This window comes from Photobacterium panuliri (assembly GCF_059920555.1).
Window position 1 is genome coordinate 288,357 of sequence record NZ_CP197193.1, and the last position, 57,671, is coordinate 346,027.

The window sequence follows — 57,671 nt, forward strand, 5'->3', positions numbered from 1 at the left end:
CGTCACCTGATTACTTGGCTAAGAACGGCTTTCCCGCTCTACCCGTTGATTTGAACCAACATCAGCTGGTGGGATTTACGGAACCCAAGATCCTCAATGACTGGCCATTGCAGGGAATGGGAACGATAACTCCAGCGTTGGTATCGAGCAATGGCGAAACGGTACGGCAATTGGTTCTCGCCGGAAATGGTATTGCTTGTTTGTCTGGTTTTATGGTGAAGCGGGATATTGAAGCTGGGCGTTTAGTGGCGCTGTTCGAATCGGAGAAACAAACTGATACTGGGCGTGAACTGGTTAATGCCGTTTATTATAAATCATCGGCAGTATCTAGGCGGATATCTGCTTTTATCGATTTTGCACAATCCAGACTGACGTTGTAGCGGTTGCCTAAGTAACCTCCGTTGCTGGTAGAACGACATATATTGAGGGACACCCTAGTCGCTATAGCGCTCTCGGTTATACCAAGGATGGAAGGGGTTATTATTATGGATTATCAGGCATAAATCTTTGGATGGTTTTGCTAAAAATATCCGTTTGTGCCTTTGCTAATATGATGCAACATTTGGGTCGAGCCACGCCGACAGGCAATCACGAGAAGGATGATCAATATGGGTAGTGAATATGTACCGCCAAGTGTTTGGACGATGAACCCTGATATGGGTGGAGCATGGGCTAGCATCAACCGGCCCGAAGCCGGGGCGCGTTATGAAAAGGCATTGCCTGTGGGGCAACACCCGTTGCAGTTGTATTCGATGGGAACGCCAAATGGCCAAAAAGTCACAATTATGCTTGAGGAATTGTTGGCGCTGGGCTTGAGCGAGGCTGAATACGACGCCCATCTGATTCAAATTGGCGAGGGTGATCAGTTTTCATCTGGCTTCGTCGCGATTAACCCGAACTCAAAGATCCCAGCATTGGTCGATAACTCTCAGAGTGAACCGATTAATGTTTTTGAGTCTGGGGCTATATTGCTCTACCTGGCGGAAAAATTCGGACACTTCTTGCCTGCTGATCGCGAGCAGAAAACGATGGTGTTGAACTGGCTGTTTTGGTTGCAGGGAGCTGCGCCGTATCTTGGTGGTGGTTTTGGTCATTTCTATGCTTATGCCCCGGAAAAACTTGAATACCCGATAAACCGTTTTACGATGGAAGCTAAACGTCAGCTTGATTTGCTGGACAAGCAACTAGCACAACATACTTATATTGCCGGGGAGTCCTATACGATAGCGGATATGGCTATCTGGCCGTGGTATGGGAATTTAGTGTTAGGCCGCTTGTATGATGCCGCTGAGTTTTTGGATGTGGCAAGTTATCCGAATGTTCAACGATGGGCACAGGCGATTTCCCAGCGTCCTGCCGTTTTGCGTGGCAGGATTGTAAACCGCAGTTGGGGAGAGGAGTGGGAGCAGCTTCCTGAACGTCATAGTGCACAGGATATTGATGAGGTTTTGAGTCGTCAGCCTGACTAAGTGTGGAATGCGGGTATTTGATCGTTAGGGATGGAAGAAGCAGAGCGTAGGACGTGAAGGCTTTGCTTCTCACTTTTTTTAAATCTATTTGTTTGTTACATAAAGATTTGTGAGCAAATCACTGGCGAAGCGTATAACAAATCGCCACAAGGGCAAGACTTTCGATCTGACATAAAAAAAAACTTTACAATACCCGATACTGAGGTATTATCGACTTGCTCTGTTGTTCAGGGTTATTAATGAACCATCAAGTACAAGTAAACCCTCAGTATTCTTCACTAGTGTTGTTATTCTTTGTGTTTCCCTTAGCTTTATCGTCGCATTCAATAATTCAAGCCATCAGTGCATCGCATTATGCGATTACTTCATGAACTTAAATATATAAGGGACATCACATGTCTAACAAAACAACTGGTATCGTAAAGTGGTTTAACGAAGAGAAAGGTTTCGGTTTCATCACTCAAGACAACGGCGGTGCTGACGTATTCGTTCACTTCCGTGCAATCGCTTCTGAAGGCTTCAAGACTCTAGCTGAAGGCCAGAAAGTATCTTTCGAAGTTGAGCAAGGCCAAAAAGGCCCACAAGCTGCTAACGTAGTTAAGCTTTAATTTCGAGTTGGCGTAACTGGCTCTATGCCGGTTACGCCGATTTTCGTTTTTACCTTTCATCATATCCTACCTACTTGTAAACACCTCATTTATTGCCGCATTTCTTCTGTTCTGTCCGATATTGTTTTTCCGTCTTCTTTGTCATCGTATTCCCAGTGTTTTTTGCAACATAATACGTCCGTTGTTATCACAAGTGATTGTTAGTCGGATGAATACATATTCGTTGATTGTGTAATTATAAGCGTATTTTTGAGGCTAACATTCGTATAAATCAAGCTGTTGATAGACAATGTGTATGCTTTTGAGGGAAAATGTAGAAATAGAATATTCATCTATCGCATTTTAACCTTGGCTAACCGTGATAACGATACTACTACTCATTGCTGTGATCTTTCCAACTTGGCTTTCTGCCCAAGAAATTCAAATGTGGAGCGGGATCGAATATTCGACGGTCGCTGAAATTAAGCGTCAGTTTGAATCTGAGACTGACAACACGTTGGTGATCCGTGAGTTTGACGTTAACAACATACGGTCAGAGTTATTGCTCGCCAAGCAGACAGGGATCACTGTACCTGATGTGATTTGGGTACCATCAGATTTTTTGGGGCTGCATAGTTATTTTGACCTGTCTTCTATCCCATCTAGCTGGATCGAGAAGAAAGAGATGGAGCACAAGGCGCTCGAGTTGGTGACAGTAGACGGTGCGATTTATGGTGTGCCGTTGGGGTTGGGTAACCATCTAGTTCTTTATGTTAATACTCAATTGACGCATAACGAACAGCCAACATGGGAGAGGTTGTTGGCCGCCGCCAAACAGGGGAAAACGGAGCTTGCGATGCAGCATCCGAACATGTATTTCCTGATGGCGTTTATCTCGATGTTTTGTGAGCATCCAGAGCACTACGAGCATTTAGTTACCGATATTGATAATCATGCCTTGGCTAAGGCTCTGACGTTTTATGGTTCGTTGGTTGATAATCATGTGGTGACGAAAGATAACACCCAAGATCAAGCTCGTCAGCAGTTTATCCGTGGCGAAGTACCATACTTGATTGATGGTGACTGGGCTCTAGGGGAGCTGAAACAACATTTTGGCGATGAGCTGAAGATCCGTGCTTTGCCTACCTATAACAACCATACCATGCATTCTTTAAGTGGTGGCAAGGTTCTCGCCTTCACCAACGAGGCGATGGCGGATCCAGAAAAAAGACAGGCATTGAAAACGCTGACAGAGATTGTTCAGCAACCTACATTTATCAAAAATGTCATTATTAATCAGAATCTTATTTCCACTAACCACACAGTTAACTGGTTGTCATATGCTCAGTCGGCGACCTATTATGGTGCACTCTATAAAGAGCTGAAGCCGACATATACCATGCCAAGTACCGTGACGATGGCAGTGACATGGGAAGCGCTTATTCGGGGGTATAAACGTTACCGGGCCGGTATGCCTGCAGACAAAGCCGCTGTTTTTGTCACGCAATTTATCAAAAAACATACTGTTCAGATCGATAAGCGAAGAAATAACAAACCATGATGAGTTTGCGTAATATCTTGACCCTAATTGTCGTCTTGGGCTCCTTGTTACCAGCCTATTGGATGGGAATAAGTATGATTGAGAAACACCAGCATGATTTACTGGTGGAAAAAGAGCTTAAGCTTGCCAATTCAACCAAGGGTATCCGAGATACGGTAGAGAAAGAGCTGCTGTTCAATGCCAATCTTACCCAATGGTATTCGAAAGATCGCTTGATGGTACAGGGGATGCATAATGTCCTCTATTCAAGCGTTGTTCGCCCTAAGATCGAGGATTTTGACGAACTTTCATCCAGCATTAGTGCCGCCTATATTATTGATAGAGATTGGCAGCCAATGTACGAAATTAACGGCTCTATGTATCATCTTGAAAAGAGCAAACTACTTGCCACTGTCCGGGGGGCTCAGGATCTTTATGAAAAAGGGCTGACGTTTCATACCTCATACAATGATGAGAATCTTGTTCTAGACGGTGGTCCGAGTGGTATTGTGTTTGTCAGCCCACTATTGCCTTATACGCTAGTGCCAGAGGCTTATTATGAGCCCCAAGGGTATATTATGGTGTTGGTGTCGTATGAAGATTTGGCAAAGCTTTCCCGTCCGTTTCTCTACCAGCAAGAGTCGGTGAGTTTTCAGTACGGGAAATTGAACAAATTCGGTTATAACGCCAATCGTTTCGTGACGTATTTGACCCTGAACAAAGAGGGTTTTGCTTCGCCACTGGAACTGACCATCATTCACCGAATCTCTGACGTTGAGCGTAATAAAGAGCTGGCCCAGTCGAAAGAGCAGATGATCCGTATCATTATCGTGGCGTTGTGTGTCACGTTGATTCTGGCGATTTTGGTCACGCGTTGGCTTATCCAGCCGATTAAGGAAATTGAGAAGGTGGTACGAAGTTTCAGACGGCAGATTCGCCCTGAAATTAACCCTCATAAATATCAATTTTCTGAATTTAAGCAATTGGTTAGTTTGATTGATTCATTATGGCAGCGGGTAACCAAACAGATGGATCAGCTGGAAATTCGCAATACCGCGCTGCGCGAGGCAAATCAACAAGTACAGGATACTAACTTACAGCTGGCTGATTTTAATCAGCGTTTGGAAAACACTGTCGCAGAGCAGACCGCTGAACTCAGGGCGTCGCTTGCGCGGGAAGAGCAATACCAGTCTCGCTTGATGACATTGATTCATTTTTCCGCCGCACATACAGGGGTGAGCTACCACGATATTCCTAATGTCATTAACTCGGGCTTGGAAACATTGTTCCCGAATTATGGTATTCGATTCGGTTTTGCCAAACCTGATAGCCAAACGGTCATAACCCTGACGTCCAGTGAGGGTAATGAGTTGGGTTATTTTGATTGTGATGTACTTGCGCTGTCATGTGACGATACGATTTTATTCGAATTGCTGAAGAAATTGCTGCATGCATGGCTTGAGCTAGAAGATTTTGCCCGCAGGGACAAGTTGTCAACCTGCCTCAACCGAACAGCTTTCGATAGTGATTTTGAACATGCGAAAGCAGAAATGCAGAACAAGAGCAGTGATTTTCTTGCTGTATTGATTGTTGATATCAATGGATTGAAAACACTGAATGACAACTATGGTCACGACCGTGGGGATACGCTTATCGTGAAGAGTGCCCAGTTGATCCGGTCTGCCTTGTCAGATCGCCAATATCTGTATCGAATTGGTGGTGATGAGTTCGCCATTGTTGCCCGTGAATGTAATCAAGCCCAGCTTCGGCAGTTGATGGCAGACTTGGCTCGTGTTCAAAACGGGCAGTGGATTGATTTGAATGATGATGAGCAATATCCACTGACGTTTTCGGTGGGCGGGGCGTCAAGCGAAACGGAGTCTCTCTCTCAGTTGATTTCCATGGCTGATAGTGACATGTATCGGAACAAACGAAAGTATTACGATATATCAGATGCCGCTATCCTATAAAAAATCCTCCCTTTTGATGGGGAGGATTTTTTTATGCGGGATTGATTATACCAACTCGTCTTCTAGGATTTCGCATTCGGGGAATGCATCGCGGAAGGCTTTTGGAGCGCGGAGCGATTCATAACCATGTTGGGTACTATAGCCGTGACGATATTCAGGGCGGCTACCTCGGCGCAGATCCAGTCGTTTGAGTTGTTTTAGCTTGAACAATACCTCTGGGAATTCATCGAAATGACAATAAGAGAGATCAAGCTCCTGCAAATGGTTCAGCTTGGCCAATGAGGCGGGTAGTGCCCGTAAAGGGTTGAAGCTGAGGTTCAGTCGCGTTACATGTGTATATTGCTCAATGTTTGTCGGTAACTTGTACAGCAGGCAGTTGTGTAAATTCAGCTCGGTGATCGCTTGTTGTTTGGGTAGCTCAGCAGGTAACCGAGTGTGCAGGCTGCTCAATTCACTGCTGGACAGATAAATTTCCGGTGCCCAATGACACTCTGTGCGTTCATTTTCACTACGGGCATTTAGCATGCGGGCAAAGCCACAGCCTTTGTGCCAATTGAGGCATTCCCCTTCAATCAGCTGCGCTATTGCCTTGTCTCGGATATCAGAATCTTCCTTATGGCTGAGTAGCCATAGCAGTCCATCACCAAAGCGGTTGAAGTACAGCAGGGAAAACGCATCGCACAGTGTTTTGCCCCAGCGTTTTTTCAACCCTTTGAGCTTTTTGAGCACCGGCCCTTCGCCGATTAGTTCGCCGTAGGTATCCGTACCACGCATTTTTCCATCGAAGAATACTTTGTCCTGTACCGCCAGTTGGAACTCGTTATTGCCAAAACCTGCAAGCAAGGCCTGAATCTGCTTGCGCAGCGATTTGTTGTCGGTTGTTTTTAGGATCAGGAATAGCGGCATTAGCATTTCATCGGTCACGCCGCCTTGTTCGAGTAGCTGAAGCGCAACCAAATGACTTGCTTCGTCAGGGGAACTCAGCATCTCCAGCATGTTTTCTTGCATAGGAGCAGCGGTGTCTTGCTGCAAGAATTTAGGGGCAGCATTGCTGAACCACTGGCTGAGGGCGCTATCGTCAATAATACAGTGCGTGTCTACATCGATAGTGGCTGTCTGTTTCGGGTTGTTCCCCAGCAGGATATGGGTGACTTTAGCATCCAGTTTCTTACTGATGCTAAAGCCCAGTTCAGCAGACTTCTCCTTTAACTCTGAAGCCTTGAAGCCGCTTTTGCCACAAAGAAATAACACCGAGTTGGCAGTCAAAGGCTGGCGGGCTATATCCGCGAGGGCGCGCTGACGTAGCCATTCTTGCGCCAGGGCCTTGAGCGGTGTGTATTTGGCTTCCATGAATGTGAGGTGGAAGCGTGCATCCAAGTCATCATTGGAGAGGTTTTTGGGCTTGTCGATGGCCATCAGCAGGTGCCAGTAGTGGCGTTTTTCCGCATTGCTCAATTCGGCGTTTTTCAGAATACCCCGCAATTTTTGCAGTTGATCGCCCCGGCTGATGTTGTTGAATATCCCCATTGTGAGTTCGATATGCTCAGGGAGGTTAATGAGATCCACAAGATTACTAACATCCTGAGGTTTGGCACTTAGCTCTATTTTCAAGGTCGTCAGTGCTGGCGCATTGGCCAGGCCACCTAGCTTGGGAGCTTTGAAAGGATTGCTCCTATCATAGGTGTGTAATTCCAATTCAAGGTGATTGAGGCTGGTGAGTTTGTCTATTTCACCCAGATCCGCAAGATTTGGGCTAAAGAGTGAGAGCCTTGTTAATTCTGGTAGCTCGGCGAGCCAATGTGGCAAGGTGTCTCCGACAAAATAGTTAAGCGTGAGCCAGTTAAGCTGCTTGCTGTATTGCAGGGCGTCAGGAAGACAGCCAGAAAGCACGGCGTAACCAAGGTTAGGTAGCGGTGAATCTAGCGTTACATTGGCGTGTAAGTGCAAATTAAGAGAGGTTACCGATGGTGGTAGTGATATGAATAGATCACGCCCGTTACCCTCTTGTGGTCGGTAAAGGTCAAAATGGGTGAGGGCCTCACTTTGGTTGATGACCAGATGGGTTAAGTGTGCCTCTGGGCGTATCCTCAGGGATGTCAGTGATTGGCTGCGGGCCGTGGATAATGTGCTGTCTTTGCCGCAATAGCATATATCCAGCTTTCGGATAGCGGGTAGGCCGGTGAGTACCTCAAAGCTTGTTGCATCAAGAATATTGGCATTGTTGACTTCTTCCAAAGCCATCAAGTGAGGGATTTGCTCGGGCGTCAATATGAGAGGCAGCCTGGAGCACGAGAGCTGTTTTAGTTTGGGAAAGCAGGAAAACAGACCGGCATCAGGAAGGCGAGCATTTTCCTCTTCGCAATAGTAATTGAGATTTAGCTCTTCTAGGTTGGGGTACTTGCATGCCAATTCCTCCCATGCTGGGTGGCTATGGGTAAGGCGGTAGTACAGCGTAGTAACGTTAGGCTGTATGCCGCTATTCAGCGGCAAGTTTTCATCTTCAAGATAGTCGGTGATTGAGTTATTCATTATTCTGTTCATTACTGGTCTTGTAGGATTTCACATTCAGGGAAGGCATCGCGGAAAGCCTGCGGTATTGCCACAATGTGATAGTTGGCATCGTAACCGGTATTGAGATCAGGACTAGTGGCACGTCGGAAATCGAGTCGTTTGAGGTTCGTTAGCTTAAAGAGTACCTCTGGGAAGTGACGGAAATGGTTGAACGACAGATCCAGCTCTTCCAACTCACTAAAGGCGGCGACGCTCTCTGGCAGAGCCTTGAAAACATTACCGGATAGGCTCAGGCTACGAATATGACGGTAGTGTTCGATGCCTTTCGGCAGGTCACTCAGCAGGCAGTTCCCCAAATCCAAACGGGTGATATCGCTCCGTCCGGTTAGCTCTGCTGGCAGCTCAAATTTGGCGGCTCCAAGTTTGCCAAAGCGGTTGGCATAGTATGTTGGATGCCAATGGTAGTTTGCCGGTTCTTTGTCGTGCCAGTATTGCATGATGGTATCAAAACCCGCGCCGCGCCGAAGGTCGAAAGTCCCGTTTTGGATCAGCGACTCCCAGATCGCCAGTAGCTGCGGGGTAGGTTTTTTCTGCATGAGTACATACATCAACCCCTCGCCATAACGGTCAAAGTAGCTCTTGGCAAATGCGTTACAGAGTGTTTCGCCCCATTTTTTGCGCTGTGCCTTGAGTTTCTCTACGAATTGCCCTTGCCCGTAGAAGTTGTTGTAGTCATCCCTTCCTCGAACTGAATGGAAGAGGATCCTGTCGTTGACAGCCAACTGGAATGCCTCATCGCCGTGGCCAGCAAGCAGTTGTTTGATCTGTTTGCGTAGGTTGTTGTCGGCGGTTGTTTTGAGGATCAAGAATAGCGGTAAGTGCAATTCATCGGTAATACCGCCTTGTTCGAGGAGTTGAACCGCGACTTGGTGGGTGGCTTCTTCCGGTGAGGCAAGCATAGCGAGAATGGAATCGCCCATTGTTTCATTGCCTTGCTGCTGAAGGAACTTCGGAGCCTGGGTGGTGAAATAATTCTGTAGGCTGGTGTCGTCAATGAGCGTATGGCGCTCGAGATCCAGTAATGAAATGTCTTTGGGCGCAGTGCCAATCAATACGTGGGTTACGTTGCCATCGAGCTTTTTGCTAACGCTAAAGCCTAGCTCAGTGGCTTTTGACTTGATTTCACCCGCTTTGATCCCGCTGCGGCCACAGATGAACAGTACGCTATTGGCATTGAGCGGCTTCAGCTCTTCATTGCTTTCCGCGAGCTGTCGCAGCCAGTTTTTATGCTGGGCTTTGAAGCGGTTGTATTTGGCTGCCATCAAGGTCAAATGGAACTCGGCTGGCATTTCCGGTAGTTCTCCCGGTTTATTGATGCCAAGCAGAGTATTTAGCCATCTTAGGCACTGCGTAGGGGGAAGCCCGCTGTCGCGCAGAATGGCCATTTCACTGACAATATGCGAGTGATGGATTGAAATCTCGACCTCTGGCGGCAATGCCAGCCATACCGGTTCGACATGCTTGGGGGTGATATCCAGTCTTAGCGCCTTGAGGCGTGGCAGGTGTTCCAAACCGTGCAGAGACGGGAGGTTGCAATATTCGTGTTCCCAAGGTTCGATCCAGATTGACTCCAATGAAGACATTTGGCTGATATCACCCAAGTCTGCCTTGTGACAGGCGAGCAGATTGAGCGTTTGGAGTGTTTGGTGGGTCGTGATTGTCGCTGGTAGCGAATTGCCGGCAAGCCCTCGCAGAGTTAGCGTTTTCAGTTGAGGGAGAGCAGGGAGTGCGCTGGCATCACCAATAGCGATATTCAAGTCGTTTAATTCTTGGCAGCCTGCGAGCCATTCAGGTAATCCGATTGCGTTTATATTGCCCATCCACAATTGTTTGAGCTTTGGCAGGTGCAGGTTCGCCAACGGGGCCAGATCAGTCTGCTCGCCGTAGACAAACAATTCAGCAAGGGGCAAGCCTAGTGGCAATAGTGGGGCTTCGAGTTCGATACTGTCGAGCTGTAGCCGAAGCTTATGCATCTGTTTGATATTGGCAAATAACGCACTGGGAACGGGGGCGCTTAAGTTTTTTAATTCGAATTTGCAATGGGTGATATTGCTGATGTTAGCTAGCAACGAAGGGGCAAGATACCCGCCATGCTGCTCGATGGTTAATGACTCAAGCTGTACGTTAGTGGTCAGCATATCTGCAGGTAGTGCTTTATCCGTACTGATAGAGACTTGAAGTGCATTCAGGCTAGCCGGAAGACGAAGCGTTTTTATATCTGTAATGTTTGGTAGTTCGAACCTATATCCGTGCCCGCCGATATTCATCGAGAGTATTGCGGTGGCGGCAAGGTCGATATCTAGGGTTCGGCAGAGTGGGCTTAGGCTGATCTTTACTGTTTCGAGTCCTGAGTTGGCATCTGCATAGAAGGCAACGTCAACCGTGTCCAGAGTGATGTCCAATTGCTTTAATTGTGGCAATTGCCCAAGCAATGAGATGTTCTGGTTTGAGCATCGCTCAAGTTCCAGTGAGTTCAATGCGTGAAGCATTGATGGGGTGACATCGGTGAAATCAGTATCCAGACCTTCGTCGGTATCGGTGATAAGGCATTCAAGTGAAGGGAATGCATTGAAAAAGTCTGCATCAATGACCTGTTTGCCATTTGCACTGTCAAATTCTGCTATTTTGATTTTTTTGACATTAGGGTAAGCGGTGGCGATGGTTTGCCAGCTACCCAGAGGCTCATCCGTATCAATAACCAGATAATCGGTAGCGGGATGTACTTGGCTGAGAGCTTCGTCAACGCGAAAAGAGAGACGGGATTTTCCCATAGCGGTAAATGCCTTGTAGTTATAGTTAGCACAGGGGCGGAAACAATGATTGATGAATCTAACATTATATGGGTAATTATTTGAAAATTATACGCTTGTGAAATATGCCCGGTCTCTTGCTCCCGTCGGGGGATGGGAGTAGAAAGCGTATTCTGTACTACTAGTGAGGGGAGAAAAGTGCTCGCGTGGACGGTAATGGAATGAAAGATTGCATTATTAGTTCATGTTATTCGTTGTTGGTATTGTGATCTGGATCTAATATTTGTGAAAACAATAATATATTCAATCACGAGCGCTGAACGTTAGCGCGTCAGCCCCAAATGGCAACCAACTGGTTATAATAATGAGTGAAAATTCAACGCCTTCCCATTTTGTACGTAATTTAGCTGTTACATCCTTTGTGTTAATTATTCTGGCAGTACTGAGTTATTTCTACATTGAGCATCAAAAGAACTACCCAAGTACCGATGATGCCTATGTGCATGCCAACATTATCTACATTGCCCCGCAAGTCAGCGGAAAGGTGCTAACTACAAATATTGTCGATTACCAAAAAGTCAGCAAAGGTGATTTGTTGATACAGATCGATCCGGCCCCGTTTCAGGCTCAGTTAGACGAGGCACGCGCCGCCTATGAGATGGCCTTGCAGAATAATGCAGCGACTGATGATGCGATCTTGGCGGCGAGCGCCAATGTGAAAAGTGCTGTCGCACAGCTTTCCGATGCGCAGGCAACCTACCATCGCATTAAGGATCTGGTTACTAAACAATTGCTGCCTGCACAGCAACTTGATGACGTTCAGGCTAAGCTCTCTTCTGCGGAAGAAAATGTGATTGCGGCACGCGCTAAGATGTCGCAGTTGATCAAATCGCAAGGGGCTAAAGGCACTGAGGCTCCGGAAGTTAAGAAAGCCGCATCAGCGCTTAGCCAAGCAACATTGTCACTGTCATACACCAATATTTTCGCTCCTCGCAGTGGCAGCCTTGGTAAGTTGAGTGCGCATGCCGGTAGTGTGGTTTCACCGGGCCAGGCATTGGTACCGTTAGTTGAAGACAATACGTTCTGGGTACAGGCAAACTTCAAAGAAACTCAATTGGAGCGTATTACAAGTGGTATGCCGGCCAGTATTGAATTGGATCTGTATCCAAAAGCTGAATACCACGGCACTATTGAAGCAATTTCGCCGGCCAGTGGTTCTTCTTTTTCACTGCTACCACCGGAAAACGCGACAGGTAACTGGGTTAAAGTTCCGCAGCGATTCCCGGTACTTATCCGCCTGAGCAATGAGGCTGAACACCCTGATTTTCCTTTGCGTGTCGGGGCGAGTGCAACGGTAACGGTCGATACCGTTTCAAACCCTCAAGAGCAGTAAACATATGGCTGAAATTCCACACACTGCGAGTAACAATGATGACTCGCAGGTAATGAGTGAAGGCAGCCGTACCTTAGTGACATTGGCAGTGATGCTATCGGCAATCATGGTGTTGCTGGATATGACGATTGCCAATGTTGCCTTGCCGCATATGATGGGGGCTCTGGGTGTCACTTCGGATCAAATCACTTGGGTACTGACGTCCTACTCGATGGCCGAGGCAATATTTATCCCACTGGCCAGTTTCTTGGCTCTCAAGTTCGGGGTGCGTAAGCTCCTGCTGATGTCGGTTGTCGGTTTCGTCGTTACTTCGGCATTGTGCGGACAAGCGGATTCTATCGCCGAAATGGTAGTCTTCCGGGTGATGCAAGGGGCATTCGGTGCCTCGGTCATTCCGTTATCTCAATCCATTATGGTGCAGATATACCCGGCTAATCAGCGCGGTAAGGCGATGGCATTGTTCAGTGTCGGGGTACTTCTAGGGCCGATCCTTGGTCCGACGTTGGGTGGGGTGATCACCGAGAATATGGATTGGCGTTGGATTTTCTACGTCAACTTGCCTATCGGTGCTATCTGTCTCGCGTTGATTTATTTCTTTGTCAAACTCGACGGCCGAGCTAAAACCAGCATTGACTGGCCGCTGGTGGTTGCCATGACAATAGGGATTGGCTTGCTGCAGATGGTGCTTGACCGAGGTAACGAGGACTCATGGTTTGAATCTAATATGATCCTGTTCTCGGCCATTATCAGTGCGATAGCTATTGTGTTTTTCGTGGCCCGATCCATTGTCACCAAGGGGGACATCGCGCCCGTTTGGTTGCTGCGGGACCGCAATCTTGCCATGTCGTGTATCGTGATGGCGGGTTTCTCAATGGGGATGTTCGGTATCACTCAGCTGCAGCCCATGATGCTTGAGCAGTTGCTGAACTACCCGGTTGAAACCACGGGTTTTGTGATGGCGCCACGGGGTCTATCGTCGGCGATTGTCTTGCTATTGATAGCGAGATTTATCGATAGGTTAGATGCCCGGGTTCTGATTGTGATTGGACTTTCCTTGAATGCCCTGGGTACTTACTTGATGACCCAGTATTCATTGGAAATCAATATCTACTGGATTTTGTTGCCGAGTATCATTCAAGGCGCGGGCATGGGGTTGGTATTTGCACCGTTGAGCCAGTTGGCCTATGCGACATTGGCGCCGAAAGATACTGTGGGCGGGGCAGTGATTTATAACTTGTGCCGGACAATCGGCGGCTCTTTTGGTATCTCTATTGTGAATACCTACTTCTCGCGCACTCAGCAGCAGGAGTGGCATGCGTTAGGCGGGGCGTTGTCGCCAACTAACCCGGCGTTGCAACAGGCCGCTCAGGCTCAAGGTACAACCATTACCGATCCGGCGTTTTTGGTTCAAATCCAAAATATGTTGCACCAGCAATCTACGCTGACGGCCTTTGTCTACACGTTTGGCTTTTTGCTGATCTCATATTTGTGCCTGATCCCATTGCTGGCTCTGTTTAAGCCTAAGCCTAAAGTGGCATCATAGCGAGATCGCCAGCAAGGCAATAAATGGCCCTATGGTTTTTCTGTAGGGCCTATTTTTTTACCGAGTGCCGACGGGATGCTAAACCCATAGTGTCCTAGATGGAATAGTGTTCCAGGTGGAAGAGTATCCTCAGGTATCTTGAGATAGCTTGGTTTTCACCTTGTTTATTGGGATTGGTTGTTTATTTGGATTGGGTCCAGCCTTTTAAGGCCCAAACCAGAGCTTTGGAAAGGAGTGAAAGCAAGGGCATGATCAGGAACGGTGATAAAATAGTCAGAATTACCGCAGGGATAAAATAAGGCCCATGATAATGAGTGAGCTTATAGCCGAAATAGCTCCATGACGCTAGGCAAACCGCGCCCATTAGCATACTGACATCGAGTACCCGCGCTATTTTCATTGCGATACCGCCGCCAATTAATACGCCGCAAACGGCCATAGCCAAATCGGCAAATTTCATTGTTAAAAGCATCATTGATAATTGTCACTATTATAATTGGATGATTGGTTGCTTAACCCATCGGGTATAAGTCCTTTATATCAGCGTCTTAGTATCTATGGTGATGCGTAGAAAGGCAATATATTGATTGAAATAACAATATACCTAAGTCACATCAAGATGACGCATTCAGCGTGCGCAGAATGACATCCAGAAGGCGAGTTGGCATAGTCACCCTTGCCATGGGTGGGACTTGTTTTGCTGCGCCTTTTGAATTCGAAGTGGCTTTGGTAGAATGCCAAGCCTAATCTGGCAGCCCTTGCCAGACAATGCAGATCAGAGAAACGCGACATGAAAGATACCCGCATAACCATAGGATTACTTAACCCGAAAAGCCCCGAGAATGTAGGAGCAGTGATGCGGGCTGCAGGGTGCTATCAGGCTGACGAAGTGAAATATACCGGCCAGCGTTATGATCGGGCGATGAAGTTCATTACAGACACCAAAAGTGTCAGTCACACTATTCCTCTTTCAGGCGGGGACTCACTGTTGGATGATCTACCGGCAGATACGGAAATTGTATGCGTTGAATTGGCATTGGGGGCGACGCCGCTTCCTCAGTTCCAGCATCCCAAGAAAGCCATTTATATTTTTGGCCCAGAAGATGGCAGCATTTCACAAGATATTACCGACAGGGCGGATCATGTTGTTTATGTGCCGACGGTTGGTTGCATGAATTTGGCCGCATCGGTCAATGTATTACTGTATGACCGTCTGGCTAAGTCTGAAAATATGGCACAAGGTGACGAATTGATTCGCAGCAGCCGTGATAACCGCAATAAACTTCGAGTGAAGAAGGTTGAACAACCCGCGTAATGAATGGATACCCAAGCTGATAAAATAAGCTTGGGTATTTTTTTATTATTATGCTGAAGGCTTTATTTTGATCGTGATTGGGAAAGCAATCACGGTGAAAATGAAAGCATAGAAAATAGGCAGCAAGGCAACGCTGCAGCCCGCCAATACCGCATCCAGATCGATTGGATAGTGGCCAAAGATTCGAATGAGCCCGTATACCGTCGTTAATCCAGCGCTGATCCAGCAGATATACATGCAGCGCGTTGAGGTTATTGCGGCAGATTCTGATGGGCGAATGAAAAAAGCACAGAATGTCGGTAGAAACGTAGTGATGACTGATTGGCTATCATAAAACTGTTGCCATTCGGCCATATTAAGAAGATAGCCGATGGAAAAAATGCACCCGACCCAATAGAAAAGTAAACCAAGAAGTTTCAAAATTCACACCTGTTGTTATACAACCGTCATTAATAACGGCTTATTCGACGGAATTATATACCTAGGTTGTATTTGAATGCAGTATTTAGCGCGGAGGACTCAAATATTATCGGTAACATGTTTTATGAAAGCTTTGCTTAACGGGGTCTCATGGCGGTGCGGAGGTTTGACAATATGCCAGTAGGTGGTAATTGGAAATGATTTAACAGATAGCAGCTCAAATTGATTATCGATGCTCTCTTTGAGGGCGTATTCCGAAAGGATCGCTAACCCCATTCCCGCCATGACGCAATGCTTGATCGCTTCGTTGCTTTCGATAACCAGCTGCGGGTTAAACGTGATGTTGAGGGTCTTAAAATGCTGGTCAATAGCATGGCGTGTTCCAGATCCTAGCTCACGGGATAGCCATGGGTATTGGAGTAAAGATTTGGGTGAAATCTCTTTTTGCAAAGTCAGAGGATGGCCAGTAGGGGCGATGGGATATAAGCGATTGGGCAAGAAACGAGTAGCGAATGGTGGCATGTCTGGTTCAAGGTGACTAAATAGGTAGAGGTCATCGCGACCTTGCTGGTATCGGCTCAGGATTTTTTCACGGTTGGCAACTTTGAGGTCAATATCCACCAGTGGGTAGCATTGGCAAAAACTGCCTAGCAGGTGGGGGATGAAATATTTGGCTGAAGTAACGACGGCTACTTTCAATGTGCCAGCTTTGAGTTGCTTCAGGTCTGCAAGATCAATCTCCAGTCTGTCTAGGGTGTTGAAGAGTTCCTCACTGTATTTGGCCAGTATGTCGGCTGCCTGTGTAAAGACAATGCGCTTGCCGACTATTTGGTAGAGCGGCATATCAATTAAATCAGAAAGCTGTCGTAATTGGATAGAGACGGTTGGCTGGGTTAAATTTAATTGGTTGGCAGCCTTGGTAATCGATCCCGTTTCGTAGACCGTTAAAAAAACACGTAAGCTTCTGAAATTAGAGAGGCGTCGACGAAGATGCTGAGTCATAACCAGAGGTATAGATTTTTCTCAATACATACTATTTAAAGAATTAATTATACTTTAGACAGGTAATTTTGCATGGTTGCTTTAACCTTTTAGTCACATTGAACAGTGTAAGGAGGCAACATGAGTTTCAGTCCTATCCTTGTTCCTATCGCGCCTGAGCAGGCGCTCAATGATTCGTTCCATCAAGCGTTTAGATTTGCCAATCAGTGCGCAGCACAGGTAACGTTGCTGAGCGTGATAGAAGATCTTGCCGAGTTAAAAGAAATATCTCGTTATTCATGTACGACCCTTGATCTACTGGATAAGGCCACCAAGATATATCACGATGCACTCAAGGAGCACGTCCATGTGCTCAAGAAGCAATATCCAAACATCTGTTTCAATATCAAAATACGAATAGGCGTACCATTTATCGAAATTGTCAAGGAAGCGAATGCCAGTCATTCATCCTTGGTGATCATCGACTCCCACCGTGCCAACAAAACCGATGCATGCAAGCGTGGTAGTAATACTCTTCATTTGATGCGTAAATCCGCCGTGCCCATTTGGTCGATAAGTACCCATTCGCAACCTGTTAAGCAGGTTGTGGCGGCGATAGATTTGGCTAATCAGGACTATCAGGAATTTAATGCCAAAATAGTTGATTTGGCAGTGGAATTTTGTTCGGTAACTGGGGCTGAATTAACCCTTGTCCATGCATGGCGGCTTGAGTCTGAGGGTTTCCTTAGGAAGTGGAGCGGTTATGAGGATCTAGATATCGCCTTGCTGTCACAACAGATGCGCAGCGAGCGGCTTGAGCGTTTGAAGTCATTGCTGATCCCTTATGAAAATTCACCGATAGTGAAGCATATCAAGTTGCTCGAAGGTGAAACCCGTGAGGTGCTGCCCCGATATGTCGCCACAAGCGATACCGATTTGGTCATCCTTGGTTCATTGTCACGGACCGGAATTGCCGGCTTCTTGATGGGCAATACGGCTGAATCCATGCTCAATACCATGAGTTGTTCGGTGATCACATTGAAGCCAGATAGTTTCGTTTCGCCCGTGGTGGGGGAATAGGTGGATGAAGGTACGGGGAGGGGGTTGTTATGAAAATCGACAACAACGATCTATTGTCAAAGAAGTTGCAGGTGGTTATTCATCTCGCCGTACGTTCGTTATCTATTCTGATGGTTTTCGTCATTGTGATGGGCGTATTGGATGTCGCGTGGACGCTATATCAACGATTGATTACGCCCCCTGTTTATATTTTGACTATCTCAGACATGCTGGCGACCTTCGGGGCGTTTATGGCGGTGCTGATAGCCATAGAGATATTCATCAATATTACGATTTACCTTCGGGAGAGTGTCATTCATGTAAAGATAGTAATGGCGACGGCGTTAATGGCGATTGCCCGGAAAGTGATCATTATTGATGTGGAGCAGATGGATGCTACGTATCTATATGGTATTGCTGCGGTGGTCCTGAGTATGAGCGTCGGCTACTGGCTTATTCATTTGCTCCCCAGAAAGAGTCACCTTGAGGAATAATGGTGTGGTGCAGGTCTGTACGTGATTGAAACAATGACACGAACAAATGGCCTGCATCCCGTATTTTAATTGACCTAAACGGCAGGGGGCGCTTGGAAAAGGAGTTTGGACCTCGTTTTATTGCAGAAATAAGCACATATGGATGCAATGCTTATCTCGCGGTGTTTTCAGATAGCGTTATATACCTTACTATATATCGGCTTGAAAGGTATGAGGACAAAGCAATGAAATGTGGTTATGTAGGCAAGGTATTATGTGTGCTTGGGTTGGGATTGGCTTCTATGGTGACTCAGGCCGCCGAGACCGTTACTGTATTTGCTGCGTCATCGTTGACTAACGCGCTAAATGAAGTGGCTGCGTTGTACGAGAAGCAGGCAGGGGTAAAAGCACGTATATCGTATGCATCATCGTCTACGCTGGCGCGGCAAATTGCTCAGGGGGCACCGGCAGATATCTATTTATCAGCCAACGAGCGCTGGATGGATTACCTGCAAGAGATCGATACAATCCAGCCTAAAACCCGTCAGTCACTGCTTGAAAACCACTTGGTCGTGGTTGCGCCAAATGATTATCCGAAAGATCATATTGAGGTGACAGCCGATTGGGATCTTGACCAAGCACTTGAGGGCACCCGACTCGCCGTGGGTGATCCGAACCATGTACCGGCAGGTCTGTATACTAAGGAATCGTTTGAATCCCTAGGGCTATGGCAGCAAGCGCTTCCGCTGTTGGCTCAGGCCAATAATGTCCGCTCTGCGCTACTGCTGGTGGAACGTAAAGAGGCGATGTTGGGTGTGGTTTATAAAACTGATGCCATGATTTCCAAAAAGGTAAAAATTGTCAGTGAATTGCCGGATAACAGTCATAGCCCAATTTCTTATCCTGTTGCTATTGTAAAAGATCGGGATATCGATACAGTACTCGGCTTTTATCACTTTATGCTGTCAAAACAAGCAGCAGAGGTGTTCGCCCGTTACGGGTTTGGAGAAGCGCATTAGTGTTAACGGATTATGAATTACAGGCATTGCTGTTAAGCCTGAAAATATCCGGTGTTTCGGTTTTGGTGAGTTTACCCTTGGGTATCGTCTGCGCTTGGTTGTTGGCACGTTGCCAGTTTGTCGGCAAGTCGGTGCTTGATGGCTTGATCCATTTGCCCTTGGTGCTTCCGCCTGTGGTGATTGGCTACCTGTTGTTGGTTGTTATGGGACGCCAAGGTGTGTTGGGTAAGCTTTTTTATGAGTGGTTTGGTATTACCTTCAGTTTTAGCTGGCGAGGAGCGGTTATTGCCGTTGCCGTGGTTTCATTTCCTTTGATGGTTAGGGCGATACGCCTTGCTTTGGAGGGGGTGGATCGCAAATTGGAGCAGGCCGCTCGTACCTTGGGGGCAAGCCCGCTGAAAGTGTTTTTGACGATCACTCTGCCCTTGACGATGCCGGGGATCGTAACGGGCTCTATTCTTGCCTTTGCCCGTGCGTTGGGTGAGTTCGGGGCGACGATTACCTTTGTGTCCAACATTCCTGGTGAAACTCAAACAATCCCACTGGCGATGTACTCGTTTATCGAAACGCCTGGAGCCGAGGATCAAGCCGCCAGACTTTGTGTGATTGCCATTATCATTGCGCTGACATCGCTGTTGGTTTCTGAATGGTTATCGCGAATGGCCCGTCGTCGGCTGGAGGCTCAATGATCACGATTGATGTGAAAAAGGCACTGGGTGATTTGGATCTGGATGTTTCGCTGTCGTTGCCTATGCATGGGATCACGGCCATATTTGGTCGCTCTGGGGCTGGTAAAACCTCATTAATTAATATTATTAGTGGGTTAAGTACACCTGACAGCGGGGTGATCACGATTGGCTCGCATGTGCTTTTTGATAGCGAGCAGCAGGTCAATCTACCGCCTGAAAAACGCAAGATTGGCTATGTGTTTCAAGATGCCCGCTTGTTTCCGCATTATACGGTGAGCGGCAATTTGCGCTATGGCTGTCGCCAGCCCGATCCTGCCCAATGGGATAGTGTGGTTAACTTGTTGGGGATTGAACATCTTCTTAATCGTTATCCCGCATCATTGTCCGGAGGGGAGAAACAACGGGTGGCGATTGGCCGAGCCTTGTTGTCAAATCCGGATATGTTGCTGATGGATGAGCCTCTTGCCTCATTGGACTTGCCCAGAAAGCAAGAACTTATGCCGTATTTGGAGCGCTTGGCGAAAGAAGTCAAAATTCCAATCGTCTATGTTACCCATAGTCTGGATGAAATATTACGTCTTGCAGATCATATGGCGATGCTGAATCAAGGAAAGGTTTTAGTTTCAGGCCATGTGAACAGCGTATGGGGTTCACCGGAGATGCGACCTTGGCTTCCACCGAGGGAGCAGAGTTCATTGCTCAGTGCCAGGGTGAATTACCAACATCCCCATTATGCGCTAACTCAGGTGATGCTCAATCACGATGCGTATTTATGGGTTAAGGAGCTGAAACGCCAGCGTGGTGAATGGGTGAGGGTAAGGATTCATTCTAATGATGTCTCTATTACCAAAGTTCGTCCTGAGCAAACCAGTATCCGTAATGTTCTGTCGGCACGGGTTGATAAGATCCACCCGGTCGATGATCAGCAGCAGGTGGAAGTGCGGCTTCGAGTGGGTGAGACGAATTTGTGGGCCAACATTACTTTATGGGCTGCTGATGAGTTGCGGCTACAGGTCGGCGATAAGGTATTTGCTCAAATAAAAGGGGTCAGCGTGACTCAAGATGATTTGGCTGCATTGTAAATTGGGAATAATAAATTTCTGCTAAATATATCCGTAATAATCCATATCCCAAGTCTTCAATATTATAAGAGTCGTATTATGCGGCTCTTTTATTTTTATGGTGGCAGTCCGTATTGACTATGTATACAGCCATTAGGGTTTGTGAACATCGACATAAATCAATGCAGAGTGATAATTTGTAATAGTTTTTATAAATCATGATCTTATTGATTTTATGTAAGAGCTGTGCCCTTTTGAATATGTCAGTATCGTGTCAGTTTGATTAAAAAACACCCGTTGCATATTGAAGCGTTCAGCCGGTAGTCAGTATAGTGTGCCCGCAAACATGACTGTATTACTATTATATATTACCCAGAGGAATGCCACTGCGATGACAGTGCGGGGCTTATTTTGCCTTTTATTCCCATCGGATAAACATCAACGGCTGGTTATATTATGAAACTCATTCCTATCACTGTACTGTTTTCTGCATTGGTTCTTGCGGGTTGTGGCGGAGGCGGTGGCTCTGATTCATCGTCTACGAACTCCACGGGCGGAAACAAGACGCCAACACCAACAACGCCGGATAACAGTGGTTCTGTAGATAGCGGTTCAGTAGATAACGGCAGTACTGATACCGGTAATGCAGGTGATAACACCAATACTAACAATGGTGATGATGAGGTATTAGTTCCGGGCGAAACATTTGCTGAGAAAATGCTTTTTGCTGTTAACCAAGCGCGTAAGCAACAGCAAAACTGTGGTGGTGAAATCATGCCAGCCGTACCGGCGTTGATATGGAATACCCAGCTTGAAGATGCTGCTCAGTTGCATTCCATTGATATGGCCAATACGCAGAACATGAGCCATACAGGGAGTGACGGCAGTGATGCGGGTGAACGTATTTCTCGTACTGGCTACCAATATTCATCATGGGCAGAAAATGTTGCCTATGGTCAGGCTGACATTGATGCGGTAATGACGGCTTGGATGAATAGCCCGGGTCACTGTAAAAATATTATGAGCAGTAGCGTAACAGAGATGGGGGCAGGAATGGATACGGGGAACAACAACCGTAATTACTGGACTCAGGTGTTTGCTCGACCACGCTAATGATTATAAAGGGACTCTGATGAGTCCCTTTTGTTTATATGCCCTGAAGATACTGGATCTTTAAACGAGAAAGCGTATCGAGGTCATTGTTTGAGGGCTCGGTCTTTAATGAGTCTGGCTGAATCTTTTGGCCGCTTCTAGCTGGTAGGTTTGGATGTCATGTACCCATTGCGGTTTATTGATGACTTTAGCAAGCAGAATAGAGGGCATGACACAGCACAATAGCGGAATAGCAGTTTGGAAGTATGTTGTGGCGTAAGATACCTCGTTGGACAAATAATTAAACAGCCCAAGTATGCTGAAGATCACTCCGAGCATAACCATAATGCTTGAAATGACGAGGCCAAGGCCAAGAATATCTCTGACATATAATTTTGATGCGTTCATAATTCGATGTTCCAACAAGATTAATTGTCTGAAATATACGCCTTAATATTGAACTTTAAGTGACTCATATCACATATGAACAGGGTTGACTCGATAACTGGCGTTTTATTGACACAAGGCAAAATTGTATCAATTACAAGCATTAATGGATAATAGCGGGCATTAATTATGCTTTTAGTGCCCATTGAAATGCACGGTGAAGCACTTGTTTACCATTGGTTGGGATGTTCTTCCCATGAGCAAGGATAATTCGGTCGAAGGGCCAGGTTAGAATTTCCTGCAATGATTGTCGTAATCGTGTCTTGTTATGGAAGGTGATACGCCAGTACAGAGGCATTGATGGTTGGTAGTAGCAACCGTTCAGTACACCCAGTAATAGGGTCAGTGGGTGGCGGCTTTGGTGAAACCAAGCAAGGGTGTCGCCAACTATTAGGGTCTCCGAAATGGGATCACAAAAGATAACCTCTTCCATCCGGTCGCTCCCGCGAAGCAACGTTTGAAAAAGCTGATTGCGCCATTGGGGAGGGCAGTGGCTGCCGAGTGCATCGTCGAATGCGAGATCGGTGCGCTTTTGCTGAAGGCCGGGTGGGGCATAGAAATAGGCGTTGGGGTAGGCAAGCCACCATTCTGACAAGAATAGATGATGGTTCATATTTGGGCTGACAATGGCCGAAACTTTCCCTAGTTTGGTCAGCTCAAGTTGTATTTGGGTGGTAAGCTCAATGGGTGAATGGATCAACAATTGTTCGTTGTCGAGCTTTATCACAGTCATGCGTGTACCGACAGGAATGCCGCTCATTGTGAGCGGCATATCTTGGTACCAAAGGCGATCTTTGCACCATTCAATCATAGGTTATCCTTAACCTGATGGACTCTTTCCTAGAATCCCATGAGTTTCAACAATTTTTCTGCTGTTTCAATGGCCTGTTGTCGGTTTGCGATATTAAGCTTCTGATATAAATTTCGGATATGGGTTTTGATGGTTGTTGAAGCCACATCCAACTCCGAGGCAATTTGCTCGTTGCTGTAACCGGTATAGATTAAACCAAGGACTTGCCATTCTCGCTGGGTAAGCGGACTGGTACGGATAAGCTCTGGTATATCCGGCAGGTTCAGCAGTTTCTCGACAAAACTCTCATCAAAGTGCACCGAGCGATTACGCTCCTTGCTCGTCATTTCCCTGAGTAGCTGACGGGCGCGGTGAAGCTCAAATTCATTAAGTGCTTTCGAGTCAACGAGCTCTTGCAGCAAATCGCAAATTTGGCTGCCGTCACACAGGAAGATGCCAATCATACCTGTACTGTTGGTTAGCGAAATCGCTTCTTTGAGCTGCGCTAGGGAACGTTCACGTTGTCCTTGTAACTTGCTCAAGATTGCTTGTATCACAAGGTTGCGATTTTTATCTGTGATCAGATTATGTTTCTTGCAACTTTCTTCAAGCATCGCAAATATTTTTTCTGCGCGTTCAAACTCTCCGAGATTGACACAGGCCCGGCCGATATTGCGCCATTGTAGTTGCTGAAAGTGGTTGCAGGCTCCGTCAGGTTGCTCGGCTTTTACTAGCCAGTTACGGATACTTTCCATGTTGTCGGTAAGTTGCCAGTAAAGCAGGTTGGCTAGATCGGTGTTGGCTCGCCAGTCGATATGATAGCAGGAACGATCCATCATGCTGTTACAGAGGTCAAGGTAACGAGCAGCCTTGTCTTGTTCGCCCCGGGTAATGGCGATGCGTGCCAGCATGGCATAGGCATGAAGCGATTTGGTTTCGTCGTAGGGCGCAAGCACTTCAAGACTTTTGTGGGCGGCTTCTTCCGCTTCATCCAAGCGGTTCCAGCACCATAGGATCTGTGCTCGTAAACGAAGGAGAAATTCATGGAGGGGCACTTGCTGGAGGTGCTGTTCGCGTACCAGTTTGAAGGCTTGGTCCAATAGTTCAAAAGCAGCTTGGGCATAGCCCTGTGCCAATAGAATTTCTGATTGTTGCAACAACGCCCATAGCGCCTGATGATAGACGTGGTATTGGCGTGCCATTTTTTCGGTTTGCTGCATCATTGGTAGGGCTCGGCTTAGATTGCCGAGGCAGTGGTGCACTTCTCCGACGACCGAGGTAGCGACAATGCGGCTGCGGTAGGTTGTTGACGGTAATTGCCCTAGCGCCTGCTCAGAAAGGGTTAGTGCTAGCTCCGGTTTGCTTTGGTTAATAGCGACTTGGGCTCGAAGTGCATTGAATTCACCAAGAATCGCATCATCCAGTGTTATATTACGCTTTTGTAACTCGGCTTCAGATTCGGTGATCATATCACCGACATCGTTATAGCGGTGCTGACTCTGTACAAGCCACATTCTCAATAGGCACAGGCGCGGGTTAGTGTAGAGTTCATCGTGACTGATGGCAGAGATGGCATCTTCGAGTAACTTCATTTCGCCGTGGTGGAACATTTCCCAGCCATAGTCGCAAAGAATATCGATGACGAGTAGCGTATCTTCGCATTTTCGGGCATGAAGCAGTGCCTGTTGCGGTGAATTTTGTTTGAGCCAGGCTCGGGCTGCTTGGGCGTGTAGCTCCGCGCGCTGCTGTGGAATTTGGGCGTAGCGCTGGTGGCGGAGGAATTCGGCAAATAGGTTATGGAAGCGGTACCAATTATTGTCGCCTTCAAGGGTATTGAGGAACAGGCCGAAGCGGTTTAAGGATTCCAGCATCGCCAATGCATCGCTACGGCCAGTAAGATCACTGACGAGCTGTGCATTAAACATATCCAGTACCGAGCAATGCAGTAAAAACTGCTGGGTCTCGTGATCGAGCTGATCGAACACTTCTTCGGCAAGATAGTCCCAGAGGTGGCCACGGTTGAAGCTGGCCATCGATTCAGCCGATGCCACAAGGTTGTTCGGGTTCTGCTGGGCATGGAGGGCGATGAGCTGCAAGGCGGATGGCCAACCTTCTACTTGGCGGTGCAGGGTACGAAGCACTGTTTCTTCGATATTGTCGCCGATTCGTTTGCTAAAGAAGCGTTCGGTTTCTTCCTCGTCAAAGGCCAGCAAATCGTTGTCGACCTCAATAAGGAGATCACGAATGCGCAGGTTGGCGGTTCCCAGCGGAGGCAGCGTTCGGCTGGTGACGACGAGGGTAAGGTTATCCGGCATGTTCTTGAGGAAGAAGCGGAGGCCATCGTGGATTTCGTCATTATGGATTACATGATAGTCGTCCAACACCAGATAAGTTTGTTCACGGTAGTCGCTCAGTTCTCCGAATAACTCACTGAAGAGGGTGCTCAAGCAGGCAAATTGGCGGCGCTCGGCCATGGCTTGGGTACGTTGACAGCTGTTGTTAGTCGCTTTGTTGATTGCTTGCATAAGGTAATTGGCAAAGCGAAATGCATCGTTGTCGTTTTCATCTATGTTGAACCAACCGGTATGCGGGTGTTCATTAAGCCATTGGGCGGCCATGGTTGTCTTGCCAAAACCGGCTGGGGAGCGAAAAAGCACAAGGTGATAGAACGGTGCTTGCTCCAGCGTTTTCAACAAACGCGGGCGAAGAATGGCATTGTGAAGGCGAGCCGGTCGGGTCAGTTTAGAAGGTATCCACATAGTCTTAGCTATCTTACCTGTAAGGTTTCAGTTCCATTGTGCCCTACTACCTCAGGGATGAGTGTAGGAAAATCGTCATATACCCAAGCTACATCTAACGCGTTGTTTCCGTAAGAGTATATCTGTCTCTCATCAGGGCACGGATTTGCAGATATAGCGATTCACTGCCGTTTGAATCCTATACCTTGAGGTAGCTTGGGTATATGACTAAGAGCGGAGAATATCTTGCATGAAAAGAATCTCACAACTTTTGATCTGGCCCATAACTTTACATTGGGCTTGAGTTAATTCAGCAAATCTCCGCATCTCACCCTTAGATTTATGAACTAAATCACACTTATTGGATCTTTCTAAAATAAATACTCACTCCATTGCACATAGAAATATACTCATTTTATATGCAGTGATTTGCATTTAAATGGTGATGATTTGCCTTCTACCCCCTGAAAACTTGCAGGTTGTCACAGAAAGTGAGGGGGTCTGGTAACTACGCCCCTGATACTCATCCCTCATCCTCCTTTTTCCGGGAGGATGTTTCGGATGATTAATGAAGGCAACATTAAACACAATTGGAAATCATCCTAGAGCGAGATTGAGCCATGTCTAAAAATGGTCAGACACAACAATTTGACAAGGCCGCTTTTCAAGCTGCCGTTGAGAAGCACCTTACGACAACCTATGCCGCAACAGTAGAGAATGCCACACCACGTAATTGGTATATGGCAATGGGCAAAGCACTGGCTGAAATCAGCACCGGCAATCTACTGGCGACCGAACAGCAACTGGCGTCAGAGAAAGCACGCAGTGTGAACTACCTGTCGTTAGAATTTTTGATTGGCCGCCTGACAGGCAACAACCTGATCAGCATGGGCTTGTATGAAGATGTGGCTGCGGCCATGGAAGAGTTGGGCCAGAACCTGACCGACTTGCTAGAAGAAGAGCGAGACCCTGCTTTGGGTAATGGTGGCCTGGGCCGTCTTGCTGCTTGCTTTATGGATTCGTTGGCTGCGCAGGAATACCCTGCCGTAGGTTACGGTCTGCACTACGAGTACGGTCTTTTCCGTCAGTCATTTGTAGATGGTCGCCAAGTAGAAGCGCCAGATGCGTGGCGTGGTATTGAAGGCTACCCGTGGGAGGTCGTTCGTCCTGAACTGACTCAGCATGTAAGCCTTTACGGCCACGTTGAAGCCTATGTTGATGATGCGGGCAATAACTGCCGCCGTTGGGTTCCGGGTATGACCGTTGAAGGTATTGCGTGGGATTTGCCAATTGTCGGCTACGGCAACAACAGCGTTTACCCGCTGCGTCTTTGGGAGTGCCGTTCTTCTGCGCCGTTCAACCTGTCACGATTCAACGATGGTGACTATGTGGGTGCGCAATACCCAGCTTTGGAAGCGGGCAACGTAACCAAAGTGCTTTATCCAAATGACAATCACGATCAAGGCAAGGCACTGCGTCTGATGCAGCAGTATTTCCACTGCGCGTGTTCAGTTGCCGATATTCTTCGCCGCCACCTTGCGGCAGGCAACAAGATTGAAGATCTTGCATCGCTGGAAACTATTCAGCTGAACGATACTCACCCAACGATTGCTATTCCTGAACTGATGCGTGTGCTTATCGATGATTTTAAGATGAGCTGGGATCAGTCCTGGGAAATCTGTTCGCACACGTTCGCGTACACCAACCATACTTTGTTGCCAGAAGCACTGGAAACATGGAGTGAGGCATTGATTCAGCAGATGTTGCCTCGCCATATGGAGATCATCTTCGAGATTAACCACCGCTTTATGTTGCAGGTTGAAAAAACATGGCCGGGTAACAATGAAGTGAAGCGTAAGCTGTCCATTATTCAGGAAGGCCCACAGCGAATGGTGCGGATGGCCAACCTTTGTGTGGTAAGTACATACGCGGTTAATGGTGTAGCAGCATTGCACTCAGAGCTTGTTAAGCGTGACTTGTTCCCTGAATTCAATGAGCTGTTCCCTGGACGTTTGACCAACGTGACCAACGGTGTGACACCGCGTCGCTGGATTAAGTACTGTAACCCAGGGTTGTCAGCACTAATCAGTGAGAAAGTTGGCGACGATTGGCCTGCACACCTTGAGAAGATCGCTGGCCTTGAGAAATTTGCTGATGACGAAGCGTTCCAGCAGCGTTACATGGCGGTTAAAAAAGAGAACAAACAGCGTTTGGCTGATTGGATCAATGAAAACATGGGTATCGAACTAGATACTAATGCGATTTTTGATATCCAAATTAAACGACTTCATGAATACAAGCGTCAGCATTTGAATTTGCTGCATATTCTGTCGCTATATCACCGTCTTCTGAATGATCCGACGTTCGATATGCATCCTCGCGTGTTTATCTTTGGTGCCAAAGCGGCTCCAGGCTATGCGCTGGCGAAAGATATTATTTTTGCCATCAATAAAGTGGCAGAAAAAGTAAACAACGATGAGCGCCTTGGCGGCAAGTTGAAGGTGGTATTTATCCCTGACTACCGTGTTAGCCTTGCGGAAATTCTATTCCCAGCGGCAGATGTCTCTGAGCAAATTTCAACCGCAGGCAAGGAAGCATCGGGTACCGGCAACATGAAGTTTGCGATGAACGGTGCACTGACCATCGGTACGATGGATGGTGCTAACGTTGAAATGCGCGAAGAAGTTGGCGATGACAACATTTTCATCTTCGGCTTGCTGGTGGACGAAGTACAAAAATTGAAGAACGAGGGTTATGACCCTTACCGTTATTACCATGCTGATAGCTTACTGCGTGCAGCTCTGGAGTTATTGAATACTGATGAATTCACACCAGGCCATCCTGGCCAGCTAGCGGCGATTCGCCAAAACTTGCTGGATGGTGGAGACCCATACCTGGTACTGGCTGACTTTGCCGATTACGTGAAGACTCACGAAGAAATCGATGCACAATACCGTGATCAGAAAACATGGGCCCGCAAGGCTATTTTGAACACGGCATTGATGAGCAAGTTCAGCTCAGACCGTAGTATTCGAGACTACGCCAATAACATCTGGAAACTTGAGCCAGTAAAACGCTAAACCACACTGTGGCAACAGTGTCTGAATTGATATCAGCAAAACCCTAACATCGTAGCGGCCGAAAGGCCGCTAACGGAGAGAACGATGAAAGACAATCAAGTACTAAAACAAGTTGCTGACCAAGTTGGTATTGCCGATAGCTATATCAGCGCTTGGGGAGATGAAGCGCGCGTCGATAACGAAACAATCGTTCGTTTGCTGACGTCGCTAGGCTACGACACAAGTTCGGATGAAGCACTGCTGGAGTCTGCGAACAAGCATCTGCGCCCAGATGTTATGGCGCCGGTGAAGGTGATCCGCAGTGGCGAGCCTATGCATATTGAAATGCATCTGGGCCAGAGTGCTCGGATTAGCGATTTCAGCTGGCGTTTGGAAACCGAACAAGGTGACGTGCTGGAAGGCTGGTTGCAGTCTCAGTTGGTACAAGATGACCGTGCTGAAGGCGGGCTGTTGGTGTTTGCCCTGCCTGATAATCTGGCTTGGGGCTACCATAAACTGGAAGTGTACCGTAAGCGCCGTAAATCTCCGTTTGAAATGACCTTGATTGTCACTCCAACCTCTTGTTACAAGCAAGAAGCCTTGCTTAACGATAAGAAACTCTGGGGTACCAGTGTTCAGCTGTATTCAATTCGCACTAACCATAACTGGGGTATCGGTGATTTCGGCGATCTGAAACAGCTCGTTGCTGATGTTGCTGCCCGTGGTGGTGACTTTGTTGGCCTAAACCCGATTCACTCTCTATTTCCAGCGAACCCAGAAGGTGCGAGCCCATACAGCCCGTCTTCACGTCGCTGGCTGAACCTGATGTACATTGACGTGAGCTCGGTAAGTGAGTTTGCCCAATGTGATGAAGCACAACAATTAGTGGGAAGCGCTGAGTTCCAGAAGCGTTTGAACGCTGCTCGTGATGCCAATTGGGTAAATTACAGTGAGGTTTCTTGCCTGAAAATGGCGGTGTTGCCTTTGTTGTTCGCAACATTCCGTGAGCGCCACCTCGACAAGAATACGGCTCGTGCGCAGCAGTTTTTGGCATTTGTCGAAAAAGGCGGTGAGAGCCTGTTGCACCAAGCGGCATTCGATGCGCTTCATGCCGAGTTGAAGAAAGACGACGAGTCAACGTGGGGCTGGCCGGTATTCCCCGAGCAGTATCGCCACTTTGATAACCCTGCGGTTCAGAGCTTTATTAAAACGCATAACGAGCAAGTACAGCTATACATGTACCTGCAGTGGCTTGCTGATACCCAGTTGGCTGAAGTTAATGAATTGGCTCAGGAAAAGGGCATGGTTATCGGCCTGTACCGTGACTTGGCGGTAGGGGTTTGTGACTCCGGCTCTGAGACATGGGCGGATCACGGTGCACTTTGCCAAGATGTCAGCATTGGTGCGCCACCAGATATCCTTGGTCCTCTAGGCCAGAACTGGGGCCTTCCACCGCTTAACCCTGAGGTGCTACAACAGCGTGCCTACCAGCCGTATGTCGATCTATTGCGTGCCAATATGCGTAGCTGTGGTGCATTGCGTATTGACCATGTACTTGGTTTGCTTCGTCTTTGGTGGATCCCTAAAGGCGAGAACGCAACCAAGGGTGCATACATGTATTATCCGGTAGAAGACATGATGGCCATTTTGGCACTAGAGAGCCATCGCTACCAGTGTACGGTTATCGGTGAAGACTTGGGTACGGTACCGGATGAAATCGTTGACAAGCTGGCAACAGCAGGTATCCACTCGTATAAAGTCTTCTTCTTCGAGACAGCAGAAGATGGTGGCTTCTATTCGCCTTCGCATTACACCCAACAGTCAATGGCGGCTTTGTGTACTCATGATATGCCTACCTTGCGTGGTTTCTGGCACTGTGATGATTTGAAAATGGGCGAGGAGTTGGGCTTGTATCCCAATAAGGAACAGCTACAGGGCTTGTTTGATTCCCGTGCGGAAAGCAAACAAAAAATCCTTGATAGTTTGGCATGGCATGGTTATCTTCCTGAAGGTGTTGGGCATAATGCTGCATATGTACCTATGGACAGGAACCTTAGTGAATCGATGCAACTTCATCTGGCATCGGGCGCAAGTGCATTGCTGAGTTTGCAGCTTGAAGATTGGCTAGAAATGGATAAGCCGGTCAATATCCCTGGTACGGTTGATGAATATCCGAACTGGCGCCGTAAGCTATCGGCTTCTTTGGATGATATTTTCACCCGCCAGAACATTGTTGATTTGACTCGTCGCCTGACAGAAACACGAGAAAAAGCATCACACAATCAGTAATCAGGAGTAATGCGTTGGACACATTGAACGTGACACGCAGTGAGAAGGAATATGTGCAGCTCGAAAGGGCTGCATTTTCAGACCCATTTTCATTTTTAGGCCCACAGTACAATTCTCTAAATATCGCTTTGCGCGTATTTTTGCCGGGGGCAGAAAGCGTTGCGGTGCTGACTGGTAGCGGCGAGCGCCTGTCTCTGGAACGAGAAGGTGACAGCGGATTTGTACTGCATGGCGAGCGTGATTTTACCTCAGAGCTTTATCAATTAGTTATCTGCTGGCCGGAAGGTGAGCAGACTTTGTATGATCCCTATCAGTTCCACCGTTTGATTCCATCCTATTCTGTTGTGCAGGCGCCTGATCAAATGCATAGCGAGATGGGGGCTCAGCTAATCACTCTGAACCGAGCTGGGAAACCCGTATCGGGGGTACGCTTTTTGGTGTTTGCACCGAATGCTTCTGCAGTGAGCGTGGTGGGTGACTTTAATGGCTGGGACGGCCGCCGCCATCCGCTGCAGCGGCTGGACGATGGCCTTTGGGGACTGTTTGTTCCTGACTTGGAAGCCGATACCCGCTATAAGTTCGAGATTAAGGACAGTGCAGGCAATAGCCTGCCGCACAAGGCCGATCCATGGGGTTACTATTCTGAGCAATACCCATCTTTTGCTTCCAAGGTGTACGACCAGTCCAAGTATCAGTGGCATGATGGTGCGTGGCAGGGACGAGAAGTTACACCGAAGCATCAGCAACCGTTGTCTTTCTATGAATTGCATGCGGGATCTTGGCGAACCAATGATCAAGGCGAGTTCCTGAATTATCGCGAGCTTGCAGAGGTGTTGATCCCGTATTTGACTGAGATGGGTTATACCCATGTTGAGCTGATGCCGGTATCAGAGCACCCGTTTTATGGCTCATGGGGTTATCAGCCGATTGGCCTGTTTGCGCCAACTAGCCGTTACGGTACACCGGACGATTTCAAGTATTTTGTCGATCAATGCCATCAGGCCAATATCGGGGTTGTACTTGATTGGGTGCCAGCACATTTCCCGTCAGACGGGCATGGCTTGGCGAATTTCGATGGTACGGCACTGTTTAATGATCCTGACCCACGCCGTGGTTGGCATCAAGATTGGCAAAGCTACATTTATGACTACGGACGTGATCATGTTCGTCGTTTCCTTGTTGCCAACGCCTTATTTTGGTTTGAGCACTACCATATTGATGGTCTGCGGGTCGATGCGGTCGCATCCATGCTCTACTTGGATTATTCGCGTGAGCATGATCAGTGGATCCCTAACCACGAAGGCGGTAACGTCAATTTCGATGCTGTTAGTTTGTTACGTTGGGTGAACGAGGAAGTTTATCGCCTCTACCCGAATGCGATGACTATTGCTGAAGAGTCGACGGCTTTTCCGGGAGTGACCAAGCCAACCAGCATGGGCGGATTGGGGTTTGGCTTTAAGTGGAATATGGGGTGGATGCACGATAGCCTCTCTTATATCAAAGAAGAGCCAGTGCACCGTAAATACCACCATAATACCGTGACCTTCCCGATGGTCTATGCCTTTAGCGAGAATTATGTATTGTCACTGTCTCATGACGAGGTGGTGTATGGAAAAGGATCGCTGCTCAACAAGATGCCGGGTGATGAATGGCAACAGACGGCTAACTTGCGCGCCTATATGGGATACATGTATGGCCAGCCAGGGAAGAAATTGAACTTTATGGGGGCAGAGATCGCCCAAAGTGCGGAATGGGCGCATGAAGGGCAGTTGGAGTGGCATTGGCTTCAGTATCCACGCCATAGTGGTATGCAGGCGCTGGTTCGAGATTTGAACCATCTCTACACATCATTACCAGCCCTGTATGAGCAAGATTGTGATCCTGCCGGTTTTGAGTGGCGGATGCAGGATGATGCCGATAACAGTATTCTGGCCCATGAGCGATTCGCACTCAATGGTGACAAGGTACTGGTGGTAACTAACTTTACACCTGTACCGCGATCAGGTTACAGATTGGGCGTGCCTGTTCCCGGCTGTTATGAGTTGGTTCTGAATACTGACGATAGTAAGTATTGGGGAAGTGACGCGACAGTTTGCCTGACTTTGCCAACAGAAGAAGTAGAGAGCCACGGTTTGCCACAGTCAATTGCAATTGATTTGCCACCGTTGGCAACTGTTTTCTATCGTTTTGCCGGCTAATAGCCAGAAAATAAATATGAAAAGCCCGCGATATAACGCGGGCTTTTTTTATGACTGTCTCTGTAGAAAAGGATGTTGGGGGAATATGATGTGCGAGATCTCTTACACGTCGGTAGGAATATGGCGGTTTAATTATGGTGGAATAGCCATTAATTGAAATTAAAATCGTATTTTTTCAATAGCTTAGCTAAGATTTATATATGGTGGGATTATTGTGGTTGAAAAATGTGATCTTTGTCGATTGCCGAAAAATGTCAATCCTTTAATCTTACCCTTGTCAGATGGAGCTGATGAATTGGAATAGAACAGCAGCCAAGGAGTGCGGCACCCTCAGGAAGAGGTCGGTAAATCAGGATGATTTGTCGAGCAGGGAGTGTAAAGGGAACATCGGATGGATCCGATAAAGTAAGTAGGATACTTGCTGGTAAGGATGACATATAGGGATCGCTTCAGGATGAGGCAACGGACACCTCCAGGCTGGAGATGAGAGTCGTAACGGGATGTTGCGACGGGTCAAGGCGAGACCAATGGACTTATCCAGGACGGATATGCAAAGGAAGACGCTGAAGGACGCAGCTTGATCACGGAATGATGCAGGGAGCACCATAGTAGCGGGAATGCTGCATAAAAGACCAAGGGCGCGACGAAAGTCGCGCCCGTTCTTTTTTGTATTCAACCCCTCACTCAGCCAACGATCATTTTTCTCCTTTTCGTATTAAGAGGTCGGATGTAGGTTGGTATGAGCTTGTATAGAGTGGCGAAAAAAAGGCGGTATACCATAGGTATACCGCCTTTTTGTGTATCTAGTGGATGATTTAGTGAGCTACGGCAGCCGGTTTGGTTTTCAAGCTGACAAGTAGCATATAAAGCGACGTAGCAAGTAGGATTCCGAAGAAGTAAGCCATTAGGCCTTGTTCTTGTCCCATGTAGAAATCAGCAGCAACCGGGCCCAAGGCTGATCCCACACTGTAGCAAAACAGCATGACTTGCGTTGCCGAAACAATGGACTGTGAGGGGATACCGTCACAGGCCAGGGTGATTGCGATAGGGTAGAGTGCAAATGCAGACATACCTAAGAGTGCCAGCGCAACAATTTGAGTCACGTAGCTTTGATCGACTAAGTATAAGCCCATCGCAAACACACCTAGTAAGCACATGAGTGCCAGCAGGACAGTTTTTGACATGCGGCAGGAAAGTTTACCGACGATGGGTTGAATAACCATACCACCAAGTACTGTTGCGGCCATGAGCACACTGATTTTATCGTTACCGCTGACTTCAGCTTTAAGGGCCAGAGGTAATAGCCCATAAATTGAGCCCATAACAATCCCTGAGACGATACAGCCAACAAAAGCAGGTTTGCTCAAGCCTAGGATTTGGCGCAGCGAGAGGCTGATGTGCTGTTCCACATTGGGCTTTGCACCTTTGGCGGCAATGGCTGGCAACATAGCAGCTAGCAATAGCCCAAGAACAACGGCAAAGGGGATCATTCCAGCTGTACCGAAAATACCAATGCCGAACTGCCCCAAGGTTGTGCCACCGTAAAGCGACGTCATATATAGGCCAAGGTTTTTAGCGCGTTCTTCTTTGCTGTCACCAATCAGTAGCCATGACTCGATGACGACAAAAATCCCCGCGACCGCAATACCTGCGATAAAACGGCTGCCTAGCCATAGGTTGAGATCACCATTGACTGACATTAGCAAGACTGTTGCTGCAAGCAAGGTCAAAAAGGTCACAAAGGCCATGCGGTGACCGATGCGCTTAATCACCGGCTCAATCATCAAGGAGCCGATTAGTAAACCGATATAATAGGCACTTGCAAGCCAACTGGCCGCTTGTGTTGGCAGATTGTTATGGCCCAGTGCCAATGGCAAAAGGCTCATTAAATAGCCGGACGCAATTGCAAAAATGCTAAGTCCAGTAACCGGCACCCAGATACTAGAGCGCGCAGGGGTTGTAGCGACTTGATTCACTACCCAATCTCCAACAGAAATGTTTTTTAAGAATAAAGACGCGGCAGAAGAGCGCGCCCGCATAGGCAATAGCCGTATCCCAAACTATGGTGAGTTTGCTTGATAGCGAGAAGTACCAATATTTGGGGTGGAAAAATTGCATCGGCAAGCAGGATGAGAACCTGCCCGAAATGGGAATATGAGGCCAAAATCACAGTAGGTAAAATGAGAAAATTTTATGCGACAGAAAAGGTTAATTTATCTTTCTCTGGTGAGACAGAAATACCTTATGAAGGCTAAACAAATCTCGAGGCATTTACCAATGGTGGTTGATTTTATATTGCTGATATTAATTGATTTTTATGGATTTTTTGATGTGTCTTATGTTTTGTGACGGTGATCATGTTTCGTGGGCTAAATGAAAAAAAATACAATCCAAGTGAGGTTGTTGTTCGTCATGATAAAAATAATTTTCCGTTAGCGTAAAAAACAATCGCTTTGGTCTGATTTTAAAGGGGAGTACGCGCTGCTATTGTGCAAATATTCACCAATTTAGGGCGTGTATAGTGGTATTTGCATCATTTCTTTAAAGTATCAAGTGCTTAGAACTGGTACATGTTATGCATTAGCTTATGAGGATACAGAAGGAGTGATGCCTAGATATGAGTTTGTGATGCGGTAAGAAAGAAAAAGCGGCTTGGTTCAGCGCTACACCTTGCTAGAATTCTGGAGTCAATCTTCAGTAGCGGGAAAATTGACTCTAGCATTCACAATAGCAGGTGTAGTGCTTTTTTTGCAGTATTAGTTAGTTATTCGTGCAAATCGGGATAGGTAGCGACCATCACGAGAGAAGAAGATGATCTCTTCGGCAATTTCGTTTTGATTTCGTTTAATCCGGATCATATTGTCAATGCCATGGGCGACAACTCGGTTTTTATTCTCGATTGTTAATGGAATAGAAAATTGGTTCACTTTTGCCTGCAACACGTTATCTTGGAAAACGATCTGTAGCGGTATCCCATTACTGTCAAGGTAGTTTCCAACCACTTCTATTCTATGCTGCCAGCCATTTTTATCTTCTTTCGGTAGCTTCAATTTATGGTTTGGCGTTTTGTCTTTCATAATACGGACAATATCAGCAGCAAGCATTTCCAAGTTTGTGTTGAAAACGTTGCTCATTGCGATATAAACCGTATTTGTTTTGGGATGCTGCATTAGTAGCGCTTTGTAGCCATCGATCTTACCCTGATTGACGTAGTAAAACTCACCTTCGATCTCCTGCATGGTGAGACCTAGTTTTTGTTCATACATCATTTGCAGTGTATCGTGGCTTATGATTTGACCTCGACTGAGTGCTTGGTTCCACAGATAGAGATCGCGGGCGGTGGTTATTAGCTCTCCTGCGGAACCTGCACAGCCAACAGGGGTAATCTGTGCATCAATTAAGCCTGAGAGCTCGTAGGATTTCGCAAGTTGGACAGAAAGGGTTAGTTTTAGACTTGAGTCTTTAAGCCCGGCTGGTCGTATGATTTCTTTGGTTACATAGTCGCTATAGTTTTGCCGTGTGACTTTCTCAATAATCCCACCAAGTAAGTAGTAATTGGCGTGACTATAGTTGTACATCAGGCTCGGTGTGTAAACTTTTGAGTTTGCAACAATCTCATTGATGATGCTGTTTGATCGGCAACTTGATTTGTATTCACGCCAGTCAGTATCACGGTAAAGGCCAGATGTGTGATCCAGCAGCATTTTGATGGTGATATCACGGCCTTTATTTAGTTGTGGATAATATTTGGAAACGGGATCATCCAGATCAAGTTTCTTTTCTTCATAGAGTTTCAGGATAGCAACGGCTGTGAACTGCTTGGTGATTGATCCAACTTTAAATTGGTTTTGCGGATTTAATTCGCGCTTGTGCTTGACGTCGGCAAAACCAAAAGATTCTTCATATAAAATATTGCTGTCTTTCGCAATTAATACGTTGCCATTAAACCAACCGTACTGACGCTGGTGATTGAAATAGTCGTCAAGGTTAGTTTGTAGAGAATCGCTCGCCCATGTAGGCGTTGCGGTGCTGGCGAGAAGAGCAACAAGGCCCGCTATGGTTGTGCGTTTGAGTTTGATCATAAAGTTCAATGTGAGAATTCATTTTCCATATATATAGCAACAAAATTACCACTGGTTTCGCAACGACATAGTGTTAGATCGCAACTTGCGGGTAGTTGTGTTTAATTACTCGAGTCACTTAATGTTTTTTATAATATGCAATTACGGTTGCAATAATAAGTGAGAGGCGGTGCGGTTATCATTCGTTATCTTATTGTTATAAAATAATTTATTGATTTATCGGTTGGTAAGACGGTGGGTGAGGGGGTAGATTTATTTTGTCTCTGGGATGAGGTTCTGAATCTATAGATCAATGGTAGGAAAAACGCCGAACAGAGGGTGTCCGGCGTTTTGTTGGTTTAACTCAGGTTATCTTCCCACTGAACAAGTTTATCTTTAGGCCAATGGGAACCTATATCGTGATATTTTTTCTCAAGCACGTGTCGTTTGATTTTCAATGTTGGAGTTAGAATGCCATTTTCGACACTCCAAGGATCCTCAATCATTAAGACCCCTTTGATTTTTGCGTGTGATTCGAGTTCCTTATTGATGGTGTCGATAACGCGTTTAGCGGTTTTCTCGTAGCGCTCACGGTCAAAGTTTTGGAATTGGTGCGGAATCGCCAGCAAAATGGGGGCAGGTAGGCCCGAGCCGATGACACACATTAATTCAATATTGGCGAGCTCAAAAATACGTTTCTCAATAGGAACCGGCGATACGAATTTGCCTTTGGCTGTTTTGAATGTGTCGTTGATACGGCCTTGAATGGTCAGATAGCCTTCATCGTCAATAGAACCGATATCTCCAGTATGAAGCCATCCGTCACTGTCGAACATTTTCGCCGTGGCTTCTTCATTCTTGTAGTAACCAGAAAAGAGCCCCATGCCTCGGACAAGGATTTCTTCGTTGTCGGAAACCTTCACTTCTATGCCGGGCCCAGCATTACCAACAGTACCGATTTTATCGCTGCGGAATGGGTGATTGAGTGTGCTGTAAGCAAAAGACTCGGTCATCCCCCATGCTTCGGTGATCTTGAGACCGACATTCTCGTACCAGCGTAGTAGAGCCGGTGAGATAGGCGCTGAACCACAGCCAAGTACCCTTGCTTTGTTTAAGCCAAGCCCATCTGCCAATTTGCGTTTAATAACACCTGAGACAAACGGGATTTTGAGCAGGATATTGAGTTTTCCCTGGGGGAGTTTTTCAAGGATGCGCTGTTGGAACAGGGTCCATAGGCGAGGTACGGAAATAAACAGGGTTGGACGATGCATTTTGACATCATCAATAAAAGTATCGAGTGATTCTGGAAAGGCGACTTGCATTCCTGCGATAACAGAAGAGCCAAAGATATAGACTCGCTCTGTGATGTGGGCCAGAGGCAAATAGGAAAATAGGCGTTCACCGTCTTGCATACCGATGTGATCAACAAGGCGTTGAACTGACCATGAAAACGCACCGTAACTCAGCATAGCCCCCTTGGGAAGGCCAGATGTACCGGATGTGTAGACGATAGACATAATGTCATTCGGCTGGTGGTTTGGACGTTCCTCACTTGGCTTATATTTGGCGATAAACTCGTTAAAGCCGTACTGGCATTTTGGTGCAGAAGGGTAATCAAAATTGACAGTAAAGAGGTCTGGCATGCCAGCCAGAACGGTATTGATGGCTTTACTGTCGTCAAGTTTACCAATAAGCAGGGCTTTGGATTCACTGTGGGTAAGACAATGCTCAACGGTTTCAGGGCCAGCGGTTGGGAAGATTGGCACGCTGATGTAGCTGCCGAGCATTAATGCAAGATCGGTGATGAACCATTCGGCACAGTTTTTTGACATCAGCGCAATGCGATCCCCAGGCTGGAAACCTTGGGCGCGGAGAGCACTGACGAGTCGCAGAGCTTTGTCTGCTACCTCGGCATAGGTGAAGTCGACAAATTGACGATTGATGATTTGGCGAAGGTAGACTTCGTTACTGCGTTCTTTTGCCCATTTCAAAATACAATCAGTCGGCAGTTGTTGAGTCATAAGGGAATCCTTAATGCGATCCGTTTGCAAAGGTAGAGTCATACAGCGATCCTTCCATGTTATCGTTTTGTTAAAATAATAGCTTTTGCACTGATTGGTCAAGCAGATTTATGACTGAATGTGCATAATCACTTTGTAATTACAGCAAAAAAAGCAATGGTCATACCTGTCAGTAACTAAGGTAGAACAAAATTTAAACAACTGCGTAGATTTCGTGTTTGTAACGTTTTAGTGCGGTGGATAACGATGTGTAACTGTTGCGAAATTCACTCATGGGATCGAATGAAGGGATTTATTGCGAGATTTGTCCTCATGTTTTGCATGGATGTGGATTTTATGTAAGATTATGCCTTGATAAAAAAGTGTTTTTGATAATAATTATCTAACAGGACGATATCCTGTATTTTGGTAGCGGTGGTGCAAATTTAGGCAGCTTGCCGTATTTGTGTATTACGAAATGAGAGCTAATTTGTCATCTTGTCTGTAAGAGCGTAACCTGCAGGCAGATACAATGAATAAGATAATAGAGTCAATTTTTTATGCCGAAGCGTAGTAAAGAAGATACCGAAATTACCATTCAGACAATCATGGATGCTGTGGTCGACCAAATTCTGACGTTGGGCTACGATAAGATGTCTTACACGACGTTGAGTAAGCAGACGGGGATTTCACGAACAGGGATCAGCCATCACTTTCCTAAGAAGCAGGACTTTGCTAACGCGTTAGATGGTCGAATTTTCCGCCTGTTTGTCGAGCGTCTAGACCTAGATAATGGACTGAACACATTCAGTGAAAGCTGGATTGCCGCGTTGGATGATGAAAAATTTCGTGCAACGCTGCGACTGTTATTCCACCATATTGCATCAGCTGAAACGACCAGTGATTTTGCCAAGCGTGGTATAGAGCGGTTGTATGAACTGTGTGAAGAGCGTTTTGGTTCTGAAAGCCAAAAAGAATTAGAATGGCTTCTTGGTAAATCATTGATTAGCCTTGTTAAATAAAATCTCTTGTAATATGTGTTCTAAATAATGCTTGTGTTTTCGTACCAGAAAGAAGGGCATGCTCTGTGTTGAAATATATCGTAATCGCTTTGGTTGGTCTTGGTGTTTATATCGGCATGACTTATAAGGATGATATTGAGGACTTGATGGATTCTCGTTCATTAGAAGAGGTCCATGATGTGTTCGAAGATATGTCAGACAAAGCGTCGGATAGCGCAGATTCGCTTTCTGAGGCCGCTGATAAGTTGAGTTCTAAGTTTGAAGAGCTAACAAACTGATTGTTAGTCATTGTACCAGATAAAAAAGCACCCACCGGGTGCTTTTTTTGTCACGAAGCCAAAGAGGTTATCGTTTAGTTTGGCATTAGCTTGCATTGTGGGTGCGGTGTGCTGGTATTGGGCAGTTTGGCTATTTCGGCTTTTAGATCATCGATACGTGTATCATGTGATGGGTGAGTTGATAGCAATTCTGGTGGCTGTTGGCCGCCTGAGGCTTTGGCCATATTTTTCCAAAGAGTAATGCTTTCTTGTGGATTGAAGCCTGCTTGTGCCATCAGACGCAGTCCCATAATGTCCGACTCGGATTCTTGAGCTCGGCCGTAGGGCATCAAAACCCCGTATTGGACACCTAGTCCCAGTCCTGCCATAGCGGCATCATGGTATTGTGTACCGCTGATGGCGATGCTCGATATTTGCATGCCGACATTGGCCAATTGGCTTCTTGATAGCCTTTCGTTGCTGTGTTGTGCGAGAACATGGGCAATTTCGTGGCCTATCACGGTTGCCAGCTGATCTTGGTTGTTTGCGACGTTGAGTAGGCCAGTGTAAACACCGATTTTTCCACCAGGAAGGGCGAAGGCATTAATTTGCTTGCTGTCAAAAACGACGACTTCCCACTGTCCTGGTGTTTGAGGGCCGGAAAGGGTTGCGGTGAGCGCATCAGTGACACATTGTACGTAATGCTGGGTCGCTTTATTCGTGCTGATTTTTTCTTTTTCTTTTAATTGCTCGAATGATTGAGCGCCAAGCTGTGACATATCTTGTTCTGAATACAGCAACATTTGCTGGCGTCCAGTTGGAGAGCTGCTGCAGGCGGTTAGCGTCAATGCTAATGCGCCGCAGAGGGATGCGCTGATTAGGGGAAACTTACATCGCATTATTGCGTCCTTTCATGGTTGGTACTTGTTCTTGCTATCATACAGCAAAGCGTTGATTGGAGCAGTTTAGCTATACAATTTGGCTCGTATATTTGATGAAAATTCTTGAGGATCTCTATCGTAATGAGTATTTGGAAAAAAGCGTTTACTTTGGCTTCGCTTAATCAGACATCGAAGAATACGCTGGTTGAGCATCTGGGCATTGAATATACCGCATTTGATGAAAATAGCCTGACGGCAGTAATGCCAGTGGAACCTCGGACTCACCAGCCCCTTGGTATGTTACATGGAGGTGCATCGGTGGTGCTGGCTGAAACGCTGGGTTCTATTGCGGCAAACATGTGTGTAGATATGGATAAGTATTGTGTTGGCCTTGATATTAATGCCAACCATATTCGGGCTATGCGCAGTGGTCACGTGATCGGTAGAACAATGCCTCTTCACTTGGGAGCGACGACCCAAGTCTGGCAAATTGAAATCACCGATGAGCGAGGACGCTTGGTGTGTACCAGTCGCTTAACAATGGCTGTAATGAAGCATAAGAAGAAAGAACTATGACAATCGTATTTTCACAAGGGCGAATTATTGCCAACCAACATGAAATTGTTATTCGACTTGATGGTTCGTCTCGGGTGACATTGCAGGCATCGGTTGATGATTGTCGTTTGATAGGCAAGGGAGCGAATGTGGTGACTGCTGTCGGTTCTGGGATCAATTGGTCAGTGAAACTTGATGATGAAAATCAATTGCAGCAGCTTGCGGCAGATGTGGGGATGGCAATTGATGGCTAATCTCCCCCTTATGAGCTAGTTTGGGGATAAAAAGCGCCGATGAAGGCGCTTTTTTTGTATCCGTATCACAGGGTTGAGAGTAAAGCTAGGTCATAAAATGGTTAAAAAGCGGGAAAAATTAGGCTCATTATAAGGTTTACAGTAGCCATGAGGTCGGTGAAAAGGGTATGGTATAGCAAGAGTAAAGTACAGATTAATTCTAATAAAATCACAGGCTTGCATTATTCCGCTAAGGGATAATATACCTTGATAATATTGTGGTGAGAGGCGCCGATGCACAAAGAAAGATTAAAGCAGATTGCAGAGTTTGCTTATAAAACGATTTTTCGGCAAGCAGCCACGTTGAGCAAGATAGAACAGACTTTCTATGGCTGGGTGGTATTTCTAGGTTCAGGAAAATCCCGGGTTGTGGTTAAATTTTCCCGTGAAGTAGGGCGATTGGCGTTAGAGCTCGATGGATTGCAGCGCTTGCGTAAGAGCGTGTCGTGCAAGGTTCCTGAAGTATTATTTTTTGGCCGTGAGGATGGGCACGATTACCTGATGCTGGAGTGGGTTGATGGCATGCCGGCTCACAAACTTCCAGCAACCCCGATGGCTATATCGGCCTTCAGAGATAGTTATGTAGATGTTTTGCTAGAAATGCATGAGCATAGCGCAGAAGGGTATGAGATCCCTAAGCAAGGCTTTACGGATTCATTCGACACTGCATTTGAGCATTGGATGTCGCCGGTTTACCGTTACGTAATGAGTGAGTATTCCCCTTTTACGCCGCATTTGCGTGAAATATATGGCCAGTTGTGGGAGTCTCGCGCTGACATTTTGTCTGAACTAAAAGGGGCCCCATCCTTGATTCATGACGATTGCCATATTGGCAATGTGTTATTTGATCCAAAGACATTCAAGGTCTCTGCTGTGCTAGACCCTTGTGATGTCGGGTTTCGTCACCGGGAAATGGATCTTTTTCATTTGTATGATGTTCGTCCCGAACTGGGTTTGGTCGAGCATTATTGTAAGCATGTAACCTTGGATGACGGCTTCGAGTTGCGGCGCTGGTTTTTCAGTTTGTGGGACGATGCAAAGCATAGTCGTAACATGGGCTGGTTTGACGCGCAATGGCTTGAAGGAAAGGTGGCAAAGATGCATCAATACCGCCCTTTTAGTCAGTGATGTCCATATGATTATGTATTTGGGCTAGTATGGGTATAAACGGTTGTAAATACATAAGGATATTGAGGGGGTCTTGCGATGAGAATAACGTTGCTATTAGCGGGAGTGGTATTGCTGGGAGGTTGTGCCCAGCAATCGGCCCAAAAGACAGACTCCCTGCCTGATGTGAATGAACCCGTACAGCCGGAGGTTGTTGTTAAGCAACCTCCAGTCGATCCCCCAGCTGTAGAACCCGTGCCTGAACTCAAGCCTGAGCCGAAACCCGAATCCAAGCCGGAAGCAAAACCTAAGCCGCAACCTATCGTTACTAAAACTCAGGATGGTAAATTAATTCTGGGGCGTGAGGAATGGGTTGTTTTAGCGTCAACCAAAAAACCAGTCAAGGCGACGGTGGATAATAGTCGTTCGTTGTCATCTATTGGGGTTGCTGACGTACAACCTTTTGAGCGTGATGGAAAAGACTGGGTTAAGTTCAAAGCGGCAGGGCAAAATCTTGAGCTTCCCGTTGAAAGATGGAGCAAGGAAAAAGGCAGTGACGAACGCCAACCTGTGGTTAAGTTGAGAGCACGTCTTGGGGATCTCAATGAACTAACAGAGTTTGCCCTGACGGCCGGGAAAGGTATTGTTCTAGGTGTTAATTTTATCCGCGACGTGGCTGTGTTTGATAGTAACCGGCGTTATGTACAGCCTAAAATAAAGTAGTATCCAGTGGGCTGTTTACATGACGATAAACAGCCCTTTACATCAATGGGTCATATCGTTATTCGTGTTCAGCCATAATTTCATAGCTGGTGAATTTACGAATATTGATGACTCCTGTGTCAAAGATCAGATATTGGCCCTTAATACCCAAGAGGGTGCCTTCGACGACAGGATCTTTATCAAAATTGTGCGAGCTAATCTTTGTCGGGTAGTTATCTACCGGATAGTGAATATCGACAACGGATTCATCTAGCCGCTCAATGGCGTCATTGCCAAACTCTTCGATAAGTTGTGTAAGCCTGGTTTCGATTTGTGGCAACAGACTATTAGCCTCGTGTTTTAAATCGAGTGGTGTTGCACTTCCTTTCAGCATCGCCCGCCAGTTGGTTTTATCTGCGACTAATTCGGCAAGAGCAATTTCCACCAGGCCAGATAGCTGGCGAGTTTTTACCTTGAGAATAGGTAATGCCTGTGTGGCACCTTGGTCAATCCAGCGAGTAGGGAGCTGGGTGTGACGGGTGATACCGACTTTGAGGCCCGAGGTGTTAGAGAGGTACACATAGTGCGGTACCATGCAGTTGTTATCTCCCCATTCTGGTTCTCGGCAGGTGCCTTTGGCATAGTGGCATGTTTCTGGTTTCATAATGCACATATCACAGCGTGCTAGTTTTTTCATGCACGGGAAACAGTGCCCTTGCGAATAACTTTTCTTGGTTTTCTTACCGCATGCATCACAATATATGTTGCCAGTAAAGGTGAGTCGGAGGTGTTTGCCGATGAGTGGGTTTAGAGATAGTTCCTGCTCACCTACAGGCAGGGCGTAGTTAACGACATCGCTTAATGACGAGGTCATCTTACGGAGAGTTCCTTGCATGACTTTGCTCTATATTGTTTTAGGTATTGATATATCTTAACAGCCTTGGGCTGCGCCTGCCCACGGTTAAAAGGTGGTTGAGTAAAAAGCCCATTAAACAATGGGCTTTGTCGTATCGAGGTTAGCGGTTCTCTAGACGGTTATAATCTAGCAATCCAGCCTCAATCGGAAAGTTCTGCTGGTATAGCTGGTTTAGCTTGTCGCTGAATGACCAAAAATCAGGGTCTGTGCGTCGAACAGCATAGCGATCCATAAATTTGGTATAGTCGGCCTCGGTATATACCATTTTGATCTCGCGGGCCAGAGCAGGTAAGTCGCCTTCGTCAACCAACCAGAATGCCCCGGGGTAACTACCAAGAATGCCTTTTACTAATGTGACATTATCTTGGTCGTAGAGCCTGTTAGCCTCTTCGCTAAACAGGCTCGAGATATTTTTGTGGGCACTGTTCCGAACCAAGGTAAACAGCTGGGGAGCCGATGCTGGGTTGCTTGGCATGACCATGATGTAGCTAAGTTCCGGGAACAGCGTCGCTTGCCGGCCTTTTAACTGGTCGATGTTATTCAGTGCATTGATGGCGTCGTTACCAAGCTCAGCCTGACGGTAGTCATAACGCGTGGAATTGACCGGTTTCAGTTTCTGTTCCAGCATCTCGAAGAGTTCTTGCTTAGGGTGTCCGGTAGTAAATTGAACGCCCGTCGGCTGGTCAAACGCATTGATGTCACCCTGTAGAAATTGAGTCAGGTGTTGATCGGCACCAAGATACCAGTCTGCCAGCTCGCTACGACGCGTGCTCGATGGCAGCAAAGACAGGAAGTTTGATTCGCCTTCCATTCGCAGGAAGTCCATATACATACGGGTGACAAGCTGGTGGCCGAAGTTGCCGTACACATCGAAGCCTGCAACCAGAAGATAGTGGATGCGCTCAAGGAGTGAGTAATCGAGGATCCAAGCTGTTTTAGGTGGTTTGCCGACTAGCCCTTTGGTTACCGTCGCACTGTCGAAATGGCGTAGGACGGTCAATGTCGCATTATCGTTGTAGCCATCACCATCCCAGACAAGGTCGGTTGTCAGGTGCTCACCGTTTTTGAATGTGTCAGCCATGAAAGCATTTTTGGCTCGTAGGAATCGACCTTGCTGCTTGGCATAGCTCATCCAATGGGTGAGCGGCAGGGTATTGCTCTCATGTTCGGCTGGCATTCTCAGGTTCTTGGCCTGATCTTGATAAAATGCGTCGACGCGCGGTGTATCGGCCATTGCTGGGTCAACAAAGAAAACCCAAAAACGGTCGTTGATGACATTAAGAGCCAGTTGGCCTCGGCATACCGGCCCTTTGATAAAGCCCATAATTGTATTTTGTGCATTGTCGATCATAAAGCGATAGCGACTATCGACCGGCAATTGGCGGAATGCTTCCATCGGGTTGGCTGCGAGTTCCGGTTCATATCCCGGAAGGGCTGCAACGGTATAGCTTGGTTTGAAGAAGAGTGTCTCGATCCGGGCCATTTTGGTCGGATTGAGGGCGTAAGGCATATGGGTCTTGTCGACAATTGTCTCGCGTACTTGCTGGAAGCGGTAATACACCCGCTCGACACCGGGATCATCGAAAGGACGTCGGGTCGCGATAATATCAATAGGTTTTCCTTGTGCCGTGCGTGAACGAACCAGATTGAAAAAGACCGGAGTCTCCTCGTCGCTGAAATAAAGGTGAGCGACAAAGAGGTGCTCGTAAATGTAGCGGCTGACAAGCTGCTGTTTGAAGCTGTCTCCATTGAGGAATTTTTCCCACTGGGACACTTTCGCCTGCGTTGATAGAGATGGAGGGGCAACGGCAGCCATCGGGGAGCCAGCACTGAGCCAATCCATCAATACCTTATTATCGGCATCACTGATCTTCGGCAGGCCGTATGGCATTCCCCACTGCGGGTAGTCATGTTCGTACTGGGCCATTTCTTCAATGGTCGGGCACTGTTGATTGCGATCAAGCGAAAAATCCCACTCATCGGCCGTGAGTACGGTTTGCTCAGGGAGAGGGTGCGCCTGTTTTAGTTGCAGCATGCGTGCCATAACACCGGCTTGTGTGTTGGCCTCGGGAGACTGCTCGCGTTCATTGAGTACGGCATTGAATCCCTTGTCACGCCATTGTGCCGTTGATTGGGCATCAATGAACATTCGGGTGGTATTTGCCGCAATCAGGCGAGTGCCTTCGTACACTTTTTCTTTGTTGCTTCCTCGATCAATCCCTTCCGCTGAAGACAGTTTTAACTGGCAGGGGGCATCGTAGCAGGCATGGCAGACGACGCAGCGGTTCTCGATAATGGGTTTGACTTCAGTGAGGTAGTTGTTGGCCTGAAGCGAGTTTGCCGGGGCAATGCGCTGCTGTGGCTCTGCTCTGCCGAATCGCTGGTCGAAATTAAAACCGGCATAGACGGCACAGCCAGAAAACAGCACGGTGAGCAATAGTATAAAAATACGCTTACAGTGTTTTATTGACATGTTTTATTCGTTATTTAAGGTAGAAAGACTAATTTGATCATGTTCAATTGTATACCGAAATGGAGAAAAATAGCTTGTATCGGTGCTGAATCTACCTGTTTTATAGGAAATGAGTCAGTAACGACTAATTATCGAAATTCAATTGGCGGTGATTCTCTTTACCCAACAGGAAAGATAAAAAAAGCCTGCCGAAGCAAGCTTTTGTTTTTGATTGAAAGAATCTTGCGTATTACGCGAAGATTGCTAGGAATTCACGCTTCATTGGTGGGTTGCGGCGTGCTTTCTTAAGTTGCTTACACATGTCTTTAACGCAGCTGTGCAGTACTTTGTCTAGCATTACGGCTTTGTATTCAGCAAACTCGTCATCGCTCATATCAGCCGGTTTTTCTGTTTCTTGCATTTCGCCAAGGAAATCAACACCAGAGTAGCTTTGGCTTAGAGAAACAAGAGCGTGGAACTGCTCGAAGTTGTCCAATACGTTTTGTGCGCTGGCTGGAAGTTGCTCCCAAGCTTCACGAGTTGATGGCTCAGACACTTTGTAAACATTGATCAGCATGTCGTGCAGTTCAGCAGGAACTTGCTCGAATTCAACCAGTTTGCGTAGTTCAGGAGAACAGTCGGCAAGAGAAAGTGTTACTTCTTCAACGTGAGTATTTTCGGTGTTTGTCATATCAGACATCGCTATATTCCTGTAGCGTAGATGAAAATTAAGGGGGTGAATGCTATAGCCCTGCCGGGAAATGTCAATAATAAGCTTATCATCGATTTTTTATCATTTGTCTCATCTTGGGTGAATAGGCGATAACAATATCTTCGTTGTCTCTATCACACTGTATTGATCATAGTAGTAAAGATTAGTAGGCACTGTTAATTGCTGTGCTATAACTATGTTAAACAATTTAAATCAATAGGATGCAGCAATGGAAGCGATGCGGATTTTACTGGTTGATGATGTCCATCTCGAGAGGATGCAATTGGCAATGCGCTTGCAACGTCTAGGCCATATTGTTGAGGCAGTAGCATCTGGGCATGAAGCCATCGCTCGCTACCCCGTATTTGACCCAGATCTGGTATTACTGGATGTGAGTATGCCGGATATGAGTGGTACAGAAGTTGCGCAGCAGTTGCGTATTAAGCATCCTGATTGGATTCCTATCATTTTTCTAAGTGGGCATGATGAGCCTGAGATGATCGACAAGGCAATTGATATGGGGGGCGATGATTATATCGTTAAGCCCGTTAACAAGATTGTATTGGCGGCAAAGCTAAAGGCAATGCAGCGTATCGCACATATGCGTCATCAGTTGAAGAAAGCCTCAGAAGAGTTGGAGCAAGCGAATGATCGGCTGTCACAGCAAGCCAATGAGGATGGCTTGACTCACCTAGCCAATCGCCGGATGTTGGATGCCAAGCTAAATGAGTTTATATCTTGGCATGGGCGCAGTAATTTGCCGATGACCGTCATTATGATAGATGTCGATCACTTCAAGCTTTACAATGACCACTATGGCCACTTGGAAGGCGACCGTTGTCTCAAGGAGGTTGCAAAGGCCTTGAAGAAGACCTTTAGCCGAGCTGGTGAGCTGGCTGCCCGTTATGGTGGGGAGGAATTTGTTATTGTCATCAGCCACTGCGATAAAACCCGAGCGGTACGAGAATGTGAACGTTTGAAATCTTGCATTCAGGCGCTTGAAATCCCGCACTTGAAATCTAAAACCGCAGACATTGTTACCGTTAGCCAAGGCATGGTCTCGTGGGTACCTACAGGGCTTGAAACGGCCGAAAATATGTATCAAATCGTAGATAAAGTCCTTTATAAAGCCAAAGAGCAGGGGCGAAATCGATTTGTTGCCGCTGAGTTTACTTAACCCCATATTTTCCTAATCCGTTAGAACGTGTTCGCATGTTCTCCATGCAAGCTACCTTATTATTTGAATAAATAGAGGTAGCTTGGATGGTGGTGACGGTTTTGTTGCCTCCTTCTTCTTTACTCCGCATTTCTTTGACTCCTTCTTTTGTTTTGCCCTTGACCCCGGTCGTTTGCGGCTAACTTGGCAATAGCTGATTGTTTTACCAGCAACTAACGCCTTTAACGCTTGTTGTATTGTGATGACGTGATAATCTCCTTGTGCATGTACGCAGTGTGTCTTCAAGTGGGGGGCAAGTGATAGCGTGGTTACTTGCTAAACTGAGTGAATCAGTACCCAGTTGAATTCATAATGTCAAAATAGGGGTGAGGGAAGATCATGGATATGTGCTTTTCACAGACAGAAGTTCGAGTATTAGGTTGCTTACTTGAAAAAGAGGTAACTACTCCAGATCAATACCCATTAACATTGAATGCACTGACAACGGCCTGTAACCAGAAAAGCAATCGTGACCCTGTCACGTCGCTCACAGACGCCGAAGTGCAAGACACCGTTGAAACGTTAATTTCCAAGCGAGTAATTCAAGAAGTTACTGCTGGCTTCGGTAGTAGAGTGTCGAAATACCAGCATCGATTCTGCAATACTGAGTTCAGTACATACCAGTTTAGTGAGCAGGAAAAAGCGACAATTTGCGTGTTGCTGTTGCGCGGGCCTCAGACTGCGGGGGAAATCCGTACGCGAACTAACCGTTTGTGCAAGTTTTCTGATGTCAAAGAGACTGAATCCGTTTTGGCTTCGTTGGCGGAACATAGCAAAGGACCTTTTGTTGTTCGCTTGCCGGTAGAGCCAGGGAAACGCGATCCTCGCTATATGCACTTGTTCAGCGGTGAGGTTGATTTGGAAGCCCTACAGCAGCAAGTTGCAGCAAGTCGTTCTTCTGCTGTTGCAGGCGCATCAAGTGAACGTATCGAGGCATTGGAAGAAGAGGTTGCATCGTTACGCAGCGAAGTTGCTGAGTTGCGGCAGATGATAGACTCTCTGCTTGCATAGAATTGTTAACTAAGCCCAGCATCGCTGGGCTTAGTTTTTTATTACGTTATACCCAAACTGCTGGGTGTAAGTCATTTTGGGAACAGACATTCCATATGGCGAAAGTAGAGGCAATTTGGTCGGTCTATTTGATTAGGACGAAAGCGAATCAATTGTACTGTGGGGTAACTACAGACGTTGAGCGTCGTTTCCACGAGCATCAGTCATCCGCTAAGGGCGCTAAATATCTCAAAGGGAAGGGGCCTTTGACGCTAGCTTGGACATTAGCTGTGGGTGACAAGCGTAAAGCGATGCAGTTCGAGTATAGAATTAAGCAGTTAAATAAGCAGGCTAAAGAAAAATTGGTTGTCGGGGAGATCCAGCCTCCTTTGTCAGTTTAGATAATAACGACGGTAGAGTCGTTGTATTCGGAGCGGAATCGGCTCTGGAATCATTTGCGTATAACCTATTATGGGTTGGTTTAGGAATAACGAATATGGCACTAAAAGCCACCATTTATAAAGCGAACATGAACGTGGCAGATATGGATCGTCACGTATATCTCGATCAGGCACACACATTGGCTTGCCATCCGTCTGAAACGCTGCAGCGTTTAATGTTACGGTTGGCGGTATGGGGCTTTAATGCCGATGAAGAATTGGTTTTTACCAAAGGGCTATGTGATGCCGATGAGCCGGTGTTGTGGAAGAAAAATTACACTGACGATATTGAGCTATGGGTTGATTTGGGTCTGCCGGATGAAAAGCGCATAAAGAAAGCGGCACACAAAGCGGATAAGGTGCTGATTGCTGCCTACGGTGATAATGCAGCTCCGATTTGGTGGAAACAAAACAAGACCAAAATCGAACAGTATGGCAATATTTCCGTTGTATTCTTTGATGATGAGACGTTAGCGCAATTGGAGGCCATGGTTGAGCGTACCATGCAGCTACAGTTGACTATCGAGGGTGAGCAAGGCTGGCTGAGCTGTGGTGAGCACAATTGCACACTTGTTCCACAATGGTGGTTGCGTTAAAACATTATTTCTAGATTAGCTGCAGAAGGAGTTTGCTATGTCATCAACGGCGCATGCCTTAGCCCAGAAAGTGTGGGACTACCACCAGTTAAACCATACGCTCGTACCAAGTGACGGCTTATTCGTGCTGTGCAGCAATGATTTGCGTGTCGCCGAGTATGCTGCTGAGCTGTATTTACAAGGATATGCACCTTGGATAGCCTTTTCGGGTGGCGTTGGGGCACTAACAGAAGGCCTATTTGATTGTTCGGAAGCTGAGGCATTTGCTGCCGTGGCTCAGGATATGGGGGTTCCGAAAGAGGCGATCTATATCGAACCGGCATCGACAAATACGGGTGAGAATATTCTTTTTACCCGTACTTTGCTCGAAGATAAGGGGATCAGTGCTGAGCGACTTATTCTGGTTCAGAAACCTTTTATGGAACGTCGGGCCTATGCCACTTGCCAGTGTTTGTGGCCGGAGCAAGCCGTTATTGTGACATCGCCAAGGATTAGCCTAGACGATTATCCGAATGAATCTCTCACTTATGCTGAGGTCATTAATGTGATGGTTGGGGATTTGCAGCGAGTTATGGATTATCCCCAAAAAGGTTTTTCGGTTAAGCAAGATGTTCCAATAGATGTTTTGAGCGCCTATGAAAAATTAGTGGGCTTAGGCTTTGATGGTCACCTGATACAGTCATAGAGATGTTCGAGAGGGTGATATTTAGATAAGCTGCTCTCATCATTGAATTTGGTGAATACTTATGAATAGCACGATGAAAATCGTGCTTTTTTTTTGCAAATATTTCTGTCATGTCAGTTTTTAGCGTACGTAATGTAACATGGTGTTTTTGGGGTGATTTTGACTCCAGTATAGCAATTGAACAATTTTAACATGTGCTGCATGCATGGTTTGGTTGAAATTTGAGCATATAAAATGCAAGATAAAATTACTTTTGACGCGTGTGTCAGAAAATTGTCAATAAATGCCAAATTGTAAACCATTTATAATCAGTTACTTATCTATTAAACAGGTCGCTGTACCATATTTTGATAAGTGTAATTTGTTGTTACGATTAATGATTTTGATTTTACTCTTGATTTCTGATTTGATTATATTGCAGCGAAAGCAAATTCATACCACTAACAATATAATAATGTCTGAGTTTTACTTGGCTTAAATTAATATTAGTTTGTTTGTGATGTCATAATATTTGTATCTATAAGTATTGATAATAACTTCTATTTATAGAACAGCCTTTATAAGGAAAACCCATGCTAACTTCTGTATATGCAAAAGTTGATGCTTTTTTGTCTGCTTACAAAAATGATGAGCGCGGTGTTACTGCAATTGAATATGGCCTAATTGGTGTTGCTATGGCTGTTGTACTAGGAACTATTTTTGCGAAAGATGGTTCAGTTATTACTAGCCTGACAGATGCGTTTACAAAAATTTCTGATACGCTATCAGCAGCAAGTAAATAACCAATTTTCTCTAATGCTATATTTAATAACATTAGGGATGTTTCTTGCTTATATCAGCATAAAAGATATCTTCTATCGGAAAATAAAAAATACTGATGTATTGATTGTTCTCGTCTTATCACTGCTTTTGTGTGTGACTCAGCAAAATACAATTCATTCATATAGTTTTTTGATGATAGCGACGCTAACCATTTTGCTCGTTGCAATACATGCATTCGCAGCAGGTGATAGCAAGTTGGCAACGGCGTTGTCCGTTGCCATCCCTTTCTCTGAATTGTCGCTGGCAATTTGGGTAACGCTGGTAGTTGGCGGCATTCTGGCATTGTTTTACTGGGTAAAGTACCGACTATATCGTCGTGCTGCGCGCGGACAGGATCCTGGTATTCCTTACGGGGTTGCTATTTCTATCGGGTTCTATCTTTCTCTCCTTTCCTCTTACCTATGAACCTGAATTTATGAGTTCTAAAGTTATTTTCTTTATCGCTTTCCTTGCTGTGGTTACTGGGTTATATGGTGTTTATGATGCACTGACGCCAGTGCATCAATCTGAGCAAGCTGCACCGATTCAAGAGCAACCACTGCAATATGTAACAATTTGGCGCAGTAAAGATAATCTAAAAAAAGGCCAAGCAATAAAAGCTGATGAATTGGTAAGAGAACAGGTTTTGCTTGATGAAGCCATTAAGTTTGGTATTAATTCAGATATTGAATTAGACTTTGCTCCAACCACATTGCTTAATGTTGATGTTCCGAAGGGAGCGTTGGTTTTTTCAGAATATCAAACAAAAAAAAATCAAGTTGGCTATCTGGATTTATTGGTTAGAAATGGGAAGACATTATATCCATTGCATGTGTCTACTCGAAATCTAATTAATGGTTATATCCATCCTGGTGATTATATTGATATTCTTACAATTAGTTCGCCAAGTGAAAACCTATCTTCTCAAAATAATCTCGTATCATCATTTGATGGTCTAGAAGCAAGACTATTCCTTTCTCATCTTCGAGTAATGAATATCGGCGATGAGTCCAACGATGTTGTGACGGCGAAGGCGGCAATGGAAACGGATGGGATGACAACCATCATCATTGAAGTCGATCCTGATGATATCGCACGTTTGTCATTGGCTCAAAAAACAACCCAGATTGAAATATATCGCAGCCAACACTACCGCGGTGCGCTTGATGCCGTCGTAAGTGATGTTATTAACAACTATAGCGGCGTTGTGGAGTTGCGAGGCTCAACCAATACGTCGAATTTTGGGGGGCTGGATTGATGCTGCTACGAATTGTGTTGCTCGTTATGTGTATTGTTGCGCCGTTGACGGTTCAGGCCGGTGATCGCTATATCACGCTTAACGATGCCCAAGATATCCATCTGCAACAGGATATTGAAAAAGTATTTATTAGTGCGCCGACCGTAGCCGATTATCAGGTTATAGATAAGCATACCTTGGTTGTGTTTGCCAAAAGTGTGGGGCAGGCTCGTTTGATTGCCTATGGCAATGATGGTCAAGTGCTGTTGTCCCAGCGTATTTGGGTTGATCTTGATCTGACCCAGATTCGTCGTCAGCTCCAGCTGCATTTCCCCAATTTGGCGATCAAACTTGAGTCTGTGGGGGAGCAGGTTGCCGTGAGTGGCACGGTTTATTCTGAACAAGAACGCGATGATGTCTACCGCACGGTGGCGACGCTGTTAAAGCGAGCCAAAACCGAGAGGTATGAAAAAACAGATAAGCTCGAGTTCCAAGATTCGGGGATTGAAGAGCCCGAAAGTATGATCTTTGCCCGCAACAATACATGGGAAGGCATTATCGAGCAGCTTAAAGTTGCCAGCGTACAACAGGTCAACGTGAAGATTTCGGTGGCTCAAGTCTCAGAAACTTTTGCTAAAACGTTGGGTACGGATTGGAGCACGCTGGGTGCCAGTGTGGGTCAGTTTGCCTTTGCCCGTTTTAAGCCTGCTGATCTCAGTACGCTGATCACCGCCTTGGCTGACGATAGTATGGCGCAGATTCTGGCTGAGCCGAATTTAACCGTATTATCTGGTGAGTCAGCCAGCTTTTTGGTTGGCGGCGAGGTGCCGGTGATTGTGACCTCGAACAATAACGTTAATATCACGTTCAAAGAATTTGGCATCAAGCTAGATTTGACCGCCAAGGTTATGAGCAATGAGAAAATTCGGATGCAGCTCGCACCCGAAGTCAGTGACGTGACGAAATATATCAAAACGGCCGGCATGGAAGTGCCTCAATTAGCGACTCGCAAGGCAATGACAACCGTCGAATTGGCTGATGGCGAAAGTTTTGTGCTGGGCGGGCTAATGAGCAGCAATGATTTGGAGCAACTGCAGAAAGTGCCGTTGATCGGCGATCTACCTATTCTTGGTGCTGCATTTCGTAAGTCTGTTACCGAGCGCAAGAAAACAGAGTTGCTGATTGTTGCGACGGTTAATCTGGTTAAGCCGGTCTCACCTGAGGCAATTCAGTTGCCCTACATCAAGAAGACCTCAACCCTGTCTCGATTGTTTAATGTACGTAATACCTCCAAGGGTGATCAAGCAGATGCCTTGGCCATTGATCTTCTGTCTCGAGGGGGATTCATCGAATGAAAAAGTGGATTGGGCTATTAACGGTATTGTTGTGCAGCGGTTGTTCTGACGCCTTGTATCGCGAGCAGGGGGCCGAAGCCTTGTATGTACCAGAGCAACATACCTATACGGTCTCTTTGGAACACTCCAAAACGGATATTGCCACTGAGTTGGAAGCCATTGTGAAGAACGCGATGAAGACTGATCGAGGTGTTGAGGTTCGTTATGCCTATCGTACCGCACGAGGTAAGGCTCTTGCGATGGCGCAAACAAAAGTGTTGGCAGCAATGGGATTGGCTCCCAGTCAGTTTGCGGTGGTTTATGATCCTGCATCGGCCGGTGATCTGACGGTCATCGTCTCATTGGCTAAGTTGGTGACCGAGACCTGTCCGCCGTTGGTGCTGGGGGGGCACAATGTTCGACGAGATTGTTTTGTCGAATCAATGAGAATGAAGCAAATTGCTTATCCGAAGCATGTTTTGGGGCACTAACCGATGTTCGATTTAGCGAAAGCCATTAGCAAAAATGTTGCACCTCAGTTGCCGGTCGTGAATGGCCCCAAAAGCTGTACCTTGATTTACCAGTCACAGGCATGCCTAGCGTTGGTTCAGGAAGTTTTCGTATTCGAAGGCTGGAATCCGCCAATGGTAGAGAAAGAAGCCTTGCGTTCTTCAGAGTTTGATAATTCCGGGCTTAATGAAATCATTATTCTTGAGCTGAACGAATCGGCTAATGTCGTTGAAGATGCTAAGCGTTTTGCTAGCCAGATCCCGACCCACAAAGGGGTGATCATTTTTGGAAAGGAAGATGCAATTTCGACGCTGCGCGCGCTTAAAGACATGGGTTTCTACTATGTGTTCTGGCCTGTTACCAAGCAAGAGTTGGCTGATTTCCTGTCGCATGTGAGCAAGAACCTGCAGACATTTTCTGGGGTGAGTAACCTTCGAAAAGCCAAACGTGTTGCTGTGGTGGGGTCCAAAGGTGGGGTAGGGACGACAATGCTCTCTACAGAAATAGCGTCGGTACTGGCTTCTGATGGTACAGATACGGTCTTGGTCGACCACCAATATGAGGACAGTAATATAGATGTAATGCTCTCTATCAAAGGGCTGAAACGGCACAATATTACCGAAATGACGATGCCTCTGCATGAGCTTGATGATGAAAGCGCAATCAGCTTTTTGACGAAGGTTCGTGCGAATTTACGGTTGCTAGCCTTGGATGGCGGTGAGTCGGATTACCAATTACTTGGTTTTAATCGGACGTTATGTCAATTACTTGGTCGTAATACCAACTACATTATTGAAGATTTTTCTGCCAGTACAGGGTTTAGGACCGATCCTCTGAGTTTGGTCGAGCACAATGATGTTGTCGTTGTTGTGATTGAGCCTTCCGTCTCTTCTGTCCGTAATGCGCGTCGACTGATTGAGCGAATTGCCAACCTTCAAATATCAGATACAAAAAAATTACGCGTTTTGACAGTTTTGAACAGTCACCGTCCTGATTCTGCCTTTGTGCTGAGCAAAGAAGAAGTTGCGGAATACCTAACAGTGCCGATTGATGTCTATTTGCCGTTTAGCCGTTCTTTGGGGCGTTTGATTTTAGAAGGCAAGCGGGCACACAAGCATGACCGCCAGATGCAGCAGAGCCTTGATGAGCTAGTCAGGTTGATCAATGGGCAGCGCAACGAAACCAAGAGTCGAGTCAGCCAGCTACTAAGGATGTTTAAACGATGAGTGCCAATAAGCAGCTTTATTTAGCTTTTCGCCAGCAGATTTTTGATGCGCTTGATGCAGAAGCCGTCCAGCAGATGGGGCGTGACGAGCTAGAAAAGCAAATTCAGAATGCGGTAGAGATCCTGGCGCGAGGAACTAACCGTCCAATTACCGCAATGATGCGTGCTGGCTTGGTGAAAAGCCTGCTTGACGAATTGTTGGGGCTTGGCCCGCTGCAGCCACTTA

50 protein-coding genes (2 of these 50 cut by a window edge) are annotated in these 57,671 nt (G+C 46.6%); 36 read left to right on the forward strand and 14 right to left on the reverse strand.

All coding sequences use genetic code 11. The features are described 5' to 3' along the window. The 5 genes from ACSF8X_RS17440 to ACSF8X_RS17460 form a co-directional block, all read left to right on the forward strand. On the forward strand, window positions 1–380 hold the end of the coding sequence (locus ACSF8X_RS17440) for a LysR family transcriptional regulator (RefSeq protein ID WP_047879891.1). It extends 502 nt beyond the left edge of the window; the window shows 380 of its 882 coding nt (coding positions 503–882); its start codon lies off the left edge, out of view; the stop codon is at window positions 378–380. Window positions 381–608: 228 nt separating this feature from the next. Beyond that, a complete protein-coding gene (gene yghU / locus ACSF8X_RS17445; RefSeq protein ID WP_500851820.1) occupies window positions 609–1,469 on the forward strand; it encodes a glutathione-dependent disulfide-bond oxidoreductase in 861 nt (286 codons plus the stop codon). Between the two features lie 395 nt (window positions 1,470–1,864). Continuing rightward, window positions 1,865–2,077 carry a transcription antiterminator/RNA stability regulator CspE gene (gene cspE, locus ACSF8X_RS17450; RefSeq protein WP_047879893.1) on the forward strand — a complete coding sequence of 71 codons (213 nt, stop codon included), beginning with the start codon at window positions 1,865–1,867 and terminating at the stop codon, window positions 2,075–2,077. Window positions 2,078–2,501: 424 nt separating this feature from the next. Next, on the forward strand, window positions 2,502–3,617 hold the full coding sequence (locus ACSF8X_RS17455) for a sugar ABC transporter substrate-binding protein (RefSeq protein WP_047879894.1): 1,116 nt from the start codon (window positions 2,502–2,504) through the stop codon (window positions 3,615–3,617). A 74-nt stretch (window positions 3,618–3,691) separates the two neighbouring features. Continuing rightward, on the forward strand, window positions 3,692–5,566 hold the full coding sequence (locus tag ACSF8X_RS17460; protein ID WP_500851821.1) for a GGDEF domain-containing protein: 1,875 nt from the start codon (window positions 3,692–3,694) through the stop codon (window positions 5,564–5,566). A gap of 45 nt (window positions 5,567–5,611) precedes the next feature. On the opposite strand, the gene ACSF8X_RS17465 is transcribed toward ACSF8X_RS17460, so the two are convergent. After that, entirely contained in the window at window positions 5,612–8,095 is a 2,484-nt protein-coding gene (locus ACSF8X_RS17465) for a leucine-rich repeat domain-containing protein (RefSeq protein ID WP_500851822.1), read from the reverse strand. Window positions 8,096–8,106: 11 nt separating this feature from the next. After that, window positions 8,107–10,908: a leucine-rich repeat domain-containing protein gene (locus ACSF8X_RS17470; protein ID WP_500851823.1), complete on the reverse strand. Its 2,802-nt coding sequence runs from the start codon at window positions 10,906–10,908 to the stop codon at window positions 8,107–8,109. Window positions 10,909–11,251: 343 nt separating this feature from the next. Here ACSF8X_RS17470 and ACSF8X_RS17475 point away from each other — a divergent pair, with 343 nt between their 5' ends. Beyond that, complete coding sequence (locus tag ACSF8X_RS17475) at window positions 11,252–12,280, forward strand: HlyD family secretion protein (protein WP_047879897.1); 1,029 nt, start codon at window positions 11,252–11,254, stop codon at window positions 12,278–12,280. A 4-nt stretch (window positions 12,281–12,284) separates the two neighbouring features. After that, the gene (locus tag ACSF8X_RS17480) at window positions 12,285–13,823 is read left to right on the forward strand and encodes a DHA2 family efflux MFS transporter permease subunit (RefSeq protein WP_500851824.1); all 1,539 of its coding nucleotides are present in this window, start codon (window positions 12,285–12,287) and stop codon (window positions 13,821–13,823) included. A 181-nt stretch (window positions 13,824–14,004) separates the two neighbouring features. On the opposite strand, the gene ACSF8X_RS17485 is transcribed toward ACSF8X_RS17480, so the two are convergent. Continuing rightward, on the reverse strand, window positions 14,005–14,283 hold the full coding sequence (locus tag ACSF8X_RS17485) for a hypothetical protein (RefSeq protein ID WP_047879899.1): 279 nt from the start codon (window positions 14,281–14,283) through the stop codon (window positions 14,005–14,007). A gap of 330 nt (window positions 14,284–14,613) precedes the next feature. On the opposite strand from ACSF8X_RS17485, the gene ACSF8X_RS17490 reads away from it, so the two are divergent. Both ACSF8X_RS17490 and ACSF8X_RS17495 read left to right on the forward strand, forming a co-directional pair. Further along, complete coding sequence (locus ACSF8X_RS17490) at window positions 14,614–15,138, forward strand: RNA methyltransferase (protein WP_047879900.1); 525 nt, start codon at window positions 14,614–14,616, stop codon at window positions 15,136–15,138. Window positions 15,139–15,325: 187 nt separating this feature from the next. After that, a complete protein-coding gene (locus ACSF8X_RS17495) occupies window positions 15,326–15,472 on the forward strand; it encodes a hypothetical protein (RefSeq protein WP_500851825.1) in 147 nt (48 codons plus the stop codon). A 185-nt stretch (window positions 15,473–15,657) separates the two neighbouring features. On the opposite strand, the gene ACSF8X_RS17500 is transcribed toward ACSF8X_RS17495, so the two are convergent. Further along, entirely contained in the window at window positions 15,658–16,560 is a 903-nt protein-coding gene (locus tag ACSF8X_RS17500) for a LysR family transcriptional regulator (RefSeq protein WP_047879902.1), read from the reverse strand. A 120-nt stretch (window positions 16,561–16,680) separates the two neighbouring features. Here ACSF8X_RS17500 and ACSF8X_RS17505 point away from each other — a divergent pair, with 120 nt between their 5' ends. The 6 genes from ACSF8X_RS17505 (at window position 16,681) to ACSF8X_RS17530 (ending at window position 21,953) form a co-directional block, all read left to right on the forward strand. Then, complete coding sequence (locus ACSF8X_RS17505; protein WP_047879903.1) at window positions 16,681–17,619, forward strand: universal stress protein; 939 nt, start codon at window positions 16,681–16,683, stop codon at window positions 17,617–17,619. Between the two features lie 29 nt (window positions 17,620–17,648). Next, window positions 17,649–18,092 carry a phosphate-starvation-inducible PsiE family protein gene (locus ACSF8X_RS17510; RefSeq protein WP_500851826.1) on the forward strand — a complete coding sequence of 148 codons (444 nt, stop codon included), beginning with the start codon at window positions 17,649–17,651 and terminating at the stop codon, window positions 18,090–18,092. Between the two features lie 224 nt (window positions 18,093–18,316). Then, the gene (gene modA / locus ACSF8X_RS17515; protein WP_500851827.1) at window positions 18,317–19,090 is read left to right on the forward strand and encodes a molybdate ABC transporter substrate-binding protein; all 774 of its coding nucleotides are present in this window, start codon (window positions 18,317–18,319) and stop codon (window positions 19,088–19,090) included. Beyond that, entirely contained in the window at window positions 19,090–19,779 is a 690-nt protein-coding gene (gene modB / locus ACSF8X_RS17520) for a molybdate ABC transporter permease subunit (protein WP_500851828.1), read from the forward strand. The genes modA and modB overlap by 1 nt, the downstream gene beginning before the upstream one ends. Further along, window positions 19,776–20,861, forward strand: coding sequence for a molybdenum ABC transporter ATP-binding protein ModC (gene modC / locus ACSF8X_RS17525; protein WP_500851829.1), 1,086 nt, complete (start codon window positions 19,776–19,778; stop codon window positions 20,859–20,861). Before modB ends, modC begins: the two co-directional genes overlap by 4 nt. A gap of 435 nt (window positions 20,862–21,296) precedes the next feature. Then, window positions 21,297–21,953, forward strand: a complete 657-nt coding sequence (locus tag ACSF8X_RS17530) for a CAP domain-containing protein (RefSeq protein WP_500851830.1) — start codon at window positions 21,297–21,299, stop codon at window positions 21,951–21,953. Between the two features lie 105 nt (window positions 21,954–22,058). Here the strand turns inward: ACSF8X_RS17530 and ACSF8X_RS17535 are convergent, their stop codons facing one another. The 3 genes from ACSF8X_RS17535 to malT form a co-directional block, all read right to left on the reverse strand. Next, window positions 22,059–22,340, reverse strand: coding sequence for a hypothetical protein (locus tag ACSF8X_RS17535; protein WP_047879909.1), 282 nt, complete (start codon window positions 22,338–22,340; stop codon window positions 22,059–22,061). Between the two features lie 166 nt (window positions 22,341–22,506). Further along, entirely contained in the window at window positions 22,507–23,190 is a 684-nt protein-coding gene (locus ACSF8X_RS17540) for a DUF4336 domain-containing protein (protein WP_047879910.1), read from the reverse strand. Window positions 23,191–23,219: 29 nt separating this feature from the next. Beyond that, window positions 23,220–25,928 carry an HTH-type transcriptional regulator MalT gene (gene malT / locus ACSF8X_RS17545; protein WP_047879911.1) on the reverse strand — a complete coding sequence of 903 codons (2,709 nt, stop codon included), beginning with the start codon at window positions 25,926–25,928 and terminating at the stop codon, window positions 23,220–23,222. Between the two features lie 599 nt (window positions 25,929–26,527). Here malT and ACSF8X_RS17550 point away from each other — a divergent pair. The 3 genes from ACSF8X_RS17550 (at window position 26,528) to glgB (ending at window position 33,453) form a co-directional block, all read left to right on the forward strand. Further along, window positions 26,528–28,987 carry a glycogen/starch/alpha-glucan phosphorylase gene (locus tag ACSF8X_RS17550; protein ID WP_500851831.1) on the forward strand — a complete coding sequence of 820 codons (2,460 nt, stop codon included), beginning with the start codon at window positions 26,528–26,530 and terminating at the stop codon, window positions 28,985–28,987. Window positions 28,988–29,071: 84 nt separating this feature from the next. Further along, window positions 29,072–31,255, forward strand: coding sequence for a 4-alpha-glucanotransferase (gene malQ / locus ACSF8X_RS17555; protein WP_500851832.1), 2,184 nt, complete (start codon window positions 29,072–29,074; stop codon window positions 31,253–31,255). A 53-nt stretch (window positions 31,256–31,308) separates the two neighbouring features. After that, window positions 31,309–33,453, forward strand: a complete 2,145-nt coding sequence (gene glgB / locus ACSF8X_RS17560) for a 1,4-alpha-glucan branching protein GlgB (RefSeq protein WP_500852112.1) — start codon at window positions 31,309–31,311, stop codon at window positions 33,451–33,453. Between the two features lie 815 nt (window positions 33,454–34,268). Here glgB and ACSF8X_RS17565 read toward each other — a convergent pair. The 3 genes from ACSF8X_RS17565 to ACSF8X_RS17575 form a co-directional block, all read right to left on the reverse strand. Next, entirely contained in the window at window positions 34,269–35,429 is a 1,161-nt protein-coding gene (locus ACSF8X_RS17565) for an MFS transporter (protein ID WP_047879915.1), read from the reverse strand. A 780-nt stretch (window positions 35,430–36,209) separates the two neighbouring features. Further along, the gene (locus ACSF8X_RS17570) at window positions 36,210–37,535 is read right to left on the reverse strand and encodes a serine hydrolase domain-containing protein (protein WP_500851833.1); all 1,326 of its coding nucleotides are present in this window, start codon (window positions 37,533–37,535) and stop codon (window positions 36,210–36,212) included. Window positions 37,536–37,873: 338 nt separating this feature from the next. Further along, entirely contained in the window at window positions 37,874–39,535 is a 1,662-nt protein-coding gene (locus ACSF8X_RS17575; RefSeq protein ID WP_240478334.1) for an AMP-binding protein, read from the reverse strand. A 539-nt stretch (window positions 39,536–40,074) separates the two neighbouring features. Here ACSF8X_RS17575 and ACSF8X_RS17580 point away from each other — a divergent pair. Beyond that, window positions 40,075–40,536 (forward strand): TetR family transcriptional regulator, encoded by a 462-nt coding sequence (locus ACSF8X_RS17580; protein ID WP_047879918.1) that lies wholly within the window; start codon window positions 40,075–40,077, stop codon window positions 40,534–40,536. 65 nt (window positions 40,537–40,601) lie between these two features. After that, a complete protein-coding gene (locus ACSF8X_RS17585; RefSeq protein WP_047879919.1) occupies window positions 40,602–40,814 on the forward strand; it encodes a hypothetical protein in 213 nt (70 codons plus the stop codon). A gap of 74 nt (window positions 40,815–40,888) precedes the next feature. Here the strand turns inward: ACSF8X_RS17585 and ACSF8X_RS17590 are convergent, their stop codons facing one another. Then, window positions 40,889–41,692, reverse strand: a complete 804-nt coding sequence (locus ACSF8X_RS17590; protein WP_047879920.1) for a M48 family metallopeptidase — start codon at window positions 41,690–41,692, stop codon at window positions 40,889–40,891. 123 nt (window positions 41,693–41,815) lie between these two features. Here ACSF8X_RS17590 and ACSF8X_RS17595 point away from each other — a divergent pair, with 123 nt between their 5' ends. The 4 genes from ACSF8X_RS17595 (at window position 41,816) to ACSF8X_RS17610 (ending at window position 44,352) form a co-directional block, all read left to right on the forward strand. Further along, window positions 41,816–42,250, forward strand: coding sequence for a hotdog fold thioesterase (locus tag ACSF8X_RS17595; RefSeq protein ID WP_047879921.1), 435 nt, complete (start codon window positions 41,816–41,818; stop codon window positions 42,248–42,250). Beyond that, window positions 42,247–42,483 (forward strand): DUF3389 domain-containing protein, encoded by a 237-nt coding sequence (locus ACSF8X_RS17600; protein ID WP_047879922.1) that lies wholly within the window; start codon window positions 42,247–42,249, stop codon window positions 42,481–42,483. Before ACSF8X_RS17595 ends, ACSF8X_RS17600 begins: the two co-directional genes overlap by 4 nt. A gap of 342 nt (window positions 42,484–42,825) precedes the next feature. Further along, on the forward strand, window positions 42,826–43,650 hold the full coding sequence (locus ACSF8X_RS17605; RefSeq protein WP_500851834.1) for a phosphotransferase: 825 nt from the start codon (window positions 42,826–42,828) through the stop codon (window positions 43,648–43,650). 78 nt (window positions 43,651–43,728) lie between these two features. After that, complete coding sequence (locus ACSF8X_RS17610) at window positions 43,729–44,352, forward strand: putative ATP-dependent zinc protease (RefSeq protein WP_500851835.1); 624 nt, start codon at window positions 43,729–43,731, stop codon at window positions 44,350–44,352. Between the two features lie 58 nt (window positions 44,353–44,410). Here the strand turns inward: ACSF8X_RS17610 and ACSF8X_RS17615 are convergent, their stop codons facing one another. The 3 genes from ACSF8X_RS17615 to ACSF8X_RS17625 all read right to left on the reverse strand — a co-directional run bounded on the left by ACSF8X_RS17615 (window position 44,411) and on the right by ACSF8X_RS17625 (window position 48,399). After that, window positions 44,411–45,226 carry a DUF2797 domain-containing protein gene (locus tag ACSF8X_RS17615; RefSeq protein WP_500851836.1) on the reverse strand — a complete coding sequence of 272 codons (816 nt, stop codon included), beginning with the start codon at window positions 45,224–45,226 and terminating at the stop codon, window positions 44,411–44,413. A gap of 121 nt (window positions 45,227–45,347) precedes the next feature. Continuing rightward, window positions 45,348–47,720, reverse strand: a complete 2,373-nt coding sequence (locus ACSF8X_RS17620; RefSeq protein ID WP_500851837.1) for a fatty acid cis/trans isomerase — start codon at window positions 47,718–47,720, stop codon at window positions 45,348–45,350. A gap of 229 nt (window positions 47,721–47,949) precedes the next feature. After that, complete coding sequence (locus tag ACSF8X_RS17625) at window positions 47,950–48,399, reverse strand: DUF3069 domain-containing protein (protein WP_500851838.1); 450 nt, start codon at window positions 48,397–48,399, stop codon at window positions 47,950–47,952. 241 nt (window positions 48,400–48,640) lie between these two features. Between ACSF8X_RS17625 and ACSF8X_RS17630 the strand changes: the two genes are divergently transcribed. From ACSF8X_RS17630 to ACSF8X_RS17685, 12 genes are all read left to right on the forward strand, one after another. Beyond that, on the forward strand, window positions 48,641–49,588 hold the full coding sequence (locus ACSF8X_RS17630; RefSeq protein WP_047879928.1) for a GGDEF domain-containing response regulator: 948 nt from the start codon (window positions 48,641–48,643) through the stop codon (window positions 49,586–49,588). A 378-nt stretch (window positions 49,589–49,966) separates the two neighbouring features. Then, the gene (locus ACSF8X_RS17635; RefSeq protein ID WP_047879929.1) at window positions 49,967–50,638 is read left to right on the forward strand and encodes a YceH family protein; all 672 of its coding nucleotides are present in this window, start codon (window positions 49,967–49,969) and stop codon (window positions 50,636–50,638) included. A gap of 95 nt (window positions 50,639–50,733) precedes the next feature. Continuing rightward, complete coding sequence (locus ACSF8X_RS17640; protein ID WP_500851839.1) at window positions 50,734–51,018, forward strand: GIY-YIG nuclease family protein; 285 nt, start codon at window positions 50,734–50,736, stop codon at window positions 51,016–51,018. Between the two features lie 95 nt (window positions 51,019–51,113). Then, window positions 51,114–51,653, forward strand: coding sequence for a YaeQ family protein (locus ACSF8X_RS17645; protein ID WP_047879931.1), 540 nt, complete (start codon window positions 51,114–51,116; stop codon window positions 51,651–51,653). A gap of 37 nt (window positions 51,654–51,690) precedes the next feature. Continuing rightward, window positions 51,691–52,338: a YdcF family protein gene (locus tag ACSF8X_RS17650; RefSeq protein ID WP_500851840.1), complete on the forward strand. Its 648-nt coding sequence runs from the start codon at window positions 51,691–51,693 to the stop codon at window positions 52,336–52,338. Between the two features lie 572 nt (window positions 52,339–52,910). Next, the gene (locus ACSF8X_RS17655; protein ID WP_500851841.1) at window positions 52,911–53,120 is read left to right on the forward strand and encodes a Flp family type IVb pilin; all 210 of its coding nucleotides are present in this window, start codon (window positions 52,911–52,913) and stop codon (window positions 53,118–53,120) included. Between the two features lie 37 nt (window positions 53,121–53,157). Then, window positions 53,158–53,565, forward strand: coding sequence for a prepilin peptidase (locus ACSF8X_RS17660; RefSeq protein ID WP_169753941.1), 408 nt, complete (start codon window positions 53,158–53,160; stop codon window positions 53,563–53,565). Between the two features lie 10 nt (window positions 53,566–53,575). Then, complete coding sequence (locus ACSF8X_RS17665) at window positions 53,576–54,397, forward strand: RcpC/CpaB family pilus assembly protein (RefSeq protein WP_047879934.1); 822 nt, start codon at window positions 53,576–53,578, stop codon at window positions 54,395–54,397. Beyond that, entirely contained in the window at window positions 54,397–55,731 is a 1,335-nt protein-coding gene (locus ACSF8X_RS17670; RefSeq protein WP_500851842.1) for a type II and III secretion system protein family protein, read from the forward strand. Before ACSF8X_RS17665 ends, ACSF8X_RS17670 begins: the two co-directional genes overlap by 1 nt. After that, window positions 55,728–56,201, forward strand: coding sequence for a hypothetical protein (locus ACSF8X_RS17675; protein WP_500851843.1), 474 nt, complete (start codon window positions 55,728–55,730; stop codon window positions 56,199–56,201). The genes ACSF8X_RS17670 and ACSF8X_RS17675 overlap by 4 nt, the downstream gene beginning before the upstream one ends. Window positions 56,202–56,204: 3 nt before the next feature. Then, entirely contained in the window at window positions 56,205–57,446 is a 1,242-nt protein-coding gene (locus ACSF8X_RS17680) for a CpaE/TadZ family protein (RefSeq protein WP_047879937.1), read from the forward strand. Then, a protein-coding gene (locus ACSF8X_RS17685; RefSeq protein WP_047879938.1) for a TadA family conjugal transfer-associated ATPase crosses the window boundary here: on the forward strand, window positions 57,443–57,671 show its 5' end (the start). The gene runs 1,040 nt beyond the window's last position; 229 of the gene's 1,269 nt are visible here — the first part of the coding sequence; it begins with the start codon at window positions 57,443–57,445; its stop codon lies beyond the right edge, outside the window. The genes ACSF8X_RS17680 and ACSF8X_RS17685 overlap by 4 nt, the downstream gene beginning before the upstream one ends.

What these genes read in the sequence shown, in the direction of transcription:
- yghU (WP_500851820.1), top strand. Translation starts at nt 609, where the DNA reads ATGGGTAGTGAATATGTACCGCCAAGTGTTTGGACGATGAACCCTGAT.
- cspE (WP_047879893.1), top strand. Translation starts at nt 1,865, where the DNA reads ATGTCTAACAAAACAACTGGTATCGTAAAGTGGTTTAACGAAGAGAAA.
- ACSF8X_RS17455 (WP_047879894.1), top strand. Translation starts at nt 2,502, where the DNA reads ATGTGGAGCGGGATCGAATATTCGACGGTCGCTGAAATTAAGCGTCAG.
- ACSF8X_RS17460 (WP_500851821.1), top strand. Translation starts at nt 3,692, where the DNA reads ATGATTGAGAAACACCAGCATGATTTACTGGTGGAAAAAGAGCTTAAG.
- ACSF8X_RS17465 (WP_500851822.1), bottom strand. Translation starts at nt 8,095, where the DNA reads ATGAATAACTCAATCACCGACTATCTTGAAGATGAAAACTTGCCGCTG.
- ACSF8X_RS17470 (WP_500851823.1), bottom strand. Translation starts at nt 10,908, where the DNA reads ATGGGAAAATCCCGTCTCTCTTTTCGCGTTGACGAAGCTCTCAGCCAA.
- ACSF8X_RS17475 (WP_047879897.1), top strand. Translation starts at nt 11,252, where the DNA reads ATGAGTGAAAATTCAACGCCTTCCCATTTTGTACGTAATTTAGCTGTT.
- ACSF8X_RS17480 (WP_500851824.1), top strand. Translation starts at nt 12,285, where the DNA reads ATGGCTGAAATTCCACACACTGCGAGTAACAATGATGACTCGCAGGTA.
- ACSF8X_RS17485 (WP_047879899.1), bottom strand. Translation starts at nt 14,283, where the DNA reads ATGAAATTTGCCGATTTGGCTATGGCCGTTTGCGGCGTATTAATTGGC.
- ACSF8X_RS17490 (WP_047879900.1), top strand. Translation starts at nt 14,614, where the DNA reads ATGAAAGATACCCGCATAACCATAGGATTACTTAACCCGAAAAGCCCC.
- ACSF8X_RS17495 (WP_500851825.1), top strand. Translation starts at nt 15,326, where the DNA reads ATGAGCCCGTATACCGTCGTTAATCCAGCGCTGATCCAGCAGATATAC.
- ACSF8X_RS17500 (WP_047879902.1), bottom strand. Translation starts at nt 16,560, where the DNA reads ATGACTCAGCATCTTCGTCGACGCCTCTCTAATTTCAGAAGCTTACGT.
- ACSF8X_RS17505 (WP_047879903.1), top strand. Translation starts at nt 16,681, where the DNA reads ATGAGTTTCAGTCCTATCCTTGTTCCTATCGCGCCTGAGCAGGCGCTC.
- ACSF8X_RS17510 (WP_500851826.1), top strand. Translation starts at nt 17,649, where the DNA reads ATGAAAATCGACAACAACGATCTATTGTCAAAGAAGTTGCAGGTGGTT.
- modA (WP_500851827.1), top strand. Translation starts at nt 18,317, where the DNA reads ATGAAATGTGGTTATGTAGGCAAGGTATTATGTGTGCTTGGGTTGGGA.
- modC (WP_500851829.1), top strand. Translation starts at nt 19,776, where the DNA reads ATGATCACGATTGATGTGAAAAAGGCACTGGGTGATTTGGATCTGGAT.
- ACSF8X_RS17530 (WP_500851830.1), top strand. Translation starts at nt 21,297, where the DNA reads ATGAAACTCATTCCTATCACTGTACTGTTTTCTGCATTGGTTCTTGCG.
- ACSF8X_RS17535 (WP_047879909.1), bottom strand. Translation starts at nt 22,340, where the DNA reads ATGAACGCATCAAAATTATATGTCAGAGATATTCTTGGCCTTGGCCTC.
- ACSF8X_RS17540 (WP_047879910.1), bottom strand. Translation starts at nt 23,190, where the DNA reads ATGATTGAATGGTGCAAAGATCGCCTTTGGTACCAAGATATGCCGCTC.
- malT (WP_047879911.1), bottom strand. Translation starts at nt 25,928, where the DNA reads ATGTGGATACCTTCTAAACTGACCCGACCGGCTCGCCTTCACAATGCC.
- ACSF8X_RS17550 (WP_500851831.1), top strand. Translation starts at nt 26,528, where the DNA reads ATGTCTAAAAATGGTCAGACACAACAATTTGACAAGGCCGCTTTTCAA.
- malQ (WP_500851832.1), top strand. Translation starts at nt 29,072, where the DNA reads ATGAAAGACAATCAAGTACTAAAACAAGTTGCTGACCAAGTTGGTATT.
- ACSF8X_RS17570 (WP_500851833.1), bottom strand. Translation starts at nt 37,535, where the DNA reads ATGATCAAACTCAAACGCACAACCATAGCGGGCCTTGTTGCTCTTCTC.
- ACSF8X_RS17575 (WP_240478334.1), bottom strand. Translation starts at nt 39,535, where the DNA reads ATGACTCAACAACTGCCGACTGATTGTATTTTGAAATGGGCAAAAGAA.
- ACSF8X_RS17580 (WP_047879918.1), top strand. Translation starts at nt 40,075, where the DNA reads ATGCCGAAGCGTAGTAAAGAAGATACCGAAATTACCATTCAGACAATC.
- ACSF8X_RS17590 (WP_047879920.1), bottom strand. Translation starts at nt 41,692, where the DNA reads ATGCGATGTAAGTTTCCCCTAATCAGCGCATCCCTCTGCGGCGCATTA.
- ACSF8X_RS17595 (WP_047879921.1), top strand. Translation starts at nt 41,816, where the DNA reads ATGAGTATTTGGAAAAAAGCGTTTACTTTGGCTTCGCTTAATCAGACA.
- ACSF8X_RS17600 (WP_047879922.1), top strand. Translation starts at nt 42,247, where the DNA reads ATGACAATCGTATTTTCACAAGGGCGAATTATTGCCAACCAACATGAA.
- ACSF8X_RS17610 (WP_500851835.1), top strand. Translation starts at nt 43,729, where the DNA reads ATGAGAATAACGTTGCTATTAGCGGGAGTGGTATTGCTGGGAGGTTGT.
- ACSF8X_RS17615 (WP_500851836.1), bottom strand. Translation starts at nt 45,226, where the DNA reads ATGCAAGGAACTCTCCGTAAGATGACCTCGTCATTAAGCGATGTCGTT.
- ACSF8X_RS17620 (WP_500851837.1), bottom strand. Translation starts at nt 47,720, where the DNA reads ATGTCAATAAAACACTGTAAGCGTATTTTTATACTATTGCTCACCGTG.
- ACSF8X_RS17625 (WP_500851838.1), bottom strand. Translation starts at nt 48,399, where the DNA reads ATGTCTGATATGACAAACACCGAAAATACTCACGTTGAAGAAGTAACA.
- ACSF8X_RS17630 (WP_047879928.1), top strand. Translation starts at nt 48,641, where the DNA reads ATGGAAGCGATGCGGATTTTACTGGTTGATGATGTCCATCTCGAGAGG.
- ACSF8X_RS17635 (WP_047879929.1), top strand. Translation starts at nt 49,967, where the DNA reads ATGGATATGTGCTTTTCACAGACAGAAGTTCGAGTATTAGGTTGCTTA.
- ACSF8X_RS17640 (WP_500851839.1), top strand. Translation starts at nt 50,734, where the DNA reads ATGGCGAAAGTAGAGGCAATTTGGTCGGTCTATTTGATTAGGACGAAA.
- ACSF8X_RS17645 (WP_047879931.1), top strand. Translation starts at nt 51,114, where the DNA reads ATGGCACTAAAAGCCACCATTTATAAAGCGAACATGAACGTGGCAGAT.
- ACSF8X_RS17650 (WP_500851840.1), top strand. Translation starts at nt 51,691, where the DNA reads ATGTCATCAACGGCGCATGCCTTAGCCCAGAAAGTGTGGGACTACCAC.
- ACSF8X_RS17655 (WP_500851841.1), top strand. Translation starts at nt 52,911, where the DNA reads ATGCTAACTTCTGTATATGCAAAAGTTGATGCTTTTTTGTCTGCTTAC.
- ACSF8X_RS17660 (WP_169753941.1), top strand. Translation starts at nt 53,158, where the DNA reads ATGTTTCTTGCTTATATCAGCATAAAAGATATCTTCTATCGGAAAATA.
- ACSF8X_RS17665 (WP_047879934.1), top strand. Translation starts at nt 53,576, where the DNA reads ATGAGTTCTAAAGTTATTTTCTTTATCGCTTTCCTTGCTGTGGTTACT.
- ACSF8X_RS17670 (WP_500851842.1), top strand. Translation starts at nt 54,397, where the DNA reads ATGCTGCTACGAATTGTGTTGCTCGTTATGTGTATTGTTGCGCCGTTG.
- ACSF8X_RS17675 (WP_500851843.1), top strand. Translation starts at nt 55,728, where the DNA reads ATGAAAAAGTGGATTGGGCTATTAACGGTATTGTTGTGCAGCGGTTGT.
- ACSF8X_RS17680 (WP_047879937.1), top strand. Translation starts at nt 56,205, where the DNA reads ATGTTCGATTTAGCGAAAGCCATTAGCAAAAATGTTGCACCTCAGTTG.